At 62.3% G+C, this 56135-nt stretch carries 56 protein-coding genes and 1 other RNA gene (2 of these 57 cut by a window edge); 14 read left to right on the plus strand and 43 right to left on the minus strand.

What is annotated here, in order from left to right; all coding sequences use genetic code 11:
- Window positions 1-320, plus strand: partial view of an AmpG family muropeptide MFS transporter gene (locus tag G7016_RS14210; protein ID WP_181115327.1) — the final stretch only. Its footprint begins 1216 nt before the window's first position; the window shows 320 of its 1536 coding nt (coding positions 1217-1536); its start codon lies off the left edge, out of view; its stop codon occupies window positions 318-320.
- Window positions 321-330: 10 nt separating this feature from the next.
- Here the strand turns inward: G7016_RS14210 and G7016_RS14215 are convergent, their stop codons facing one another.
- Window positions 331-1227 carry a mechanosensitive ion channel family protein gene (locus G7016_RS14215; RefSeq protein WP_181115330.1) on the minus strand — a complete coding sequence of 299 codons (897 nt, stop codon included), beginning with the start codon at window positions 1225-1227 and terminating at the stop codon, window positions 331-333.
- Window positions 1228-1323: 96 nt separating this feature from the next.
- On the minus strand, window positions 1324-1809 hold the full coding sequence (locus G7016_RS14220) for a YajQ family cyclic di-GMP-binding protein (protein WP_181115332.1): 486 nt from the start codon (window positions 1807-1809) through the stop codon (window positions 1324-1326).
- Between the two features lie 213 nt (window positions 1810-2022).
- Here G7016_RS14220 and G7016_RS14225 point away from each other — a divergent pair, with 213 nt between their 5' ends.
- Genes G7016_RS14225 through G7016_RS14240 form a run of 4 tightly spaced genes read left to right on the plus strand, consistent with a single transcriptional unit; the run spans window position 2023 to window position 6557 of the window.
- Window positions 2023-2973: a GGDEF domain-containing protein gene (locus G7016_RS14225; protein WP_181115334.1), complete on the plus strand. Its 951-nt coding sequence runs from the start codon at window positions 2023-2025 to the stop codon at window positions 2971-2973.
- Window positions 2974-2977: 4 nt separating this feature from the next.
- Window positions 2978-3898, plus strand: coding sequence for a putative 2-dehydropantoate 2-reductase (locus tag G7016_RS14230; RefSeq protein WP_181115336.1), 921 nt, complete (start codon window positions 2978-2980; stop codon window positions 3896-3898).
- A 48-nt stretch (window positions 3899-3946) separates the two neighbouring features.
- Window positions 3947-5989 (plus strand): sensor histidine kinase, encoded by a 2043-nt coding sequence (locus G7016_RS14235; protein WP_181115338.1) that lies wholly within the window; start codon window positions 3947-3949, stop codon window positions 5987-5989.
- A gap of 1 nt (window position 5990) precedes the next feature.
- Window positions 5991-6557: a cob(I)yrinic acid a,c-diamide adenosyltransferase gene (locus G7016_RS14240; protein WP_181115340.1), complete on the plus strand. Its 567-nt coding sequence runs from the start codon at window positions 5991-5993 to the stop codon at window positions 6555-6557.
- A gap of 62 nt (window positions 6558-6619) precedes the next feature.
- Here G7016_RS14240 and G7016_RS14245 read toward each other — a convergent pair whose 3' ends face one another.
- The 3 genes from G7016_RS14245 to secA form a co-directional block, all read right to left on the minus strand.
- Window positions 6620-7591: a Nudix family hydrolase gene (locus G7016_RS14245; RefSeq protein WP_181115342.1), complete on the minus strand. Its 972-nt coding sequence runs from the start codon at window positions 7589-7591 to the stop codon at window positions 6620-6622.
- A gap of 30 nt (window positions 7592-7621) precedes the next feature.
- Entirely contained in the window at window positions 7622-8839 is a 1218-nt protein-coding gene (gene argJ, locus G7016_RS14250) for a bifunctional glutamate N-acetyltransferase/amino-acid acetyltransferase ArgJ (protein ID WP_181115344.1), read from the minus strand.
- A gap of 90 nt (window positions 8840-8929) precedes the next feature.
- Window positions 8930-11671, minus strand: a complete 2742-nt coding sequence (gene secA, locus G7016_RS14255) for a preprotein translocase subunit SecA (protein ID WP_181115346.1) — start codon at window positions 11669-11671, stop codon at window positions 8930-8932.
- Between the two features lie 275 nt (window positions 11672-11946).
- On the opposite strand from secA, the gene G7016_RS14260 reads away from it, so the two are divergent.
- Entirely contained in the window at window positions 11947-12396 is a 450-nt protein-coding gene (locus tag G7016_RS14260) for a DUF721 domain-containing protein (RefSeq protein WP_181115348.1), read from the plus strand.
- A 69-nt stretch (window positions 12397-12465) separates the two neighbouring features.
- Here G7016_RS14260 and lpxC read toward each other — a convergent pair whose 3' ends face one another.
- The 18 genes from lpxC to rsmI all read right to left on the minus strand — a co-directional run bounded on the left by lpxC (window position 12466) and on the right by rsmI (window position 31890).
- Complete coding sequence (gene lpxC, locus G7016_RS14265) at window positions 12466-13377, minus strand: UDP-3-O-acyl-N-acetylglucosamine deacetylase (protein WP_181115350.1); 912 nt, start codon at window positions 13375-13377, stop codon at window positions 12466-12468.
- A gap of 112 nt (window positions 13378-13489) precedes the next feature.
- Window positions 13490-14683, minus strand: coding sequence for a cell division protein FtsZ (gene ftsZ, locus G7016_RS14270; protein ID WP_181115352.1), 1194 nt, complete (start codon window positions 14681-14683; stop codon window positions 13490-13492).
- Window positions 14684-14729: 46 nt separating this feature from the next.
- Window positions 14730-15989: a cell division protein FtsA gene (gene ftsA, locus G7016_RS14275; protein WP_181115354.1), complete on the minus strand. Its 1260-nt coding sequence runs from the start codon at window positions 15987-15989 to the stop codon at window positions 14730-14732.
- A gap of 13 nt (window positions 15990-16002) precedes the next feature.
- Window positions 16003-16869, minus strand: a complete 867-nt coding sequence (locus tag G7016_RS14280; protein ID WP_181115356.1) for a cell division protein FtsQ/DivIB — start codon at window positions 16867-16869, stop codon at window positions 16003-16005.
- A 2-nt stretch (window positions 16870-16871) separates the two neighbouring features.
- Complete coding sequence (locus G7016_RS14285) at window positions 16872-17831, minus strand: D-alanine--D-alanine ligase (protein WP_181115358.1); 960 nt, start codon at window positions 17829-17831, stop codon at window positions 16872-16874.
- A complete protein-coding gene (gene murC, locus G7016_RS14290) occupies window positions 17828-19282 on the minus strand; it encodes a UDP-N-acetylmuramate--L-alanine ligase (protein ID WP_181115360.1) in 1455 nt (484 codons plus the stop codon). The genes G7016_RS14285 and murC overlap by 4 nt, the downstream gene beginning before the upstream one ends.
- Window positions 19275-20345: an undecaprenyldiphospho-muramoylpentapeptide beta-N-acetylglucosaminyltransferase gene (murG, locus tag G7016_RS14295; protein ID WP_181115363.1), complete on the minus strand. Its 1071-nt coding sequence runs from the start codon at window positions 20343-20345 to the stop codon at window positions 19275-19277. The genes murC and murG overlap by 8 nt, the downstream gene beginning before the upstream one ends.
- Window positions 20335-21549, minus strand: a complete 1215-nt coding sequence (ftsW, locus tag G7016_RS14300) for a putative lipid II flippase FtsW (protein WP_219854502.1) — start codon at window positions 21547-21549, stop codon at window positions 20335-20337. Before ftsW ends, murG begins: the two co-directional genes overlap by 11 nt.
- Window positions 21546-22892 carry a UDP-N-acetylmuramoyl-L-alanine--D-glutamate ligase gene (gene murD / locus G7016_RS14305; protein ID WP_181115365.1) on the minus strand — a complete coding sequence of 449 codons (1347 nt, stop codon included), beginning with the start codon at window positions 22890-22892 and terminating at the stop codon, window positions 21546-21548. The genes ftsW and murD overlap by 4 nt, the downstream gene beginning before the upstream one ends.
- 4 nt (window positions 22893-22896) lie before the next feature.
- Window positions 22897-23979 carry a phospho-N-acetylmuramoyl-pentapeptide-transferase gene (gene mraY, locus G7016_RS14310; protein ID WP_181115367.1) on the minus strand — a complete coding sequence of 361 codons (1083 nt, stop codon included), beginning with the start codon at window positions 23977-23979 and terminating at the stop codon, window positions 22897-22899.
- A complete protein-coding gene (locus G7016_RS14315) occupies window positions 23979-25346 on the minus strand; it encodes a UDP-N-acetylmuramoyl-tripeptide--D-alanyl-D-alanine ligase (protein ID WP_181115369.1) in 1368 nt (455 codons plus the stop codon). Before G7016_RS14315 ends, mraY begins: the two co-directional genes overlap by 1 nt.
- A complete protein-coding gene (locus G7016_RS14320) occupies window positions 25339-26802 on the minus strand; it encodes a UDP-N-acetylmuramoyl-L-alanyl-D-glutamate--2,6-diaminopimelate ligase (protein WP_181115371.1) in 1464 nt (487 codons plus the stop codon). Before G7016_RS14320 ends, G7016_RS14315 begins: the two co-directional genes overlap by 8 nt.
- Entirely contained in the window at window positions 26802-28550 is a 1749-nt protein-coding gene (locus G7016_RS14325) for a peptidoglycan D,D-transpeptidase FtsI family protein (RefSeq protein WP_181115750.1), read from the minus strand. The genes G7016_RS14320 and G7016_RS14325 overlap by 1 nt, the downstream gene beginning before the upstream one ends.
- Window positions 28550-28843 carry a cell division protein FtsL gene (gene ftsL, locus G7016_RS14330; protein ID WP_181115373.1) on the minus strand — a complete coding sequence of 98 codons (294 nt, stop codon included), beginning with the start codon at window positions 28841-28843 and terminating at the stop codon, window positions 28550-28552. The genes G7016_RS14325 and ftsL overlap by 1 nt, the downstream gene beginning before the upstream one ends.
- Entirely contained in the window at window positions 28840-29787 is a 948-nt protein-coding gene (gene rsmH, locus G7016_RS14335) for a 16S rRNA (cytosine(1402)-N(4))-methyltransferase RsmH (RefSeq protein ID WP_181115375.1), read from the minus strand. The genes ftsL and rsmH overlap by 4 nt, the downstream gene beginning before the upstream one ends.
- Window positions 29784-30239: a division/cell wall cluster transcriptional repressor MraZ gene (gene mraZ / locus G7016_RS14340; RefSeq protein ID WP_181115377.1), complete on the minus strand. Its 456-nt coding sequence runs from the start codon at window positions 30237-30239 to the stop codon at window positions 29784-29786. The genes rsmH and mraZ overlap by 4 nt, the downstream gene beginning before the upstream one ends.
- A gap of 326 nt (window positions 30240-30565) precedes the next feature.
- Window positions 30566-30923: RNase P RNA component class A (gene rnpB, locus G7016_RS14345), an RNA gene on the minus strand.
- A 100-nt stretch (window positions 30924-31023) separates the two neighbouring features.
- A complete protein-coding gene (rsmI, locus tag G7016_RS14350) occupies window positions 31024-31890 on the minus strand; it encodes a 16S rRNA (cytidine(1402)-2'-O)-methyltransferase (protein ID WP_181115380.1) in 867 nt (288 codons plus the stop codon).
- 149 nt (window positions 31891-32039) lie between these two features.
- Here rsmI and G7016_RS14355 point away from each other — a divergent pair, with 149 nt between their 5' ends.
- The 4 genes from G7016_RS14355 to G7016_RS14370 all read left to right on the plus strand — a co-directional run bounded on the left by G7016_RS14355 (window position 32040) and on the right by G7016_RS14370 (window position 35450).
- Window positions 32040-33815 carry a penicillin-binding protein activator gene (locus tag G7016_RS14355; RefSeq protein WP_181115383.1) on the plus strand — a complete coding sequence of 592 codons (1776 nt, stop codon included), beginning with the start codon at window positions 32040-32042 and terminating at the stop codon, window positions 33813-33815.
- An 8-nt stretch (window positions 33816-33823) separates the two neighbouring features.
- A complete protein-coding gene (locus G7016_RS14360) occupies window positions 33824-34186 on the plus strand; it encodes a YraN family protein (protein WP_181115386.1) in 363 nt (120 codons plus the stop codon).
- 95 nt (window positions 34187-34281) lie between these two features.
- Window positions 34282-34875: a phosphoheptose isomerase gene (locus tag G7016_RS14365; protein ID WP_181115388.1), complete on the plus strand. Its 594-nt coding sequence runs from the start codon at window positions 34282-34284 to the stop codon at window positions 34873-34875.
- Window positions 34872-35450, plus strand: coding sequence for a BON domain-containing protein (locus tag G7016_RS14370; RefSeq protein ID WP_181115391.1), 579 nt, complete (start codon window positions 34872-34874; stop codon window positions 35448-35450). The genes G7016_RS14365 and G7016_RS14370 overlap by 4 nt, the downstream gene beginning before the upstream one ends.
- A 46-nt stretch (window positions 35451-35496) precedes the next feature.
- Here G7016_RS14370 and G7016_RS14375 read toward each other — a convergent pair whose 3' ends face one another.
- The 4 genes from G7016_RS14375 to rplM form a co-directional block, all read right to left on the minus strand.
- A complete protein-coding gene (locus G7016_RS14375) occupies window positions 35497-35925 on the minus strand; it encodes a ClpXP protease specificity-enhancing factor (protein ID WP_181115394.1) in 429 nt (142 codons plus the stop codon).
- A gap of 17 nt (window positions 35926-35942) precedes the next feature.
- Window positions 35943-36560, minus strand: a complete 618-nt coding sequence (locus G7016_RS14380) for a glutathione S-transferase N-terminal domain-containing protein (RefSeq protein ID WP_181115397.1) — start codon at window positions 36558-36560, stop codon at window positions 35943-35945.
- Between the two features lie 273 nt (window positions 36561-36833).
- Window positions 36834-37226 (minus strand): 30S ribosomal protein S9, encoded by a 393-nt coding sequence (gene rpsI / locus G7016_RS14385; RefSeq protein ID WP_181115398.1) that lies wholly within the window; start codon window positions 37224-37226, stop codon window positions 36834-36836.
- Window positions 37227-37240: 14 nt separating this feature from the next.
- Window positions 37241-37669 carry a 50S ribosomal protein L13 gene (gene rplM / locus G7016_RS14390; protein ID WP_181115400.1) on the minus strand — a complete coding sequence of 143 codons (429 nt, stop codon included), beginning with the start codon at window positions 37667-37669 and terminating at the stop codon, window positions 37241-37243.
- 323 nt (window positions 37670-37992) lie between these two features.
- Here rplM and G7016_RS14395 point away from each other — a divergent pair, with 323 nt between their 5' ends.
- Window positions 37993-38991, plus strand: a complete 999-nt coding sequence (locus G7016_RS14395) for a GlxA family transcriptional regulator (protein ID WP_181115402.1) — start codon at window positions 37993-37995, stop codon at window positions 38989-38991.
- Between the two features lie 10 nt (window positions 38992-39001).
- Here the strand turns inward: G7016_RS14395 and zapE are convergent, their stop codons facing one another.
- From zapE to G7016_RS14410, 3 genes are all read right to left on the minus strand, one after another.
- Complete coding sequence (zapE, locus tag G7016_RS14400; protein ID WP_181115404.1) at window positions 39002-40096, minus strand: cell division protein ZapE; 1095 nt, start codon at window positions 40094-40096, stop codon at window positions 39002-39004.
- Window positions 40097-40195: 99 nt separating this feature from the next.
- Complete coding sequence (locus G7016_RS14405) at window positions 40196-41539, minus strand: tryptophan--tRNA ligase (protein ID WP_181115407.1); 1344 nt, start codon at window positions 41537-41539, stop codon at window positions 40196-40198.
- Window positions 41540-41563: 24 nt separating this feature from the next.
- On the minus strand, window positions 41564-42199 hold the full coding sequence (locus G7016_RS14410; RefSeq protein ID WP_181115409.1) for an alpha/beta hydrolase: 636 nt from the start codon (window positions 42197-42199) through the stop codon (window positions 41564-41566).
- Window positions 42200-42373: 174 nt separating this feature from the next.
- On the opposite strand from G7016_RS14410, the gene G7016_RS14415 reads away from it, so the two are divergent.
- Complete coding sequence (locus tag G7016_RS14415) at window positions 42374-42811, plus strand: YhcB family protein (protein WP_181115411.1); 438 nt, start codon at window positions 42374-42376, stop codon at window positions 42809-42811.
- Between the two features lie 55 nt (window positions 42812-42866).
- Here G7016_RS14415 and cysN read toward each other — a convergent pair whose 3' ends face one another.
- From cysN to G7016_RS14430, 3 genes are all read right to left on the minus strand, one after another.
- A complete protein-coding gene (gene cysN / locus G7016_RS14420) occupies window positions 42867-44768 on the minus strand; it encodes a sulfate adenylyltransferase subunit CysN (protein ID WP_181115413.1) in 1902 nt (633 codons plus the stop codon).
- 14 nt (window positions 44769-44782) lie between these two features.
- Window positions 44783-45700 carry a sulfate adenylyltransferase subunit CysD gene (gene cysD / locus G7016_RS14425; RefSeq protein ID WP_181115415.1) on the minus strand — a complete coding sequence of 306 codons (918 nt, stop codon included), beginning with the start codon at window positions 45698-45700 and terminating at the stop codon, window positions 44783-44785.
- 137 nt (window positions 45701-45837) lie between these two features.
- Window positions 45838-46596, minus strand: a complete 759-nt coding sequence (locus tag G7016_RS14430) for a Nif3-like dinuclear metal center hexameric protein (RefSeq protein ID WP_181115417.1) — start codon at window positions 46594-46596, stop codon at window positions 45838-45840.
- A gap of 111 nt (window positions 46597-46707) precedes the next feature.
- On the opposite strand from G7016_RS14430, the gene algW reads away from it, so the two are divergent.
- Window positions 46708-47871 (plus strand): Do family serine endopeptidase AlgW, encoded by a 1164-nt coding sequence (gene algW / locus G7016_RS14435; protein WP_181115419.1) that lies wholly within the window; start codon window positions 46708-46710, stop codon window positions 47869-47871.
- A gap of 59 nt (window positions 47872-47930) precedes the next feature.
- Here the strand turns inward: algW and hisC are convergent, their stop codons facing one another.
- From hisC to G7016_RS14485, 10 genes are all read right to left on the minus strand, one after another.
- Window positions 47931-48980 (minus strand): histidinol-phosphate transaminase, encoded by a 1050-nt coding sequence (hisC, locus tag G7016_RS14440; protein ID WP_181115421.1) that lies wholly within the window; start codon window positions 48978-48980, stop codon window positions 47931-47933.
- 2 nt (window positions 48981-48982) lie between these two features.
- Window positions 48983-50296: a histidinol dehydrogenase gene (hisD, locus tag G7016_RS14445; protein ID WP_181115423.1), complete on the minus strand. Its 1314-nt coding sequence runs from the start codon at window positions 50294-50296 to the stop codon at window positions 48983-48985.
- 123 nt (window positions 50297-50419) lie between these two features.
- Window positions 50420-51055 carry an ATP phosphoribosyltransferase gene (gene hisG / locus G7016_RS14450; protein ID WP_181115425.1) on the minus strand — a complete coding sequence of 212 codons (636 nt, stop codon included), beginning with the start codon at window positions 51053-51055 and terminating at the stop codon, window positions 50420-50422.
- A gap of 57 nt (window positions 51056-51112) precedes the next feature.
- Window positions 51113-52378 carry a UDP-N-acetylglucosamine 1-carboxyvinyltransferase gene (murA, locus tag G7016_RS14455; RefSeq protein WP_181115427.1) on the minus strand — a complete coding sequence of 422 codons (1266 nt, stop codon included), beginning with the start codon at window positions 52376-52378 and terminating at the stop codon, window positions 51113-51115.
- 21 nt (window positions 52379-52399) lie between these two features.
- Window positions 52400-52639 (minus strand): BolA family protein, encoded by a 240-nt coding sequence (locus G7016_RS14460; RefSeq protein WP_181115430.1) that lies wholly within the window; start codon window positions 52637-52639, stop codon window positions 52400-52402.
- Between the two features lie 106 nt (window positions 52640-52745).
- Window positions 52746-53048 carry an STAS domain-containing protein gene (locus tag G7016_RS14465; RefSeq protein ID WP_181115432.1) on the minus strand — a complete coding sequence of 101 codons (303 nt, stop codon included), beginning with the start codon at window positions 53046-53048 and terminating at the stop codon, window positions 52746-52748.
- Window positions 53045-53701, minus strand: a complete 657-nt coding sequence (locus G7016_RS14470) for an MlaC/ttg2D family ABC transporter substrate-binding protein (RefSeq protein WP_181115434.1) — start codon at window positions 53699-53701, stop codon at window positions 53045-53047. Before G7016_RS14470 ends, G7016_RS14465 begins: the two co-directional genes overlap by 4 nt.
- 9 nt (window positions 53702-53710) lie before the next feature.
- Complete coding sequence (gene mlaD / locus G7016_RS14475) at window positions 53711-54178, minus strand: outer membrane lipid asymmetry maintenance protein MlaD (RefSeq protein ID WP_181115436.1); 468 nt, start codon at window positions 54176-54178, stop codon at window positions 53711-53713.
- Window positions 54178-54975: a lipid asymmetry maintenance ABC transporter permease subunit MlaE gene (mlaE, locus tag G7016_RS14480; RefSeq protein WP_181115438.1), complete on the minus strand. Its 798-nt coding sequence runs from the start codon at window positions 54973-54975 to the stop codon at window positions 54178-54180. Before mlaE ends, mlaD begins: the two co-directional genes overlap by 1 nt.
- Window positions 54975-55784 (minus strand): ABC transporter ATP-binding protein, encoded by an 810-nt coding sequence (locus G7016_RS14485; RefSeq protein WP_181115440.1) that lies wholly within the window; start codon window positions 55782-55784, stop codon window positions 54975-54977. Before G7016_RS14485 ends, mlaE begins: the two co-directional genes overlap by 1 nt.
- A 218-nt stretch (window positions 55785-56002) precedes the next feature.
- Here G7016_RS14485 and G7016_RS14490 point away from each other — a divergent pair, with 218 nt between their 5' ends.
- Window positions 56003-56135, plus strand: the 5' portion of a protein-coding gene (locus G7016_RS14490; protein WP_181115442.1) for a KpsF/GutQ family sugar-phosphate isomerase. It continues 842 nt past the right edge of the window; 133 of the gene's 975 nt are visible here — the first part of the coding sequence; its start codon is at window positions 56003-56005; its stop codon lies beyond the right edge, outside the window.

Below are 56135 nucleotides of genomic sequence, written 5' to 3' on the forward strand. Positions count from 1 at the left end.
CGAACCTGAAAATGCTGATGGTGACCATCTCCCTGGACAACCTCAGCTCCGGCCTGGCGACCTCGGCGTTCGTGGCTTACCTTTCCAGCCTCACCAACCTCAAGTTCTCGGCGACGCAATACGCCCTGCTGAGCTCGATCATGCTGCTACTGCCGCGCTTGATCGGCGGCTATTCAGGGGTAATGGTGGAGAAGTATGGCTACCACACGTTCTTCCTCATTACCGCGCTGATGGGCGTACCTACGCTGATCCTCATCCTGCTTCATTGGCGATATCACAACATCGCCGAAGCAGAAGAGGATAAGCCCTCGCCGCCCTAGGAGCTGCCAGTCAGGCCTGGCCCTGTTCCTTGGATTGCGTGAGGATCTGCGGGGCAGGCGCGGGCGCGGCGTTGCTTTGTTCCTGCACTACGCGCACCACGCGCTGCGGGAACGGGATATCGATACCTTCGGCACGCAAGCGGTCTCGAACCTCGGCATTGAGCATGTTCAGCACGCCGCCATAGTCCCCGGTGTTCACCCACAGGCGCAGCGACAAGGTAATCGCACTGTCTCCAAGCGCGGCCACCACGGCTTCGGGCGCGGGGGTTTCCAGCACGCGCGGGTCCTTGGCCAGGCCGAGCAATACTTCCCGCCCTTTTTGCAGGTCCGCGTCGTAGTCCACGCCAATGTCCAGGGTGATCTTGCGGGTAGGCTGGCGGTTGGTATTGGTGATGATGCCGTTGGACAAATTGCCGTTAGGCACGATAACGGTCTTGTTGTCGCCGGTACGTAGCACCGTATGGAAGATCTGGATGGCGTCCACGGTACCGGATACGCCCTGGGCCTCGATCCAGTCACCAATGCGGAATGGCCGGAACAGCAGAATCAACACCCCGCCCGCGAAGTTCGACAGGCTGCCCTGCAGCGCCAACCCTACCGCCAGGCCGGCAGCGCCGATGGCGGCAACGAAGGACGTGGTTTCGATACCGATCATCGAGGCAACGCTGACCAGTAACAGTATTTTCAGAATGATGTTGGCCAGGGTGCTGATGAACCCTTGCAGCGCGAGGTCGGCATGGCGCAGCGCGAGCAGCTTGCCGATCTCCCGGGTGACCTTGTTCACCAGCCACCAGCCGATGACCAACGTAAGGACAGCCAGCAGCACACGGCTGCCGTATTCCATGATCATGGGTATCCAGGCCTGCGAGGCGCGGACGAGGTGATCTACTTCAGCGTTCAGATCCATGGGGCGTCTCCTGTTTCAGCTATCCGAGAGGGGCGAACCGGTCGCCTCAGTCAACAGCCGTCCGACGCCCTGCCGCCCCCGATGGTTCCCCGGTACTCAGTCGCGGAAGTTGTTGAACTGCAGCGGCATGCCGAATTGCTCGCCACGCAGCAGCGCCATGGCTTCCTGCAGGTCGTCGCGCTTCTTGCCGGTCACACGCACCTGCTCGCCCTGGATGGCAGCCTGTACCTTGAGCTTGGCGTCCTTGATGCGGGCCACGACTTTCTTGGCCATTTCCTTGTCCAGGCCTTCACGCAAGACCACGTCCTGCTTCATTTCCTTCCCGGAAGCATAAGGGTCCTTTACTTCCAGGCACTGGACGTCGATCTTGCGCTTCACCAGCGCCATGCGCAGGATTTCCAGCGTGGCTTCAAGCTGGAACTCCGCTTCAGCGGTCAGGTTCACAGTCTTGTCTTTCTCGTTGAACGACATCTGCGCCTTTCCCTTGAGGTCATAGCGGCGTTCCAACTCTTTCACGGCATTGTCGACGGCGTTGGTGACTTCGTGTTTGTCCAACTCGGACACTACGTCGAACGAGGGCATTGAATATTCTCCAAAATGTTACGCATTAGCAGCTTACAGGGTGTTTTTGTCGGTTAAGCACGATAAACCTGCTCACCTGGCTTGACGACCAAAAGCGCGGATCATTATAACGAGTGCCAGCATTGCGACATGCTTTCCTCGCGAATCGGTCACAAGCCCATGGATAGCATTGTTTCCGTTACACAGCGGCCTTTCCTTTATTGCGAGCGTCAGATGTCGAACCCCAACCTGAGTATCCTCCTGGCCATCGATGATGCCGGCTTGCGCGATGGCGCAGCCGAGTTGCTGTTGCAGGGCGGTTACACCGACGTGCGCCTTTGTGCGGTTGCCGGCGCATTGGCCGAAATGGACCAGCGCTCGGCCGACTTGCTGGTAACTGCCGGCGACGAGGGCCTGCGCCTGGCTTCCAAGGTGCGGGTGCTGGACGAAGCCACCGAAAACCATACCTGGGTGGTGCTGGTAGACCCCCGTGAGAGCGAGCAGTTGCTCGACGAAACGGCCGACCTGGGCATCGATGACCTGTTACCACCCTCGTTGATCGACGCGCAGCTGCTGGCGCGAGTTCATGCCGGTGATCGCCTGTACAGCATGCTGCAGCGCTTCGGCCGGGAAAACCGCCTGCTACGCGACAATATCGCCAGCCTTGAACAGCGCAACCTGGTGGACCCGCTCACCGGCCTGGGCAACGGCCGCTACCTGCGGCAAAAGCTCGAAGACAGCCTGCGACAGATCCAGGCGCGCGGCGGCGCGCTGTGCTACCTGCTGATTGGCTTGCAGAACGCCGACGCACTTCAGCGCGAATACGGCGAGGAATTCTACGACGAATTGCTGCAAGGTGTAGGGCGTCGGCTACAACAAATGGTTCGCCCACTCGATGTGCTCGCTCGGGTAGACGAGCACCACTTTGTCCTGCTCACCCTCCCCCGCAGCTTGCAAGAGTGCGCGCCGAGCAGCTTCAAGCGGCTGCATGACGGCCTCAACCTCAAAGGCTTCATGACCAGCGCAGGCCTGGTAGACCTTCGTGCGGGGATCAGCCTGGTAGGATTGGATGAGAAAAGCCTGCCGGTGGAGCCGCTGAGCCTGTTCGGCGAAGCCAGCCGGCTGCTGCAGGAAGCGTATCAGTCTGGGCTGGTGAACGCCCGGCGCTTGCCTGCTAAAGCCTGACCTCATGACCGATGCCCCGTGGTACGTACTCGGCGTGGGCAGCGTAGGTACGTTGTGGGCCTGCCGGCTCGCCCGCGCCGGGTTGCCCGTGCGGCTACTGCTGCGAGATGCCGCGCGCCTTGGCCGCTATCAGCAGGGGCCGGGTTTGCGGCTGATAGAAGGCATCAGTGAAACGGGCTTCGCGTTACCAGCGCAAACCGCCGACGCGCCAGGCCCTATCCAACGCCTGCTGGTGGCCTGCAAGGCCTACGATGCAGAAGCGGCAGTGGCGAGCGTGCGGCATCGGTTATCGAATGGCGCTCAGGTAGTCCTGCTGCAGAACGGCCTTGGCAGCCAACAAGCGGTGGCCAGTCTGCTGCCAAAGGCTGAGGTGATCTTCGCCTCAACCACCGAAGGCGCCTGGGCCCGCCCCGATGGCGCGGTCGTTTTCGCCGGCCAGGGTTTCACATGGCTGGGAACGCCACAGAGCGGCCCAGCGCCCGTTTGGCTGGATGACCTGACTCGCGCGGCGATACCTCATCAATGGACCACCGATATCCTGATGCGCCTGTGGCGCAAGCTGGCAATCAACTGTGCCATCAACCCCCTTACGGTGCTTGAACAGTGCCCCAACGGCGGCTTGCGCGCGCACCCGCGAACGCTGGCCGTTGTGTGCCAGGAACTCGAAGTGCTGCTGCACGCCGTTGGCCAGCCAACCGCAGCCTGCGGCTTGGCCGAAGACGTGGAGAGGGTTATCGAGGCGACAGCCGAGAACTACTCCTCCATGTATCAGGACGTGGCGGCTGGCAGGCGTACCGAGGTTCACTACCTGATCGGTTATGCCTGTGCCCAGGCGCGGCAGGCAGGCACGCCCGTGCCCGCGCTGGATGCCATGCGCGAGGCGCTGCTGGCCAAGCTGCGTACCCAGGGGCTACCAACGGACTGAGTGCAGTGTTTGCTACACTCGGCCCGTTCCCTGTGAGCCGGATCTGCGATGCCTCTGCGACAGCGTCTTGAAAACCTTCCCGTCGGGCAAAAACTGCTCGCCGCCCTGCTGGTGCTGATGGTGACGGTGCTGGTAGTGGCCAATCTCACATTTATCACTGCCGCCTACTGGATTTCCCACGAAAGCATGGCGCCTCAGGCCATGCAAACCATTGGCAAGCTGGTCAGCCAGCCCCAACTGGCCCAGCGGGCAGCGATCGATGCCGACGCGGCAAACGCACTGCTTCGCGAGTTGGACAGCTACTCTCCCCTGCGCGCCGCAGCCGTGTATAGCGCCGACGGGCAGCGCCTGGCGCAGCTGCAGCATGGCACCAGGCTGTCGCTGCCCAAGCATTTCGACGCGCTGGATGACTGGCGCCTCACTGAGTTCCGCAGCATACAAGTGGCCGAGCTACCTGCCCCCGGGGCCTTGCCAGGCAGCGCGCCCGGGCACCTGTTGCTGGTCGCCAGCAGCGAGTTGCCCATGGCGTTCTATACCGGCACTTTCACCGCCAGCCTGGGCATCCTGGTGTTCAGCGTGCTGCTGTGGATGGTGATCGCGCGGCAGATTCGCCGCCTGATCACCCGGCCCATCTACCAGCTTGAAGAACTGACCCGCCAGGTAACCCGCGAAGAAAACTATTCACTGCGCGCCGCGCCCGGCAACCATGACGAGATCGGCAGCCTGGCCGAAGCGTTCAACACCATGCTTTCGCGCATGGAAGCCCGCGAACAGCAGCTCAAGCGCGCCCGGGACGACTCCCAGGCGGCCTATGACGCCGCCCAAGGCCTGGCCGAGGAAACCCGCCATACCAACCGCAAGCTCGAGCTGGAAGTGGAGGTGCGCAGCAAGATCGAGAAAAAGCTCACGGGCTTCCAGAACTACCTCAACAGCATCATCGACTCCATGCCTTCGGCGCTTATCGCATTGGATGAGCAGCTGTACGTAACCCAGTGGAACAAGGAAGCGAGCGCGCTTTCCGGCACACCACTGGACGAAGCCCTCAACCAGCCGATCTTTCTGGCCTTCGAGCCCCTCAAACCCTTCCTGTCCCAACTCAGGACCACCGTGGAACAGCATCGGGTGGTCAAGGTGGAGCGCGTAACCTGGCTCAAGGACGACGTACCTCATCATTACGCCCTCACCTGCTATCCCTTGGCGGGTGGCGCGGGGCGGGGCGTGGTCATCCGCATCGACGACATTACCCAGCGCCTGTCCCTTGAAGAAATGATGGTGCAGTCGGAAAAAATGCTGTCAGTGGGTGGCCTGGCGGCAGGGATGGCCCATGAGATCAACAACCCTCTGGGCGCGATTCTGCATAACGTGCAGAACATCCGTCGGCGCCTATCGGTAGAGTTACCGAAGAACCGGGAGCAGGCCGAAACCGTCGGCGTGCCGTTCGACAAGATCACCCAGTACCTGGAAGCGAGGGAAATCCCACAGTTGCTCGATGGCATCCAGGGAGCGGGCGCGCGGGCGGCAAAAATCGTAACGCACATGCTCAGCTTCAGCCGCCGTAGCGATCGCCAGATGGCACCGTGCGACCTCCCCGCGCTGATCGACCAGGCGATCGAGATCGCTGGCAGCGACTTCGACTTGAGCATCGGCTTCGATTTTCGCGGGCAGTCGATCACGCGGCAATTCGACCCGCGGCTGGGGCCGGTGCCCGGTACCGCCAACGAGCTTGAGCAGGTGTTGCTCAACTTGCTCAAAAATGCCGCGCAGGCCATTCATCAGCGCGAAAACCCCACCGAAGCAGGGCGCATTGTAGTGCGTACCAGGCTCAACGGCGGCTGGGCGGAGCTACAGGTTGAGGACAACGGCGTGGGCATGCCGGAAAACGTACGCAAACGAATGTTCGAACCCTTCTTTACCACCAAGGAGGTAGGCCAGGGCACCGGCTTGGGCTTGTCCGTGTCTTACTTCATCATTACCAACAACCACAAGGGCCAGATGGAAGTGCAGTCCAAAGAAGGTGTAGGCACCTGCTTTACCCTGCGCTTGCCTCTGGTGCAGCCAGCCGTGGCCAGCGCCGTCGCATTGGGAGCATGAAATGGGATTCAGGCTATCGAAGATCTACACCCGTACCGGCGATACGGGGGAAACCGGGCTGGGTGATGGCCGCCGCGTCGCCAAGGACCATCCTCGTGTGGAGGCCATGGGCGAGGTGGACACGCTCAACAGCCAGCTGGGGTTATTGCTGGCCTACCTGGCAGACAAGCCGGCCCTGGCGGAGGTAATGACTGTCCTTGCCCCCTGCCAGCACCGCTTGTTCGACCTGGGAGGCGAGCTGGCAATGCCTGGACATCGGGCCCTGTTCGACACCGAAATCCAGCGCGTGGAGGGTGCAATCGACAGCTGGAACGAGGTGCTCGGCCCGTTGAAAAATTTCATCCTGCCGGGGGGGTCAGTATGCATTGCTCAGGCTCATCTGTGCCGCAGCCAGGCCCGCACTGCCGAACGGCGCTGCCAGCACCTGCACCGTGAGGAACCGCAGGAAGGCGTAGGCCTGGCTTACCTGAACCGGCTGTCAGACCTGCTGTTCGTGGCGGCAAGAATGATCGCCAGGCTGGAAGGGGTGGATGAAGTGCTGTGGGCGCAGCAACAGGGGCCAAGGTAGGCCACTCACCCTGTAAGCCGGCCGCGCTTCCAAGGTGAGCTGTTCCCAGGCTTGGCCTGGTGCTACACAGCTGGGTTTTGAGTCGGAGACGGCGGCACCGGCCAGAAGGCACGGATGCCGGCCACGCCCTGCGCGCCGGCGCTCCAGGCGCGATTGCGATCCTCGGGGCCTACGCCACCCAGCAGGAACACCGGCTTGCTGAAGCCGGCAATCAGCGCTTCGGCCTGTTCCCAGCCCAAGGGTGACGCCTCCGGGTGGGTTTGAGTGGGCTGCACCGGTGACAGGGTCACGAAATCCACGCCCATGCGCTCGGCGAGTTCGAGCTCTTCAGGACCGTGGCACGAAGCGGCGAGCCACCGGTCCGGCGGGAAAGGCCTGCCGTTGGCTGCGTATTTGCGCAGCTGGGCCGCCGTGAGGTGCCAGCCTGCGGCAGGAAAGTCCCCCAGCCACTCCAGTGGGCCCTTGAGCATCAGCTGCGCCTTGCCGGCACACAGCCCCACGGCATCGACCGCAAGGTCCCGATACTGCGGGTCATAGAGGTTAGGTGCACGCAGTTGCACCAGCCGCGTGCCCTGGGCGATGGCCGTACGCAGGCCACCGAGCAATTCCGGCCCTGGCAACCCCTCAGGCGTGATCAGGTAGGTGGAGGGCAAACGCGCTGCGTTGACAATCGGCAGGTTGGCCGCCGGGAAGTCATAGTTCACCAGCGCCTTTGGTGCTACCCAGGCAAGCGGTTGACCTTCGGCCCCGTGAGGCTCGCCGTTGAAGCCGTCCACTTCCCATACGTCCAGCAGCACCTGCTTGTCGGGGTAATCGTGGGCCACCTTGATCAGCGGCCGAGCGGCCGTGACCTCGATGCCCAGTTCCTCGGCCAGTTCACGTGCAAGCCCGGCATGGGCCGACTCGCCCTCCTCCAGCTTGCCGCCCGGGAATTCCCACAGGTTGCCCTGATGCTGCGCCGCGCTACGGCGAGCGATCAGCACCTTGCCATCGGAGCGGCGAATCACCGCCGCCGCTACATGAACCCGTTTCATACATCCTCCATGCCGCGCCAGTGCGTGCGATCAGGTGCGGTATTCGGCGTTGATTTTCACGTACTCGTGGGACAGGTCGGTGGTCCAGATGGTCTCGCTGCAGTCACCGCGGCCCAGCTCGATACGAATGCCGATCTCAGCCTGCGCCATCACCGCGGCGCCCTGCTCTTCGGTGTAGCTGGCCGCACGGCCACCCTGGCTGGCGATGCACACATCACCCAGGTACACGTCGATCTTGCTCACATCCAGCTCTGGCACGCCGGCACGGCCGACAGCGGCAAGGATACGGCCCCAGTTGGGGTCGGAAGCAAACAGTGCGGTCTTGATCAGGGGGGAATGCGCAACGGCATAGCCGACGTCCAGGCACTCCTGATGGTTGCCGCCGCCATTCACTTGCACGGTCACGAATTTGGTCGCGCCTTCGCCGTCCCGTACGATGGCCTGCGCCACTTCCATGCACACGTCGAATACCGCTGCTTTCAGGGCAGCGAACAGCGGGCCGCTGGCTTCGGTAATTTCTGCCAACGTCGCCTTGCCGGTCGCGATCAGCATGCAGCAGTCGTTGGTGGACGTGTCGCCGTCGATGGTGATGCGGTTGAACGACTTGTTCGCGGCGTCGCGGATCAGGTCCTGCAATACCGCCTGGGACACCTTGGCGTCGGTGGCGATGTAGCCCAGCATGGTGGCCATGTTCGGGCGAATCATGCCCGCCCCCTTGCTGATGCCGGTAACGGTGACGGTCACACCATCGTGGGTGAATTGCCGGCTGGCGCCCTTGGGCAGGGTGTCCGTGGTCATGATGCCGGTGGCCGCTTCGGCCCAGTTGTTCTCGGACAGGTTATCGAGGGCAGCCTGAAGCGCGCCTTCGATCTTTTCCACAGGCAGCGGCTCGCCGATCACACCAGTGGAAAACGGCAGTACGGCAGCCGCTTCAACGCCCGCCAGGCGCCCCAGGGTTTCACAAGTGCGGGCGGCGGCTTCCAGCCCGGGCTGGCCGGTGCCAGCGTTGGCATTGCCGGTGTTGGTCAGCAGGTACCGTACTGGCCCGCCCACGCGTTGCCTGGCCAGGATAACCGGCGCCGCGCAAAAGGCGTTAAGGGTGAACACGCCAGCCACGGTAGCGCCCTCGGCACAGCGCATGACCACCACATCTTTGCGGCCCGGTCGCTTGATGCCCGCCGAGGCGATGCCCAACTCAAAACCGGGAACGGGGTGCAGGGTGGGCAAGGGACCGAGACCGACAGCCATTGATGACTCCTTGAAAAAGGGACGAGCCCTGAAAGATAAACGCCGCGACGACAAAGCCGGCGCGGCGTGATTCAACAGCAAACCAACAGGCTATTCAATACGCCCGTGGCAATGCTTGAACTTCTTGCCCGAGCCACACCAGCACACTTCGTTGCGCCCCAGCTTCTGCTCGTTGCGCAGCGGCGCCAGTGCCGCTTCCACCGTGCCTTCCGCGCCCTCTACAAGCACTTCGGGCTCGTCCAGGCCCGGGGCCTCGGCGTGGCGGAACTGCATGCGCTGCGCCAGCTCCTCGGCTTCGCGGCGCAGGCGGGCTTCTTCCTCGGCCGGGTCTTCGCGACGAACCTGAACATGCGACAGCACACGGATGGTGTCGCGCTTGATCGAATCGAGCAGCTCCTGGAACAGCGTGAAGGATTCGCGCTTGTATTCCTGCTTGGGGTTCTTCTGGGCATAGCCGCGCAGGTGGATCCCGTGACGCAGGTGGTCCATGGTGGAAAGGTGGTCTTTCCACAGGTCGTCAATCACACGCAGCAGGATCTGCTTCTCGAAGGTACGCAGAGCCTCGGCGCTTGCCTGGGTTTCCTTCTCGTTGTAAGCCGCGAGAATCTCGGCCAACAAGCGCTCACGCAGGGTTTCCTCGTAGAGCTTCTCGTCTTCGTCGAGCCACTGCTGGATCGGCAGGCTGACCGCAAAGTCGGCCTGCAGGGCAGCTTCCAGCCCGGCGATGTCCCACTGCTCCGGCAGCGACTGCGGCGGGATGTGCTGCGAAACGATGGTGTTGAGCGCGTCTTCGCGGAACTCGGCAATGGTGTCGCCGATGTTTTCGGCGGCCAGCAGGCTGTTGCGCATGTGATAGATCACTTTGCGCTGTTCGCTGGACACGTCGTCGAACTCCAGCAACTGCTTGCGGATGTCGAAGTTGCGACCCTCGACCTTGCGCTGGGCCTTCTCGATGGCATTGGTGACCATGCGGTGCTCGATGGCCTCGCCGGACTGCATGCCCAGCGCCTTCATGAAGTTCTTCACGCGGTCCGAGGCGAAGATACGCATCAGCGGGTCTTCGAGCGACAGGTAGAAGCGGCTGGAACCGGCGTCCCCCTGGCGACCGGCGCGGCCACGCAACTGGTTGTCGATACGACGGGATTCGTGACGCTCCGAAGCGATCACGTGCAGGCCGCCCGCCTCCAGCACTTGCTGGTGGCGCTTCTGCCAGTCGGCCTTGATCTGGGCGATCTGCTCTTCGGTGGGGTTTTCCAGCGCCGCCACTTCCACTTCCCAGTTGCCGCCCAGCAGGATGTCCGTACCACGGCCAGCCATGTTGGTAGCGATGGTCAGCGCACCGGGCCGGCCGGCCTGGGCAATGATCTCGGCTTCCTTCTCGTGGTACTTGGCGTTCAGTACCTTGTGATCGATACCTTCCTTCTGCAGCAGGTTGGACATGTGCTCGGAAGTTTCGATGGTGGCGGTACCCACCAGCACCGGGCGGCCTACGGCCATGCATTCCTTGATATCGGTGATGATCGCCGCGTACTTCTCTTCCGCGGTGAGGTACACCAGGTCGTTGAAGTCCTTGCGCGCGAGCGGGCGGTTCGGCGGGATCACCACCACCGGCAGGTTGTAGATCTGCTGGAATTCGAACGCTTCGGTGTCTGCGGTACCGGTCATGCCCGATAGCTTGGTGTACAGGCGGAAGTAGTTCTGGAAGGTGGTGGAGGCCAGGGTCTGGCTCTCTGCCTGGATCTTCAGGCCTTCCTTCGCTTCGATGGCCTGGTGCAGGCCTTCGGACAGGCGACGGCCTGGCATGGTGCGGCCGGTGTGCTCGTCGATCAGCAGGATGCCGCCGTCCTGGACGATGTATTCCACGTTGCGGTGGAACAGCTTGTGGGCGCGCAGGCCAGCATAGACGTGGGTCAACAGGCCCAGGTTATGGGCGGAGTAAAGGCTTTCGCCTTCAGCCAGCAAGCCGGCCTGGGTGAGCAGTTCTTCGATGAACTGGTGGCCCGCTTCGTTGAGCTCTACCTGGCGGCTCTTCTCGTCGATGCTGAAATGGCCCTGCTGGGTCACCTCGCCTTCCACTTCCTCGATGTGCTGCGTGAGGCGCGGGATCAGCCGGTTGATCTCCATGTACAGGCGCGAGCTGTCCTCGGCCTGGCCCGAAATGATCAGTGGCGTACGGGCTTCGTCGATAAGGATCGAGTCCACTTCGTCGATGACCGCAAAGTTCAGCTCGCGCTGGTACTTCTCTTCGAGGCTGAACGCCATGTTGTCGCGCAGGTAATCGAAGCCGAATTCGTTGTTGGTACCGTAAGTGATGTCGGCGGCGTAAGCGGCGCGCTTGTCTTCCGGCGGCTGGAACGGCGTGACCACGCCGACCGTGAGGCCTAGGAATTCATACAGCGGGCGCATCCAGTTGGCATCGCGGCGGGCCAGGTAGTCGTTCACGGTGACTACGTGCACGCCCTTGCCAGACAGCGCGTTCAGGTACACCGCCAACGTGGCCACCAGGGTTTTACCCTCACCGGTGCGCATTTCCGCGATCTGGCCTTCGTGCAGGGTCATGCCGCCGATCAACTGAACGTCGAAGTGGCGCATGCCCATGATGCGCTTGCCGGCTTCGCGGCACACGGCAAAGGCTTCGGGGAGCAACTGGTCGAGGGTTTCACCTTTGGCGACGCGAGCCTGGAACTCTGCGGTCTTGGCGCGCAGTTGCTCATCCGAGAGCGCGACCATCTTCTCTTCGTGGGCATTGACGATACCGACCGTCTTGAGCATGCGTTTCACTTCACGCTCGTTCTTGCTTCCAAAGAGTTTTTTCAACAAAGGCGCAAACATATCGGCTGGATCTTCCACACTTAGGGATGGAGGGCGGCCCCAAGGAGTCGCCCGTGCAGCCCTCATGGCCGCATGCGAACGAGCATTCTACCCGGAAACGATGGAGAGGAAAGTGGCGACGCCACATGCTGGCACAGCGCTTTTACGGGGCGGGTTTACAATAAGGCCTTTTTTTTCAACTTCAAGCGCCTGAAGCAAACGTCATGGCAAAACCGTGAGGTTTCGTGCTTGTGTCCATCTGTTACCATGCTGGCCCACCGGAGGAAACCCGTTCCATGGCATTCCGTCCTCACCCGGCGCGCCCGCCCGCCGTCCTGCTGCGCGAGGCCCGGCCGCTCAAGGCCTTGCTTAGCCAGGCCCAGCGCCTGGCCACGATCAAGCGCCTGCTCGATACCCAGCTTCAGCCCGCCGCTCGCGAGCACTGCCACGTGGCCGCCTGGCGCGAGGGTAGCTTGCTGCTGGTGGTTACCGACGGGCATTGGGCCACGCGTTTGCGTTACCAGCAGCGGCGCTTGCAGCAAGGTTTACAGGGTTTGCCTGAATTTGCCGGGCTCACCCGAATCCTGTTCAAGGTACAACCCAGCGTTGGGCCAAAACGCGCGACAGGGCCAGGGCTGGACCTCTCCGATAGCGCTGCGGACAACCTGCAGGCCACGGCTGAAGGCATTACCGACCCCAACCTGCGGGCGGCGCTGGAACGGCTGGCCAGCCACCGGCGCAAATAATCGAACCGGCCCCCAATAAAAAAGGCCACCCTAAGGTGGCCTCAAACAACAGAGAGAAAAGGTTCGAGCTTAAACCGCCGCAACCGGGCGCATGTAGGAGATCGGCGCGGTACTCGCGTCTTCGAAGGTCACCACTTCCCATGCGTCCTTCTGTTCGATGAGCTTGCGCAGCAGCCGGTTGTTCAGGGCGTGCCCTGACTTGAAGCCGCGGAACTCACCGATCAGGCTGTTGCCCAGCAGGTACAGATCGCCAATAGCGTCGAGGATCTTGTGCTTGACGAATTCGTCTTCATAGCGAAGACCGTCTTCGTTCAGTACGCCTTCCTTGTCGACGACGATGGCGTTCTCCACGCTGCCACCGAGCGCCAGGTTGTGCTTGCGCAGGTATTCGATGTCGCTCATGAAGCCAAACGTGCGGGCCCGGCTCACTTCCTTGACGAAAGAGGTGCTGGAGAAGTCCACAGTGGCACTCTGGGTGCGATCCTTGAATACCGGGTGATCGAAATCGATCTCGAAACTCACCTTGAACCCGTCGAAAGGCAGGAAGGTGGCGCGCTTGTCGCCGTCCTCCACCGATACCTCACGAAGGATGCGGATGAATTTCTTCGGCGCGTCCTGTTCTTCCAGGCCAGCCGATTGAATCAGGAATACGAAGGGACCGGCGCTGCCATCCATGATCGGCACTTCCGACGCGGAGAGTTCGACGTAGGCGTTATCGATCCCCAGGCCGGCCATGGCCGAAAGCAAATGCTCCACGGTGTCTACCTTGATGTCCCCCTGGATAAGGGTGGTGGACATGGTGGTTTCACCGACGTTTTCCGCACGCGCGGGAATCTGGACCACTGGGTCCAGATCGGTACGGCAGAACACGATACCGGCATCCACCGGCGCGGGCTTGAGGGTAAGGTAGACCTTTTCCCCGGAATGCAGACCGACACCGGTGGCACGGATGATGTTCTTCAGGGTGCGTTGTTTAATCATGGCAGTGGCCGCTTCAGCGCAAGTTGCGAACTGGTATCAACAAAGGCTGGCGATAATAGCAGACCCGGCCTTTGCTGAACACCAATCACCCTTATACCCCTGATAAATTCCATTAATCGGCCTGGCGACGCAGGAATGCCGGGATGTCCAGGTAGTCCAGGTCGTCGTTCGGGTTGAGCTTGGCAGCAGCGGCGGCACCGGCGTGAGCCTGGTTACGCATTACCGTCGGGCGCTCCAGGTCGCGATAGTTGACCGCAGCTTGCTCGTGGCGAACCGGGGCAGGCGCCGGGGTTTGCTGAGCGACTGCGTTTTGCAGGCCGTTGTCGATGACCTTCACAGGCTTCTCGATCTTGGCGCCAAGGCCAGTGGCGACCACGGTCACGTGCAACTCGTCGCGCATGTCCGGATCGATCACGGTGCCCACCTTGACCATGGCGTGGTCGGAGGCGAAGGCTTCGATGATGCTACCCACATCGGAGTATTCACCCAGCGACAGGTCCGGGCCAGCGGTGATGTTCACGAGAATGCCGCGAGCACCCTGCAGGTTGACGTCTTCGAGCAGCGGGTTGCGAATGGCTGCCTCGGTAGCTTCACGGGCGCGATTCGGGCCGCTGGCGCAACCAGTACCCATCATCGCCATGCCCATTTCGCTCATCACGGTGCGCACGTCGGCGAAGTCGACGTTGATCATGCCTGGGCGCTTGATGATGTCGGAGATACCGCGAACGGCACCTGCCAGTACGTCGTCCGCCTTGGCAAAGGCAGACAGCAGGCTGGCATCCTTGCCCAGGATGGTGAGCAGTTTTTCGTTCGGGATGGTGATCAGCGAGTCAACGCTGTCAGCCAGCGCGCGGATGCCTTCGTCGGCGATCTGCATGCGCTTGCGGCCTTCGAACGGGAACGGACGAGTCACGACCGCCACGGTCAGGATGCCCATTTCCTTGGCTACTTCGGCAATGATCGGCGCCGCGCCGGTACCGGTACCGCCACCCATGCCCGTGGTGATGAACACCATGTTGGTGCCTTGCAGCACTTCGGCGATGCGCTCGCGGTCTTCCATGGCGGCCTGACGGCCGACTTCCGGGTTGGCACCCGCACCCAGGCCCTTGGTCACGCCGGTGCCCAGTTGCAGGATGGTGCGCGCGCCAATGTTTTTCAGCGCCTGGGCGTCGGTGTTCGCACAGATGAACTCGACGCCTTCGATGTTGCTTTTAACCATGTGATTGACGGCGTTACCGCCACCGCCACCGACTCCGATCACCTTGATGACCGGGCTTTGCGGGATGTTGTCTACCAGCTCGAACATGTTCCCTCTCCTTCAATTCTCTAGTTTTTTTCGCCTACTGCCGTTATCAGAAATTGCCCTGAACCCACCGCTTGAAGCGTTCAAGTACCGGCGCCTTGGGCTCGTCGCCGTAGCTGCTGTCGCGGCCAGTAAGGCCGGTCAAGGTCACGCCTTCGGATTGCTTCTGCAGGCCGTAGGTCAGCAGACCCACGCCTGTCGAATAGATCGGGTTGCGGATGACGTCTTCCAGCCCCCGAACCGTATGCGGTACGCCGAGGCGCACCGGCATGTGGAAAATTTCTTCAGCCAGCTCTACCGCGCCTTCCATCTTGGCGGTGCCGCCGGTCAACACGATCCCGGCCGGGATCAGGTCTTCGTAGCCGCTGCGTCGCAATTCCGCCTGAATCAATGTGAAAAGTTCGTCGTAGCGCGGCTCGACCACCTCGGCCAGCGCCTGACGCGACAGCTCACGTGGTGGGCGATCACCCACACTCGGCACCTTGATCGTTTCGCCAGCACCGGCCAGCTTGGCCAGGCAGCAGGCGTAACGGATCTTGATTTCCTCGGCGTACTGGGTGGGCGTGCGCAGGGCCATGGCGATGTCGTTGGTGACCTGGTCACCTGCGATGGGGATGACCGCGGTATGGCGAATGGCGCCTTCGGTAAAGATGGCGATGTCGGTAGTCCCGCCGCCGATGTCCACCAGGCAAACGCCCAGCTCCTTTTCGTCATCCGTGAGCACTGAATAGGCCGACGCCAGTTGCTCGAGGATGATGTCGTCGATTTCCAGGCCACAGCGGCGCACGCACTTCTCGATGTTCTGCGCGGCGTTCACGGCACAGGTCACCACGTGCACCTTGGCTTCCAGGCGGACGCCCGACATACCCAGCGGCTCGCGCACGCCTTCCTGGTTGTCGATCACGTAGTCTTGCGGCAGGGTGTGCAGCACGCGCTGGTCTGCCGGGATCGCGACCGCCTGGGCGGCATCGAGCACGCGCTCCAAGTCGGCGGTGCTGACTTCACGGTCGCGGATAGCCACGATACCGTGGGAGTTGAGGCTACGAATGTGATTGCCCGCCACGCCCACGAAGGCGGAGTGAATACGGCAGCCCGCCATGAGCTGGGCTTCCTCCACCGCGCGCTGGATCGACTGCACGGTGGACTCGATGTTCACCACCACGCCTTTCTTCAGCCCGCGGGACGGGTGCGTGCCGATCCCGACGATCTCCAGGGTGCCATCGGCCGCGACTTCGCCTACCAGCGCCACCACCTTGGAGGTGCCGATATCCAGCCCGACGATCATTTTGCCGCTTTGCGCGTTTGCCATGTCCTGCCTCTTGTCAATTCTTCGCCACGGTCGGTACCGCTGGCGCCGCCGCGTTCGGGTCACGCCAACCCACGGCCAGGCCGTTGGCATAGCGCAGATCGACGCGGGCGATATTCGTGATCTGGTCTTTTAGGGTCTTGTCGTAGATGGCGATGAACCGGCGCAGCTTTTCCACCAGATGATCACGCCCCAGCAGCAAATCGAGCCCTGGCCCGGCGCTTCCTGCGCCGGTGGTCAGGAACCAGCTGCCGCGCTCACGCAATTCAAGCCGTGCTATGGAGAAACCAAGAGGCCGAAGCATCTGGCTGAGCACTTGATACTGCTGCATGACCTGTTGCTGAGCACGCTGCGGGCCAAAGAGCTGCGGCAGGTGCTCATAATTGGCCAGCTCGCGCGGTGCGAACGCCTGGCCCTGATTATTCAGCAGTTGCCCCTCGCCCCAGCGAGCAACCGGCAGTTGTTCTTCAAGGCGGATCACCACCTGGTCGGGCCATACGCGGCGCACCTCGGCGTGCGCGATCCAGGGCATCTGCTCCAGTTCGGTGCGCATGCTCGTGAGGTCAATGCTGAAAAAGCGCGCATTGGCGTAGGGGGCGATCCGCTGCTGCACGGCCTGCTGGCTCACGTAGCTGAGGTCGCCCTGCACATTGATCTTCGAGACCGGCCGGTCCAGATAAGGCATGGCGCGCTGCGCGCCTTCGTAAGTACCCGCCGCCAGGGCGAGCAACAGCAACGGCCACAGGAGCCGCTTGAAAAACCCGCCGCTGGCACGCGGCAAGCGCACCGATACCGGCTCTTTGGCCACCATGCGGCTGGCACCGCGGGGCGGCGCCTTGCGAGCGGGCATGGGCTGCTGATGACGAAGGGACGCGCCGCGCATGATCAGCCCCTCGCCTGCAGTGAGTCGGTGAGGATGGACAGCACCAGCTGCTGGAAGTCCAACCCGGCGGCGCGTGCCGCCATAGGTACCAGGCTGTGATCGGTCATGCCCGGGGCGGTGTTCACTTCCAGCAACCAGAACGTACCGTTGGCGTCCTGCATCACGTCCACGCGGCCCCAGCCGCTGATTCCGATGGCCGCGCAGGCGCGCTGGCTCAATTCCATCAGTTCCTCTTCCTTCTCGGGCGAAAGCCCACAAGGGATGCGGTACTGGGTGTCATTGGCCAGGTACTTGGCGTCGTAGTCGTAGAACGTGTGCGGGGTGCCGAGGGCGATTGCAGGCAATACCTGATCACGCAGTACGGCCACGGTAAACTCCGGGCCGTCGATCCACTGTTCAACCAATACTTGCGAGTCATAGGCGCTGGCGTCTTTCCAGGCACTGACCAGTTCGTTGCTGCTGGTCACCTTCGCCATGCCGATACTTGAACCTTCATGGGCGGGTTTGACGATCAAAGGCAGCCCCAGTTCCGTGACGGCGTTCACACAATCTTCTTCGCTGGCCAGTACGGCATGGCGAGGCGTGGAAATACCCTGGCTTTGCCAAACCTGTTTGGTGCGCAGCTTGTCCATCGCCAAGGCGGAGGCAAGGATGCCACTGCCGGTATACGGGATGTTCAGGCACTCCAGCAGCCCTTGCATGCTGCCGTCTTCGCCGCCGCGGCCATGGAGGATGATGAACGCGCGGTCGATCTTCTCCCGGAGCAGGATCTGCAGGAGGTCCGGGCCTACGTCGATACCGAACGCATTCACGCCCGCGGCCTGCAATGCACCCAGCACCTGCGCGCCGGACTTGAGCGATACCTCCCGCTCGGCACTGGTGCCACCGTACAACACAGCGACGCGCCCGAAGTCACTCGGCGCAACGTTGGACTTCAGGCTTTCATACGCGCGGGCGTTCATTGGCTTTTCCCCGGGGTGGCTACTGCACCGGCAAACAGCGGACTTTTCAATAATTGAGGGGCGATGGCGCCGACGTCACCGGCACCCTGGCACAGCAGGATGTCGCCCGGGCGCAGCAGTGGCTTGACCACCGGCGCGATGTCGGTGCCGCGTTCCACGTAGATCGGGTCCAGCTGGCCGCGCTGGCGGATGCTGCGGCACAGCTGGCGGCTGTCCGCGCCCGGGATCGGCTCTTCGCCCGCCGGGTACACTTCCATCAGCATCAACACGTTGGCATCGGCCAGTACCTGCACGAAATCATCGTAGAGGTCACGGGTGCGGCTATAACGGTGCGGCTGGTAAAGCATGACCAGGCGGCGCTCCGGCCAGCCACCGCGCACGGCCTGGATCACTGCAGACACTTCACGCGGGTGATGGCCGTAGTCGTCCACCAGCATCACCGAACCACCGTCTACCGGCAGCTCGCCGTATACCTGGAAGCGACGACCCACGCCCTGGAAGCACGAGAGCCCACGCACGATGGCGTCGTCGCTGATGCCTTCGTCGGTTGCAATGGCGATGGTGGCCAAGGCATTCAATACGTTGTGATTGCCCGGCATATTCACCGACACGTCCAGCGGCTCGCGGTCGCGGCGCAATACGGTGAAGTAGGTTTGCATGCCAGCCTGGCGGATGTTGATCGCACGCACGTCGGCGGCATCGTGTACGCCATACGTGACGACGGGGCGAGCTACCTGCGCAAGAATCTCGCGCACCACGGCGTCGTCCAGGCACACCACCGCCAAACCGTAGAACGGCAGGTTGTGAAGGAACTCGACGAAGGTTTTCTTCAGCTTGTTGAAGTCGCCTTCGTAGGTTTCCATGTGATCGGCATCGATGTTGGTGACCACGGCCACCAACGGCTGCAAGTGCAGGAAGCTTGCATCGCTTTCGTCCGCTTCGGCGATGAGGTAGCGGCTGCTGCCCAGCTGGGCATTGGTGCCCGCGGCATTCAGGCGCCCACCGATCACGAAGGTCGGGTCCAGGCCAGCGGCGGCGAATACCGAGGCAAGCAGGCTGGTGGTGGTGGTTTTGCCATGGGTGCCGGCCACGGCGATGCCATGGCGGTAGCGCATCAACTCGGCGAGCATTTCGGCGCGGCGTACCACGGGAATGCGACGCTCCAGAGCAGTGGCAACTTCCGGGTTGCTGACGTTGACGGCGCTGGACACCACCAGCACGTCGGCACGGGCGGCGTTTTCGGCGCGGTGGCCGATGAACACTTCGGCGCCGAAGGCACGCAAGCGCTCGGTCACACCGGAGGCTTTGAGATCCGAGCCGGACACCTGATACCCCAGGTTCAGCAGCACTTCAGCAATACCGCACATGCCCACGCCACCGATACCCACAAAGTGGATACGACGGATGCGGCGCATTTCCGGTTGCGGCATGGCGCGTTGGCTTTCAACCATGAGCCACCTCCAGGCAAGCATCGACGACGCTGCGGGTGGCATCGGGTTTGGCCAAGCGGCGGGCGGTCTCGGCCATGGTCACGAGTTTGTGGGGTTGCATCAAAACCTCTTCAAGGCGCGCGGCCAGTTCAGCGGCGCCGGTTGTTGCTTGCGGCATGACGAAAGCAGCGCCTTCGCGGGCCAGAAATTCGGCATTGCGGCTCTGGTGGTCGTCAATGGCGTGAGGCAGCGGCACCAGCAACGAGGGCAGGCCTGCGGCGGCAAGTTCGCTCACGGTCAGTGCGCCGGCTCGGCAGATCACGAGGTCTGCCCAGGCATAGGCCTGCGCCATGTCGGCAATGAACGGCGCGACCTGAGCCTCTACCCCAGCGGCCTTGTAGCGTTCGGCGGTAGGGCCATCGTGTTGCTTGCCAGCCTGGTGGAACACTTCCGGGCGATGGGCCTCGGGCAGGCTGGCCAAGGCCAGGGGTACCAGCTTGTTGAGCGGTTCGGCGCCCAGGCTGCCACCCATCACCAGCAGGCGGGCGCGGCGGCCCGGCAGGGGTTGGCGAGGCGTGGCCAGGAACAACTCGCTGCGCACCGGGTTGCCGGTGGTAAGGCATTTGGCGGACGCGGCGAAGGTCTGTGGGAAAGCTTCGCAGACTCGGGTAGCCAACGGCAGCAGCAGCCGATTGGCGGTACCGGCCACGGCGTTCTGTTCGTGCACCACGATCGGCACGCCGCTCAGCCGCGCAGCCAAGCCGCCGGGGCCTGTTACGTAGCCGCCGAAGCCCACCACACACACCGGCCGCAAGCGCTTGATGATCGACCGCGCCTGCAGCACGGATTTCACCAGCATCAGCGGCGCTTTCAGCAGGGCCAGCCGGCCTTTGCCGCGCAGGCCGCTTGCCTGGATGGTATGCAAGGTGATGCCCGCCGCTGGCACGAGGTCGTTCTCGATGCCGCGTGGCGTGCCCAGCCAGTGCACGGTGTAGCCCCGGGCCTGGAACTCCTTCGCGCAGGCCAACGCGGGGAACACATGCCCCCCGGTGCCGCCTGCCATGATCAGCACGTTACCGGCCATGGTAGGGCTCCTCGGCGAAGTCCTTCTCGGTGAATTCCACCTCTTCGCTGCCCAGGTGCGTGCGGCTCTCCCATTCGATGCGCAGCAGCAGCCCGAGACAGGCGCAGCAGATCACCAGCGAGCTGCCACCGTAGCTGAGGAACGGCAAGGTAAGGCCCTTGGTAGGCAGCAGGCCCACGTTCACGCCGATGTTGATCAGGAACTGGCCTATCCACAGGAACGACAGGCCGTAGGCCATGTAGGCGGCGAAGAACTGCTTGGATTTTTCTGCCCACAGGCCGATGTACATGCCCCGGATACACACGAACACGAACAGCGCCACCGTGCACAGCGAGCCCACCACACCCAGCTCTTCAGCCAGCACCGAGAACACGAAGTCGGTATGCGCTTCGGGCAGGTAGAATTGCTTCTGCACGCTGTTGCCCAGGCCAACCCCGAACCACTCGCCGCGGCCGAAGGCGATCAAGGCCTGGGTAAGCTGGTAGCCGGAGCCGAACTGGTCTGCCCAGGGGTCGGTGAAGGTGATAAGCCGCGCCATACGGTAAGGCTGCGCCTGCACCAGAACGAACACGGCCGCCACTGCCAGCACCACCATCAGTGCAAAGCGGAACAGCCCTACCCCGCCCAGGAACAGCATCGCGGCCGCTGCACCCATCATCACGACGGTAGCGCCGAAGTCGGGCTCCATCAGCAACAGGCCAGCCATGGGTAGCAGCACGATGAACGGCTTGAAAAAGCCCATCCAGCTTTCGCGCACTTCCTGCTGACGACGTACCAGGTAGCCGGACAGGAAGATCACCACGAACACCTTGGCCAGCTCCGACGGCTGCACGTTGAACGCACCGAAGCCGATCCAGCGCATGGAGCCGTTCACCTCGCGGCCCACCCCGGGCACAATCACCAGGAACAGCAAGCCGAACGCCGCCACAAGCAGCATCCAGCCCATACGCTGCCAGGTGGCGATAGGAATCAGCAGGGTCACGCCGCAGGCACCCAGGCCCAGTACCAGATAGATCAAGTGGCGAATCATGTTGTACAGCGCATTGCCGCTCTGGGCCGCTGCCACTTCGGAGGAAGCCGAAGTGATCATCACCAGCCCAAGGCCAAGCAGGGCCAGGCAGCCAGCGAGCATGGGAAAGTCGATGTCGATCCCACGGTTGCTGATGAGCGGCGATGGATAAGGCTTGATCACGTTGAAAATCATGCCAGCGCCTCCACAGCCTGAGCGAACAGGCGCCCGCGCTCTTCATAATTACGGAACATGTCCAGGCTGGCGCACGCCGGCGACAGCAACACCGCATCGCCTGGCTGGGCCAGTTCGGCGCAATGGGCTACAGCCGCATCGAGGTCGCTCACTCGCACTTTCATTACCTGTTCATCAAGGGCTGTGGCCACGCGCTCGGCGTCCCGCCCAATCAATACCACCGCGCGGCAATGGCGGCTTACCGGAGCACGCAGGGCTGAAAAATCCGCGCCCTTGCCGTCGCCACCGGCTACCAGCACCAGCTTGCCGTCGATATCGCTGCCCAGCCCCTCGATCGCAGCCAGGGCGGCGCCCACGTTGGTGGCTTTGGAGTCGTCGTACCAGGCCACGCCGTTGCGCTCGCGCAGCCATTGGCAGCGGTGGGCAAGGCCTGTGAATGCGCGCAAGGCGTCGAGCATCGGTGCCAGGGGCAAGCCAGCTGCATGCCCGAGTGCCAGCGCCGCCAGGGCGTTGGCCTGGTTATGGGCGCCGCGTACCTTCAGCTCGCTGACCGGCAGCAACAGTTCCTGACCGAACGCCAGGTAGCGGGCTTCACCCTGCTGGCGCAGGCCGAATGCGTTGAAATCAGGGGCATTCAGGCCGAATGAACCCACCTTGATGTCGTCACGCAGCAGCGGCCGGGTAAGCGCGTCCTGGCGATTGATCACCACCTGCCGAGCGCCGCGGAAGATCCGATGCTTGGCCAGATGGTAGGCCGGCATGCCGCTGTAGCGATCCATGTGGTCTTCGCTGAGGTTGAGCACCGTGGCCACTTCGGCATTGAGCTGATGGGTGGTTTCGAGCTGGAAGCTGGACAGTTCGAGCACGTACAACTCGACGTCGTCGGCCAGAAGGTCCAGCGCGGGCGTACCCAGGTTCCCGCCGACCGCCACCCGCTTGCCAGCTGCCTGTGCCATCTCGCCCACCAGTGTGGTGACGGTGCTTTTGGCGTTGGAGCCGGTGATCGCGATGATCGGTGCCTTGGCGTAGCGGGCGAAGAGATCGATGTCCCCGGACAGCTTCACCCCTTGGGCTGCCGCTTCAGCCAGCGCGGGTGTTGCCACGGCCAGGCCAGGGCTGACGTACAGCTCGCTGGCGCGGCAGAGGAACTGTGCGTCGAGCGCCCCGCAACGTACTTCCACTTCAGGGAAATCGCGCTGCAAGGTCGCCAGCTCCGGAGGATTCTCGCGCGTGTCGGCCACGGCGAAGGCAACGCCCTGCTTCGCCAGGAAGCGAACCAGGGACATGCCGCTCTTGCCGAGGCCGACAACGATGCGGAATTGGTCGGAAGCGATCAGCGACACAGGGCTACCTCAGCTTCAACGTGGCCAGGCCGATCAGCACCAGGATCACCGTGATGATCCAGAAGCGCACGATAACCCGGGGTTCGGGCCAGCCTTTGAGTTCGAAATGGTGGTGGATCGGTGCCATGCGGAATACGCGCCGGCCGGTCAGCTTGAACGAAGCGACCTGGATCACCACTGAAAGGGTTTCCATCACGAACACACCGCCCATGATGAACAGCACGATTTCCTGACGAACGATCACCGCAATGGTGCCCAGGGCCGCGCCCAACGCCAGCGCGCCTACGTCGCCCATGAACACTTGCGCGGGATAGGTGTTGAACCAGAGAAAGCCCAGCCCCGCGCCAATCAGCGCGCCGCAGAATACGATCAGCTCGCCGGCGCCCGGCACGTAAGGGATCAGCAAGTAGTCCGCGAACTTCACGTTCCCCGAGAGGTAGCAGAAGATTCCCAGCGCCCCGCCCACCATGACCGTTGGCATGATTGCCAGGCCATCCAGCCCGTCGGTAAGGTTGACCGCGTTGCTCGAGCCCACGATCACCAGGTACGCCAGTACCATGAAGCCGGCACCCAGCGGGATGCTGGCATCCTTGAGCATCGGGATGATCAGCGTGGTTTCCATCGGGCTGTTGGCGGTGGTGTACAGGAACACTGCGGCGCAGATGCCGAATACCGACTGCCAGAAATACTTCCAGCGGCTTGGAAGGCCGCGGGAGTTCTTTTCGATCACCTTGCGGTAGTCGTCCACCCAGCCAATCGCACCGAAGGCGAACGTGACCACCAGCACCACCCACACATAGCGGTTGGTGAGGTCGGCCCACAGCAAGGTGCTGATACCGATGGCCGAGAGAATCAGCGCGCCGCCCATGGTCGGGGTGCCGGATTTGGACAGGTGCGATTGCGGACCGTCATTACGTACAGCCTGGCCGATCTGGCGGATCTGCAGGGTACGAATGAACCAGGGCCCCAGCCACAGCGCAAGGACCAGCGCGGTCAGTACGCCCAGAATCCCACGCAGGGTGAGGTACTGGAAGACCGCGAAGCCCTTGTAGAACTGTTGAAGGAATTCGGCCAACAGCAGCAGCATTAATGTGTCTCCCCGCTGGCACCGCACAGGGCCGCTACGACGTGTTCCATCGCAGCGCTGCGCGAGCCTTTTATTAAAATGGTCGTGTCGGCCACCTGTTCCACGGCCAGGGCCTGGATCAGATCAGCCTGAGTTTCGAAATGGCGGGCGTGTTCACCAAAGGCATCGACGGCGTTAGCCATGAGCGGCCCCACGGCATACAGCGCACTGACCTTGCCCCGAGCGTAGGCACCCACCTGGCGGTGGCCCTCGATAGCCCAGTCACCCAGTTCGCCGATATCTCCAAGCACCAGGACGGTGCGGCCGGAAAAGCCGGCGAGTATATCAACGGCCGCGCTCACCGAGGAGGGGTTTGCGTTGTATGTATCATCAATAACACGAGTACCGGAGGCGGTAACCTGCGCGACAGTACGGCCCTTGACGGGCTGCACGCTGTTCAGCCCACGGGCGATTTCCGGCAGCGTGGCGCCCATGGCGCGAGCGACGGCCGCGGCCGCCAGCGCGTTGCGCACGTTGTGCTCGCCCAGCAGGTTCAGCTGAATGCTCTCTACACCGTCGTTGCAGCGCAGCTCGAACGCCGGGCAGCCGCGGGCATCGGCGGTGACCGGGCCGGCATGGAAGTCGGCGTCCGGGTTGGCCAGCGCGAAGGTGAGCACCGCGCGGGCACCTGCCCGGGCTGCCCAGATCGGGAAGGCCTTGTCGTCAAGGTTGAGCACTGCCACGCCAGTGGCGCCCAGGCCTTCGAGGATCTCCCCCTTGGCCTCGACGATTTTATCCGGCCCGCCGAACTCGCCAACGTGGGCGGTGCCCGCGTTGTTGATCAGCGTGACCATCGGGCGGGTAAGCCCTACGGTGTAACGGATTTCACCAATGCGCGACGCGCCCAGCTCGATCGCCGCGGCCCAATGCTCGGGTGCCAGCTCCAGCAGGGTAAGTGGCGCGCCAAGGTCGTTGTTCAGGTTGCCACGGGTAGCCAAGGCCGGCCCGCGCACACGCAGAATGGCCGCCAGCATCTCTTTTACGGTGGTTTTACCGCTGGAACCGGTAATGGCGGCTACCGGGCCTTCGAAGGCAGCGCGATTAAGCGCGCCCAGCTCCCCGAGGGCCACGCGGCAATCGCGAACCACCAGTTGCGGCAAGCCGACGCCGGGCACTTCGCGCTCGACCAGTGCGGCCACCGCACCTTTGGCGGCAACGTCCGCAAGGTAGTCATGGCCGTCGAAGCGAGGCCCCGTGAGGGCGATGAACAACTGCCCGGGCTGGATAGCCCGGCTATCGATGCTCACGCCGTCGAAACTGCAGTCGCCGCCCACCAGCCGACCATCAAGGGGCTGGGCCACAGCGCTGAGGAGCAGAGGCTCAAGCATGGTCTGCCTCCCACGCGGCAAGCGCCGCTTCGGCCTGTTGGATATCGGAGAATGGCTGGCGCTCGCCGAGGATTTCCTGGTAATCCTCATGGCCCTTGCCTGCAAGCACCACTACATCACCGGCGCGGGCTTCGCTGATGGCCTGGGCGATGGCGGCGCCACGGCCAGACACGAACCGGGCCTGCTCGGGCCGGGCGAAACCGGGGCGAATGTCCGCAAAGATAGTGTCGGGTGCTTCGCTACGGGGGTTGTCGTCGGTAACGATGACAGTGTCGGCGAAGTCTTCGGCCACTCGGGCCATCAACGGGCGCTTGCCACGGTCGCGGTCGCCGCCGCAGCCGAATACGCACACCAGGTTACCGCTGGCATGGGGGCGCAGGGCCTGCAGCACTTTCTCCAGCGCGTCTGGCGTGTGGGCGTAGTCGACCACTACAAGCGGGCGATCGCCGCCGCCCAGGCGCTGCACCCGGCCTTGAGGCCCTTGCAGCTGCGGCACGGCCTTGAGAATTTCATCCAGCGGGTAATCCAGCGCCACCAGCGCGCCAATCGCGGCCAGCAGGTTGCTCAGGTTGAAGCGGCCCAGCAATCGGCTGCGCAGGCTGAAGGTACCGTGCGCGGTGACCAGGGTGGCGCTCACGCCGTGGTCGTCGAACCGGGCATCGCGGCAATACAGCGCGGCAGTGGGGTCTTCCAGGCTATAGCCGATCACCCGGGATACGCCGGGGCGGGAAGCCAGGTCCTGGCCGAACGGGTCGTCCAGGTTGATCACCCGTGCACGGAGCGTGGACCAGGCGAACAACCGCGCCTTGGCCTCGGCGTAGGCCTGCATGCTCCCGTGGTAGTCGAGATGGTCGCGCGACAGGTTGGTGAATACGGCGATGGAGAAATCCAGCGCGGCAACCCGCCCCTGCTCCAGTGCGTGAGAGGAGACTTCCATCGCCACTGCACGGGCGCCGGCCTTGCGCAGGTCCGACAGCGTGGCTTGCACAACCACTGCATCGGGCGTGGTCAGGCGGCCGCTTTTCAGCTCACCATGAAAACCGCTGCCCAGCGTACCGATCAGCCCGCAAGGCAACCCCAGGTGGTCGAGGGCCTGCGCAATCAGCTGGGTAACGCTGGTTTTGCCGTTGGTGCCGGTCACGCCCACCAGCCGAAGGTGGCGGCCTGGGTCCGAGTAGAAGCGGCCGGCAATACTGGATAGCTGCCGCGCCAGGCCGCGCACCGGGATCAAGGGAGTGCTGGTGAGAGGCAGTACGCTTGCGCCGTCCGCTTCATAGGCAACGGCGGCGGCGCCTCGCGCCAGGGCGTCGGCGATATGCTCGCGGCCATCGACGCGGGTACCCGGCACGGCCAGGAACAGGTCGCCCGGGCGCACGTCCCGGCTGTCGAGGGCCAGTTCGCGGATCAACGGGTCATGCCCGGCGTCCGGGAACAGGTGGGTCAATGGCATGCTCATCAGCCTTGCCGTCCTTTGGCGGGCGCAGGCGGGGCTACGGGCGTAGCGTTGGCCTGCTGTTGCGGAGTAGCGGGAAGGTTGTCTGGCGGCACGTTCATCAAGCGCAGCGTGCCGGACATCACCTTGCTGAATACAGGCGCCGATACCAGGCCGCCGAAGTAACCGCCGGCACCCGGCTCGTCGATCACCACCACCACCGCATAGCGTGGGTTGGCCACCGGGCCGAAGCCTGCGAAGAGGGAGCGATAGGCGTTTTCGGTATAACCGCGCGAGCCGATGGTAGCCTTGCGCGCGGTACCGCTCTTGCCGGCTACGTGATAGCCAGGCACCTGCGCCCGGTAAACGCCGCGCGGCGCTTCGATCACCTGCTGCAACATGCCTTGAATGGTGGCGGCAACGTTCTGCGGGATCACTTGCGCGCCTTCGGGCTCGTTATCGACCTTCAGGATCGACAGCGGCACCAGCTTGCCGTGGTTGGCCAATGTGGCGTAGGCATGCACCAGCTGCAGAGCAGTCACGGAAAGGCCATAGCCGTAGGACAGGGTGGCGGTTTCGGCCTTGTGCCATTCCCGGTGGTTGGGCAGGTTGCCCACGCGTTCACCGGGGAAACCAAGCCCCGAGTACTGGCCCAGGCCAACCGACGACATTACCCGGTAGATGTTCTCACCCCCAACGTCGAACGCGACCTTGCTCATACCCACGTTACTGGAGTTGATCAGGATACCGGTCAGGTCCAGTACCGGGCCTTCGGTCTTGGACACGTCCTTGATGGTGTAGCGGCCGATCTGCAACGAGCCGGGATACACATCCACTTTGTCGGTGGGCTTCCAGCGGCCGGTTTCCAGCGCGGCGCTCATGGACAGCGGCTTCATGGTGGAACCCGGCTCGAACACGTCGATGATGGCCCGGTTACGCATGGCCGCCGGGACCATGGTGCGACGGTTGTTCGGGTTGTAGGTAGGCATGTTGACCATGGCCAGCACTTCGCCGGTTTTTACGTCCATGATCACCAGGCTGCCCGCCTTGGCCTGGTTGTCGGTGATGGCCTTGCGCAGCTCGCGGGTAGCCAGGTACTGCAGGCGCAGGTCGATGGACAAGGCCAGGGTTTTCCCGGCCTTGGCGTTCTTGGTCACTTGCACGTCACGGATCAGCCGCCCGCGGCGGTCCTTGATCACCTGACGCCGCCCTGCCACGCCCGCCAGCCATTCGTCATAAGCCAGCTCCACGCCCTCGCGACCGTGGTCGTCGAGGTCGGTGAAACCCACCATGTGTGCGGTAACGTCGCCGGCCGGATAGAACCGGCGGAACTCTTCCAGCCCGTAAACGCCCGGTACCTTGAGGTCCAGCACTGCCTGGCCTTGCTCGGGGGTAAGGCCGCGCACCAGGTAGAGGAATTCCTTGTTGGCGTTCGCTTCGAAGCGCTCGCTCAGCTGGGCGGGATCCTGGCCAAGGGCGCGTGCGAGGTCGGGCCAACGGTCCTTGGCCAACTGCAGCTCCTTGGGGTTGGCCCACAGGGTGCTGACCGGCGTACTCACCGCCAATGGCTCACCGTTGCGATCGGTGATCAAGCCACGGTGCGCGGGAATGGGGATATGCCGCATGCTGCGCGCGTCGCCCTGGCCCTTGAGGAAGTCCCGGTCCACCACCTGCAGGTCGATGATCCGCCAGCTGATCGCCGCCACCATGATGCCGAGCAAACCCAGCACCACGCGGAAACGCCACGGATAGAGTGCGCCGTCGAGCTTCATCATGGCGCCACCATGCGCACGTCGGCGGCATCGGGCACATGCATCTTCAACTGCTCGGTAGCCAGTGCCTCGATTCGGCTATGGGCCGTCCAGGTACTTTGTTCAAGGATCAACCGCCCCCATTCAGCCTGCGCCTTGTCCCGCTCGTTGAGTTCGGTGTACAGGGCATTGAGCAGCGTACGGTTCAGGTGCGCGCTGTAGGCCACGGCGATAGCCGACACCAGAACAGCGACGAACATCAGCAGCATCAGGAAGCTACCGGTTGGCAGAGGCTTGAAGAAGAGCTTGCTCACCGCAGCTTCTCCGCGACCCGCATTACCGCGCTGCGGGAGCGAGGGTTGGCTTTGAGCTCAGCCTCTGAAGCAAAGCGTGCCTTGCCCAGGGTGCGTACGATCGGGTCGAAGCGCTGCACTTGCACCGGCAGGTTGCGCGGCAGCGTGTCCACCTCGCCCTTTTCAAGGCGACGCAGGAAAAGTTTGACGATGCGGTCTTCGAGGGAATGGAAGCTGATCACTGCCAGCCGCCCGCCTATTTCGAGGAGGTCCATTGCAGCCCGCAGCCCGGCTTCGAGGTCTGCCAGCTCGTTGTTCACGTGAATCCGCAAGCCCTGGAATGCCCGGGTAGCAGGGTGTTTGTTCTTTTCCCAGGCTGGGTTGGCGTCCTTGAGTACCTGCGCCAGGTCACCGGTGCGCTCGAAGGGCTGAACCTGGCGGCGCTCTACCACCGCACGCGCCATGCGCCGGGCGAAGCGCTCCTCGCCGTACTCCTTGAATACGCGAGCGATCTCTTCTTCGGGGGCCTGGGCAATGAACTGCGCGGCGCTGACGCCACGGTCAGGGTCCATGCGCATGTCCAGGGGGCCATCGTTCAGGAAGCTGAAGCCGCGGGTAGGGTCGTCCAGCTGCGGTGACGACACACCGAGGTCGAGCAGGATACCGCTTACCTTGCCTTTCAACCCCAGGCGCTCGGCCTCGTCGGCCATTTCCGCAAAACTGCGCTGCACAATGACAAAGCGGCCGTCTTCGGCCGCCAGCGTTTGCCCCGTGGCAATCGCTTGAGGGTCCTTGTCAAAGCCAAGTAATCGGCCATCGCGCCCGAGCTGTTGCAGCAACAAGCGGCTATGCCCGCCACGGCCGAAGGTGCCATCTATATAGCAGCCGTCCGCGCGCACGGCCAAGGCCTCGATCGCCTCGTTTAGCAACACGGTAATGTGGTTGAAGCTGCTGTCAGTCGTCACAGGATCAGGTCACGCAATTCGTCAGGCATGGCGCCCGGTTGTTGGATAGCTTCGAGGTCCGCCGCGGAAACTGCATTCCACGTGTCTTCGTCCCACAATTGAAACTTGTTCAGCTGGCCTACCAGCATCGCCCGTTTGTCCAGGCGGGCGTATTCTCGCAAGCGCGGCGGCACCAGAAAGCGGCCACTCGAATCGAGTTCCAGGTCCACGGCATTGCCAATAAGCAGCCGTTGCAGGCGCTTGACCTCTTCACGTAGCGAGGGCAGCGCCTTGAGCTTGGTTTCGATGATTTCCCATTCGTCGAGTGGATAGACGTTAAGGCAACGGTCGACAGTATCGATGGTGATGATCAACTGGCCGGAGCTGCGCGTATTCAGCTCGTCACGGTACCGGCTCGGCATGGCGAGACGGCCCTTTGCGTCGAGACTGATAGCATTGGCTCCACGAAACACTGTTGAGCTTCCCCGAAAAAAGACCCTGCCGCGCTATTGTTCCTTATGCGCCTGTATTTCCCACTTCCTGCCACTTTCCGCCACTCGCGCACACTATAGGAACCCCCTCCCTGCACCGTCAAGGCGCGCCGTCAGTGATTTCCTTTACATATCGGTGATTTACGACACAGATGGTGTGGAATGCTTGAAAAAGCGCTCAAAATCGACTGCGAATACCCATCCGAGGCAGGGGATTACGTCAAATACTTAAAGTAGATTGTGAGGATTAAGATTTTTTCGGTATAGCCAGGAGGGGGTATCAAGCGAAACGGGGAAGGAGGAAAAAGGTGGAGAGTCGGTCTGTAAGCCGGGTTCTGTCGAGGACAGTCATTCCTCTACGGTGGTCATCGCTGAACACCTTTAGCAACCTACCCGGTTCCAGCGCGGGCCACGCCTATGGAACCCTATTTGGTCTTGCTCCGAGTGGGGTTTACCTTGACCACGAACTGTTGCCAGACGCGCGGTGCGCTCTTACCGCACCTTTTCACCCTTACCGGCGCCGAAGCGCTTAGGCGGTTATTTTCTGTGGCACTTTCCGTAGGCTCACGCCTCCCAGGCATTACCTGGCACTCTGCCCTATGGAGCCCGGACTTTCCTCCCCCGCGCATGCGAGCATGCAACGGCAGCGACTGTCCAACCGACTCTCCGCCGCCAAGGATACAGACCGGCAGGAGCCGGCGCCAGCCCGCAAGCTTCTTTATATCCCGGGCCGGGAGCGCAAGCACCGTGACTTTCGCCGTTTCGCTTAACCCTGCCGCTCCAGCGCCACCTGATAAAGCAGGTTCTTGCGCACGCCGGTAATCTGCGCAGCCAAGGCAGCGGCCTTCTTCAGCGGCATCTCGGCGAGCAGCAGGTCAAGCACCCGTAGCGCTTCGGCACTGATCGCGTCCTCACCCACCGGAGCAATCCAGCCACCCACCAGCACTACGCATTCACCGCGCTGCTGGTTCGAATCTGACTCGATGAACGCGCGAAGCTCTGCCAATGGCAGGCCCTTGAGGGTTTCGAAGGCTTTGGTCAGCTCCCGTGCCAGCACCGCCGGCCGATCACCGCCGAAGGCGGCTTCCATCGCCTGCACCGATTCGAGAATACGATGGGGCGCTTCATAGAAAATCAGCGTACGCGGCTCTTCGCGCAGCGCTTCCAGCCGGCTCGCACGGGCGGCGGCCCTGGCCGGGAGAAAGCCTTCGAAGATGAACCGGTCCGACGGCAACCCGGCGGCGGACAATGCCGCGATAACGGCGCAGGCGCCAGGAACCGGAACCACTTTTACACCCGCGGCACGGGCTTGCCGTACCAGGTGATAGCCCGGATCGGAAATCAGCGGCGTGCCCGCGTCGGAAATCAGCGCAACGCTTTCGCCTGCCTGCAGCTTCCCGAGAAACCGCCCGCCATCCTCGCGCTCATTGTGCTCATGACAGGCCGCCAAGGGCGTCTGGATACCGAAATGCTGTAACAGGCGCAGGGAGTGACGCGTATCTTCAGCGGCGATCAGTGCCACGTCCTTGAGCACATTCAATGCTCGCGGGGTCATGTCGTCGAGATTACCGATGGGGGTGGCGACCACATAAAGTGTGCCGAAAGTTGAATCTGTCGCGCCTGAGAGGGTCACAGCACACACCTTGGAAACGCCGGAAAGCGGCCATTGTAGCGGCCTCGGCAGGCTTTTGCCGAATCCGTGGGCAGCGCGCCGTGGCGTCGCACCGGCGACTGGGCTTGGGTACAATTGCCCGTTCAACGATTCGTATCAGGAAGATGTACATGACCGGTTGCCTGCGTTCGCTAATCGCCTTATTCATGGCCGTGCTACTCGCGGCCTGCGCCAGCCAGCCTGGCTCGAACCTTGGCGAACTGCCGCGAACGCCTGCCGCCAGCGTGGAGGAACTGCTGCAACAAGCCAGCGCGAGCCAGTCCCCCGAGGAGGCTGCGTTCCTGCGGCTCACAGCCGCCAGCAAGGCAATGGAGCAACATAACGACGCCCAGGCCACGCAGATCTTCGGCGACATCGACCTGAACCGCCTCAAGCCCGCCCAGCAGGTGTTCGCCAGCACGTTGCTGGCCGAACTGGCGCTGAACCGCAACGACCCCAGGGCGGCGGTTACCGCGCTTGGCCATCCCAGCCTGCAACACCTGGGCGAGCTTCCCCTCGATCAACAGATCCGTACCCAGACCGTACGCGCCCGGGCCCTTGAAGCAGACGGCCAGGTTCTCGCCGCCGCGCGCGAACGTATTTTCATGGCGCCGACCCTGCAAGGGGATGCGGCCGCCGCGAACCATGAGGAAATCTGGAAGCTGGTAGCCAGCCTGCCCGCCGATCAGGCGCAGCCAGCCGGCAATGATGACCTGGCGGGCTGGCTCAGCCTTTCCCAGGTGGTGAAAACGCCTGGCACTCTCGAACAACAGAAAGCCGCCATTGAAGCCTGGCGTGCCCAGCATGCCAGCCATCCGGCGGCCCGTACGCTGCCTCTGCCATTGCAACAACTGATGGCCGTAACCAATCAGCCGCTGGACCGTATCGCGCTGCTGCTGCCCCAGCAAGGCCCACTGGCGGGCGTGGCCCGGGCGCTGCGCGATGGCTTCATGGCGGCGCACTATCAGGCGCTGCAGGCCGGCCAGCCGGCGCCCGCCATCGAGTTCTATGACAGCTCGAGGGTAACGTCCATGGACGACTTCTATCGCCAGGCGCAGGCGGCCGGCGTTCAGATGGTGGTCGGCCCCCTGGAAAAGAACCTGGTCAAACAACTGAGCAGCCGCCCCCAGCTGCCAATCATCACGCTGGCCCTCAATTACAGCGACAGCAACCAACCCGGCCCTTCGCAACTGTTCCAATTTGGCCTGGCTGCCGAAGACGAAGCGCGTGAGGTGGCCCGGCGTGCGCATGCCGATGGCCTGCAACACGCCGCAGCCATCGTTCCCAAAGGCGAATTCGGTGACCGTGTGCTGGCCGCGTTCCGCCAGGACTGGCAAGCCAGTGGCGGCACACTGGTGGCTGCCATCCAGATCGATCAGCCTGTTGCGCTTGCCCAACAGATCGGCGAGCTGATGCAGGTACGGCAGACCGGAACAGGTGGCCAGGGCACCCGCCGCCAGGACATCGACTTCATCTACATGACGGCCACACCCCAACAGGCCCAGCAGGTAAAGCCTACGCTCAACTATCAGTACGCCGGTGACGTGCCGGTCTATGCCACCTCGCACGTCTATAGCGCAAGTGGGGACCAGGCGCAGTACAACGACCTCAACGGGGTGCGTTTCTGTGAAACCCCCTGGCTGCTGGATACGAGCAATGGCTTGCGCCAACAGGTCGCGCGCCAGTGGCCGCAGGCCAACAGCAGCCTGGGCCGGCTATACGCCATGGGTGCCGATGCCTACACACTTGCGCCACGCCTGGGCCAGCTCAAGGCGCTGCCTGACAACCGCATCGACGGCCTGTCAGGCAGCCTCAGCCTTAATAACGCCCAGCGCATCGAACGGCAGCTGCAGTGGGCACAATTCAACAATGGCAAGGTCGAGCGGTTGCCGGCCAGCGGCCAGTGAACAATCCGGTGCCACCCGGGGAACACGGCAAGCAAGCCGAGGCCTGGGCGGAGCGGCACCTGAGCGACCATGGCTTGCGGCTGTTGGCGCGCAACTGGCGTTGCCGCGAAGGTGAACTGGATCTGGTCATGCTAGATGGCGATACAGTAGTATTCGCCGAAGTTCGCTATCGCCGGCACCGCCAATGGGGCGGTGCCCTAGGAAGCATTGACGGCCGCAAACAGGCGCGCGTGATCAACGCCGCTGAACGGTACCTCTTCGAAGAGCCTGTATGGGCCGATCACCCGTGCCGCTTCGACATCATCGCCATTGAAGGCAACGACCCGAGCGCCCCTGGCCTGACCTGGCTCAAGGACGCATTTTCGAGTTGAATACCGTTTACGGCTGGCCGATCCACTCTGATAGTTCCGCGCCAGCTCGCTGGTAGCGCTCCCGCTTCGCGGGCCAAGGTTTTCTAAGGTAAACGATGGACATGCAATCCCGGATTCGCCGGCTTTTCCAGGCCAGCATCGACACCAAACAGCAAGCGATGGAAGTGCTTGCCCCGCATATCGAGCAGGCCAGCCAGGTAATGGTCAATGCCATGCTCAGCGAGGGCAAGGTGTTGGCCTGTGGCAATGGCGGTTCGGCTGGCGATGCCCAGCATTTCTCGTCGGAGATGCTCAACCGCTTCGAGCGCGAGCGCCCGGGCCTGCCGGCCATTGCGCTCACAACCGACAGCTCCACGCTCACCTCCATCGCCAATGACTACAGCTACAACGAAATCTTCTCCAAGCAGATTCGCGCACTGGGGCAGGCGGGTGATGTGCTGCTGGCCATTTCCACCAGCGGGAATTCTGCCAACGTCATCCAGGCGATCCAGGCGGCGCATGACCGTGACATGACGGTAGTGGCCCTCACTGGCCGCGACGGCGGCGGCATGGCCTCGCTGTTGCTGCCCGAAGATGTCGAAATCCGCGTGCCGTCACAGGTGACGGCGCGTATCCAGGAAGTCCACTTGCTGGCTATCCACTGCCTCTGCGATTTGATCGACAGCCAACTGTTCGGGAGTGAAGAATGAGCCCCACCCGCGTCGGCCTTGCGGCCCTCACCTTTTGCCTTGCCCTCTCCGGCTGCAGCTCCGTGCTGACGGCCACCCGCGACAAACCCATCGATGATGATCGAGGCACCCGCACCCTGGGCAGCAAGATCGACGACTCGCTGATCGAAACCAAGGTTGCGGTCAACGTTGCCAAAGCCAGCCCCGACCTGGACCAAGGCTCGCACATCGTGGTCACCAGCTATAACGGCGTGGTGCTGCTGGCCGGCCAGACGCCGCGGGCAGACCTCAAAGCCATGGCCGAGCAGGCCGCCGCTTCGGTACAGCGGGTAAAAAAGGTGGAGAACGAGCTTCAGGTCATTCAGCCGTCCTCCTTGCTGGCACGCAGCAACGACGCGGTACTGACCACCAAGATCAAGACACAGATGTTTGCGGATAACACCATTCCTGGCTCGCGCATCAAGGTCGTGACCGAGAACGGCATCGTGTACCTGCTTGGCCTGGTAACCCAACAGGAAGCGACCCGTGCTACCAACCTGGTGCAGAGCGTTTCCGGGGTGCAGAAGATCGTGAAGCTGTTCGAGTACATCGACTGATCAGCTTCACAGGTACAAAAAAGGCGACCACGATGGTCGCCTTTTTTTATTTCACCACTTTCAGGCTGGGCCGCCCGCTTGGGCGAGGCGGCTGACCGCCAGGCGGCGGCTGGTCGCCATCCAGGCCCTCCTCTTCCATGTCGAGCTCATCGTCCTCCAACGAAGGCACTTCAGGGTCAAACACCATGCCCTGCCCGTTCTCGCGCGCATAGATACCCATGATGGCCCCGACCGGCACATACAGGGTATGAGCAACGCCGGAGAAGCGACCTTCGAAACTCACGGCTTCGTTATCCATGTGCAGGTGACGCACCGCAGTGGGCGAAACGTTGAGCACGATCTGACCATCGGTTGCAAAGCCCTCAGGGACTTGCACTGCGCGATACTCGGCATTTACCAGGATATGGGGCGTGCAATCGTTATCTACGATCCACTCATACAAGGCGCGGACCAGATAGGGACGACTGGAATTCATCAAGGGCTCCTCTAAAACTAACGCATTTCACGTTCGGCAGCCGAGAGGCTGGCCTGGAACGCTTCTCGAGCAAATTGCCGATCCATGTAATCGAGCAAGGGCTTCGCCGCACGCGGCAACTCGACGCCCATCACCGGGAGCCGCCAGAGTATGGGCAATAGACAGCAGTCAACCAGGCTTTGCTCATCACTCATGAAGCAGGACATCTCGGCAAACAGCGGGGAAACCCCGGTAAGGCTTTCGCGCAGATGCTTGCGCGCCTCGACCCGTGCGGCCTCTTTGCTGCGCGGATCGAGCAGCAGATCCACATGCCCGCACCAGTCCCGCTGAATACGGTGCATCAGCAGGCGAGCATTGGCGCGAGCCACCGGGTAGGCGGGCAGCAACGGAGGATGGGGGTAGCGCTCGTCGAGGTACTCCATCACTACGGTGGATTCATACAGCGCCAGATCGCGGTCCACGAGCGTGGGAAGGCTGCCGTAAGGGTTCACTTCCATCAACGCCGCCGGCGGGCGCCCCGGGGCAATGTCGATGATTTGCACGGTAACGGCCTTCTCGGCCAACACGATACGCACGCGATGGGAATAATGGTCGGCAGGATCGGAGTAGCAGGCCAACCTGTTGGTTACGCCCATGGCGATCTCCTCGCTGGAAACAGATAAACGAACGCGCCCGAGGCACTTCCCCCGCACAGGGCCCGGCACTAGCCAGGCAACAGCGAACGGAAACACCCCAAGGCGCGCGATAACTGCGAATCTTACAACAATTTTGCTGTCAGCGGGGCTGACCGCGGTCACTGCGCAGGGCGTGGCATAGCGCGAGAACGACATCGGAAGGGCAAAAAGCGGTAAAAACAAAAAAGCCCGGCTCTTTCGAACCAGGCTTTTTGTTGAAGCTTGAGCAGCGAATTAACGCTTGGAGTACTGCGGACGCTTACGCGCTTTACGCAGACCAACTTTCTTACGCTCAACTTCACGGGCATCGCGGGTAACGAAGCCGGCACGGCGCAGATCGCCACGCAGGGTTTCGTCGTACACCATCAGGGCACGGGTGATACCGTGACGGATGGCGCCAGCCTGGCCGCTTACGCCACCGCCGGAAACGGTCACGAACACGTCGAATTTCTCGACGGTGCCGGTCAGTTCCAGAGGCTGACGAACAACCATGCGCGCGGTTTCACGACCGAAGAAGGAATCCAGCGTGCGGTTGTTGATGGAGATGTTACCGGTACCCGGACGCAGGAAAACGCGAGCGGTAGAGGTCTTGCGACGGCCAGTGCCGTAATTTTGAGTCGCCGACATAGTGAACTATTCCGTTAAATCTTCAGTTCTTGGGGCTGCTGAGCAGTATGAGGGTGTACAGCGCCCGCATAGACTTTCAGCTTACGGTACATGTCGCGACCCAGCGGGTTCTTCGGCAGCATGCCTTTGACCGCGGTCTCGATCACGCGCTCAGGTGCCTTGTCGATCAGCTTGTCGAAAGTGATCGATTTGATACCGCCCGGGAAACCGGAGTGGGAGTAGTACACCTTGTCCGTGGACTTGGCGCCGGTTACACGAACCTGCTCGGCGTTGATGACGACGATGTAGTCACCGGTGTCAACGTGCGGAGTGAATTCAGGCTTGTGCTTGCCACGCAGACGGCTCGCGATTTCAGTAGCCAGACGACCCAGGGTCTGGCCAGCGGCGTCGACGACAAACCAGTCGCGCTTTACTGTTTCCGGTTTAGCAGTAAAAGTTTTCATTCTTTATAGCCTCAGGGGCCGTCCAACAAAAATAGACGGCGGAGCTTACTGAATAGTGCTTGCTTTGACAAGGTCAAAGGCAGCCGCATCCAGACGCTTTTGGGGGCTCGGGTCATCGCGTCAGGGTTCGGCAAAGGGCCTGTTCGTGGAGGGGCATCACTTCCTCCGCGTGCAGAGCAGGCGAATTATCCGGATTACAGCGAAAACATCAAGCGACTTTTTCAGTGCCGGCGTTAACGCAATGGCCGGCTGGACAGCTGGGCGCAAAACCAAGACGATAGTGCCAACAAATGACCGTTTCCCCTTAACAAGAACAACAATCCATGCCCGTACTGCCCGCTCTTCCGCTGCGCCGTGTCGCTATCCTCGCCACCGACCAGGTATTTGCTTCCACGCTCACCCAGGCCAAGGACTTTTTTCATCTTGCCAGCCTTCGATACGGTCGCGAGTCGGGTCTTGGCCTCACCCCGGCCTACGAGACGTGCCTGGTCAGCCCAGGCGGCGAGCAGGTAATGACCTTCAGCGGCACCTCCATCAGCGTTGATGCCGGGCTGGAAGACGCCGATGTAATCGTACTGCCTGCATTTTCGGACGGGATCGACCCGATGTTTGCCCGCGCGCCGCAGGTAGTGCCTTGGCTACGCGAACAGCACGCCCGCGGCGCGGTAATCTGCGGCGAGGCGAACGGGGTATTCTGGATGGCCGAGGCAGGGCTGTTGAATGGCAAGGAAGCGACCACCTACTGGCGCTTCTTCGACCGGTTCGCCGAACGGTACCCGCAGGTGAAGCTGACCCGCGACAAGCACCTGACCGACGCTGACAATCTCTACTGCGCCGCAGGCCTGACCTCAGCCTCCGATCTGTACATCTACCTGATCGAACGGTTTTGTGGCGCATCGGTTGCCCAGGGCGTGGCCAGGGACATACTCCATGAAGTGCGCCGCACTTACGCGCCAGGCCGCATCGGTTTCGGCGGCCAGAAGCTGCACCAGGATCCGCAGGTGTTGCAGATACAGCACTGGCTGGAGGCGCATTTTGCGAAGAAGTTTCGCTTCGAGGACCTGGCCCGGGACCACGGCATGAGCATTCGCAACTTCATGCGCAGGTTCCAGGCCGCCACGGGCGATAAACCCCTTCACTACCTGCAACGCTTGCGCATCGAGACAGCCAAGGGGCTGCTCTCCAGCAGCGCGAAGAGCGTCAAGACCATCAGCTACGAAGTAGGCTATGACGACGCCAGCTTCTTCGCGCGGCTATTTCGGCAACACACCGGCGCGTCGCCGAACCAGTACCGCCAGCGCTATGTGGCGCAAACCGCCTGACAGCGCTGTATCAGGGCTTGTGCGCCCGGGAAAGGAACTCATGCGATTGCATTTCCAGCAAGCGGCTGAGCGTGCGCTGGAATTCGAAGTTCAGTCGGCCACCTGAATACAGGTCCTTGAGTTCCACTTCCGCCGAAATGATCAGCTTCACGTTCCGATCGTAGAACTCGTCGACCATATTGATAAAGCGCCGGGCGATGTCGTCGGTGGCAACGCCCATCTGCTCCACGCCGCTCAGGATCACCGCATGGAAGATCTTGCCCAGCTCGATGTAGTCGTTCTGGCTGCGGGGGCCATCGCACAGCGCGCGGAAGTCGAACCAGGCCACATCGTCACAAGTACGCACGGCGCGGATTTCACGGTTCTCGATCATCAGCACATCGTTCTCGACCGCTTGCGTGCATTCGGGGGTGAGGGCACGGAAGCTGTCGCGAAGGCTCTTCTCGGCGGCTTCGTCGAGTGGGAAATGGAACAATTCAGCCTGCTCAAGGTGTCGCAAGCGGTAATCGACGCCGCTGTCGACATTGACCACTTCGGTGTTCTGCTTGATCAGGGCGATCGCGGGCAGGAAACGGGCGCGCTGCAAACCGTCCTTGTACAGACCATCCGGCACGATGTTCGAGGTAGCGACCAGCGTGACGCCATGCTTGAACAGCTCTTCCATCAGGGTGCCGAGGATCATGGCGTCCGTGATATCGGACACGAAGAATTCATCGAAACAGATGACGCGCGACTCGTCAGCGAAACGCTTGGCGATAAGAGTGAGTGGGTTTTTCTCGCCCTTGAGGTTTTTCATTTCCTCGTGCACGCGCTTCATGAAGCGGTGGAAGTGGGTGCGGGTCTTTTCCTTGAACGGCAGCGCTTCGAAGAAGGTATCGACCAGGTAGGTTTTCCCCCGGCCTACGCCGCCCCAGAAATACAGGCCCTTGACCGGCGCTGCTTCTTTCTTGCCGAACAGCTTGCCCAGCAGCCCCGGCTTGGCCTGGCTGGCGGCGATCAGGTCGTCATACAGGCGCTGCAGATGGCGAACCGCTGTTTCCTGCGCCGCATCGTGGAAGAAATCAGGACGTTTCAGGTCAGCTTGGTATCGTTCAAGAGGCGTCATAAGTCGTCTGCGAGGCTTTAAAACCGGGCCGCCACTTTAACGGCGGCCCTTCGGGATGGCAATCAAGGCCGCGACCAATCGCCGCGGCCCCCAGGGCACTCAGGCCTGCGGGCGAAGCGCCTGACGTACGGCATCAATGGCGAGATCGCGGGTGGCTTGATCGGCAAACTCAGGGCTGTCCGCCACGCAAGCGTCGTCCAGCCATAGGCCGAAGCCGCTGCCTTCAGCACGCAGGTCGGGATTTCCTTCCTGCAATCGCTTGCTCGCCGCACCCGCCTGCTTGCCGTCGGCGAATGGCCGGGACAGCAGCAATTGCTCGCCGTCGGCGCTGAGCAGGCGGAAGCGGAAGGTGCCGTCCTGTTCGCGGAAGCTCACGAAACGGGCGGCCTTTTCGGTTTTCTTGCGTGCTTCGCCCGCCCCGACAACCTGCGCGCGGAAAGAGCGCAGGCCAACGGCTTCGCGCAGCTGTTCGAGGAACGGGGTGGCGGTTTTGCGGGCCTTGATCGCGCCAGCCTGGAGGATGTCTTCGAGGTCTGCGGGGCGCTCGATCAACTGATGATAGCGCTCGCGGGCTTCGCCCAGCTCACTGTCAAGCAAGGTGAACAGTCGCTGCTTGGCATCACCCCACCCCAGCCCGCCCAGCAGGTGGCCGCGAAATTCCTCGGTTTGCGCCGGGGTCGCGAACGCGCTGTACAGCGTGAACAGGTGGCTGCTGTCCGGGTCTTTCGGCTCACCGGGGGCGCGGGAGTCGGTCACGATCCGGGCAATGGCGTCCTTGAGCTGCTTGGGGCTGCTGAACAACGGAATGGTGTTGTCGTAGCTTTTGGACATCTTGCGGCCGTCCAGGCCAGGCAGCGTAGCCACGCTTTCCTCGATGACTGCCTCGGGCAGTACGAACAATTCTTTGCCTTTGCCGAACAGGTGGTTGAAGCGCTGGCCGATGTCACGCGCCATTTCAACGTGTTGAATCTGATCGCGGCCGACCGGTACCTTGTGGGCATTGAACATGAGGATGTCCGCGGCCATCAGCACCGGATAGCTGTACAGACCCATGGTCACCCCGGCGTCCGGGTCTTCCCCTGCCTCCAGGTTCTTGTCCACTGAAGCCTTGTAGGCATGGGCGCGGTTGAGCAAACCCTTGGCGGCCACACACGTGAGCAGCCAGGTCAGCTCAGGGATCTCTGGTATATCGGACTGCCGGTAGAAGGTAGCGCGCTCCACATCCAGCCCACCGGCCAGCCAGGTGGCTGCGATTTCCAAGCGCGAGCGCTGGATGCGCAGCGGGTCATCGCATTTGATCAGGGCGTGGTAGTCGGCCAGGAAGTAGTACGAATCCATACCGCTCTGACGGCTGGCCTCGATAGCCGGGCGAATGGCGCCGGCGTAGTTGCCCAGGTGGGGCGTGCCGGTGGTGGTGATACCAGTGAGAATACGGGTGGTCATGGGTGATCGCTTATCAGGCTGCATTCAAGGGGCAAGGCGCGGCGAAACCAGGTCTTTGAGGTCTGTGAGTTTGCCATGAAAGAAGTGGCCGCATTCTGCCACTTTCAACAGTTCGTGGGGCCGCTCCAGCGCATCGGACCACTGATAGACCAGCGACGGGTCGACCACTTCGTCGTTTTCCGGCTGAACCACCGTGATAGGACAGCGCTCCGGGAGGGGTTCTTCTGCTCGCAAGCGCATCACCGCGGGGGCGCACATGAACAAATGCCGCAACTGCGCACCCTGGCGCTCAAGGCGGCCAGCGAGTGTGGCTGCCACGAAGCCGCCAAAGGAAAAGCCCAGCAGCGTGAGCGGCAGGCCCGGATGACGAATGCGTAGCCAATTGGCGGCCGCGTTGGCATCGTCCACCTCGCCCAGGCCCATGTCATGGGCGCCGGCGCTGCTGCCCGTGCCTCGGTAGTTGAATCGCAACGTGATGTAACCGGCGTCGCGCGCGGTACGTTGCAAGGTAGACATGACCTTGTTGAGCATGGTGCCACCCTGCTCCGGGTTCGGATGGCAGAGCAGCGCCAGCCCGCGTGGCTCGGGAACTTCGAGGTAGAGTGCTTCGAGCTGGCCAACCGGGCCGTCGAGCATCAGGGGGTTTTCGCGGATCAGCAAGGGTATGAACTCCGTGACCCTCACGAGGGTCGACTCGTCTAGCTATCGGTTTGTGCCTGTACAGGCCTTGAGGCAAGGCCCGGCGCAGCGCTGCGCTTTTCAAGGCCCGTTGCGGTATACAGCGCGGGTGCGAGCCGTTAACGTAATGCAAAGCCGTTTATAGAGGAAGGACTCGTGGAACACTCGCTCTTGGTTTGGTTGCTCCCCACCCTGGCTCTGGTTGTGGGTGTCATCGTGGGCTTCCTCATTGCTCGCCATGCCCCCAACGCCGTACCAGGCGGCACTCAGCGCCAGCTGGATGACCTGCAGAAGAAATTCGACAACTACCAGCACGAGGTGGTGACGCATTTCAACAGCACCGCCATTCTGGTCAAAAAGCTCACTCAGAGCTATCAGGAAGTTCAGGATCATCTGGCCGAGGGTGCGAACCACCTTGCCCTGGATGAGCTTACTCGCCAGCGGCTGCTGGCCGCCCTGCATTCGGACGCCAACCAGCCGCCACGTGACCGGCTCACCCCGCCCCGTGACCAGGAAGTTCCGAAGGACTACGCGCCCAAAGGGCCCGGCACGCCGGGCATGCTCGACGAGCAGTACGGGTTGAAACGCAAGTAATGAAAAAGGGCCTCGGATGAGGCCCTTTTTCGTTGCGGCAATAGCTTTCCCGAACTCAGATCGCTCCGCGCGCGCGCAGCAGCTCGATGACCTGCTTCACGCCCTCTTCCACCGACACCGCCTGGGTATCGACCACAAGGTCGGCATCCAGCGGAATGTCGTAGGGGAAGGACTCGCCGGGAATGTTGTCCTGCCCGGCTGCGTAGAGGCCCTGCGGGTCACGCTCGGCACATACCTGGGGCGACGCCTGAACGTACACGGTGATCAGCCGATCACTGCCGATCAGGTCCCGTGCCTGGGCACGGCCTTCACCATCGGGCGCTACGAATGCCGCCAGGGTAAGCAAGCCAGCCTCGTTGAACTGACGAGCAACATGAGCCGCCCTGCGCCAGTTCTCGGTGCGCCCGGCGCGATCCTGCGGCAGGCCCTTGTTCAGGTCATGACGCAGGTTTTGCCCATCGAGTACGAACACGGCGCGGCCGGAGTCGAACAGCTTGCGCTCCACGGCATAGGCCAGGGTGCTCTTGCCAGCCCCGGAAAGCCCGGTAAACAGCACGGTGGCCGGCTTCTGGCCGAAGCGCAGGGCGCGCTCTTCCACGCTCACATGGGCCAACGCACCATGGGCACCCGCCGTACCGTGAGGCACCACAGGCGGCGCGATGATCATGCCCGCGCCAACGGTACCGTTGGTGAGGCGATCCACTACGATAAAGGCACCGGTAGTGCGATTGCTGGCGTAACCGTCCAGGGCGATGGACGAATCCAGTGCCACTTTTACCTTTCCGATTTCGTTCAGCGCCAGGGCGCTCGCCGGGCCCTCTTCGAGCGTGTTTACGTCCACGCGGTGCGTGATGCTGGCAATGGAACCTGGCACATAGCTGGTAGCGCGCTTGATGTCGTATTTCTTGCCCGGGAGCATCGGCTCTTCGGACATCCACACCAGCATGGCGTCGAACTGGTCGGTAACCGGGGGCACGTTGTCGGCATGCACCAGCAAGTCGCCACGGGAGATATCGATTTCGTCTTCCATGGTCAGGGTAATGGCCTGGCCCGGCCCTGCCTGCTCCAGTTCGCCTTCGAAGGTGACGATGGATTTCACGCGGCTGCTCTTGCCGGACGGCAGCACCACCACTTCGTCGCCCTTGTGCACCACACCGCTTGCCAGCGTGCCAGCGAACCCACGGAAATTAAGGTTCGGGCGGTTGACGTACTGCACGGGGAAGCGCAGGTCGGTGAGGTTGCGGTCAGCAGCCACTTCGACCGTTTCGAGAATTTCCATCAACGCGGGGCCGGTGTACCACGGCGAACGCTCGCTGCGGTTGACCACGTTGTCGCCCTTGAGGGCCGACATCGGCACAAAATGCAGGCTCGACGGCGCCAGCTTGATCGCCTCGGCAAACTGCAGGTAATCGGCCTTGATGCTTTCGAACACGCCTTCATCGAACCCTTTGAGGTCCATCTTGTTGATGGCGACCACGATGTGCTTGATGCCCAGCAGGGAGGCGATATAGCTGTGGCGGCGGGTTTGGGTTTGCACGCCGTAACGCGCGTCCACAAGGATGATCGCCAGGTCGCAAGTAGAGGCGCCTGTGGCCATGTTCCGCGTGTACTGCTCATGGCCGGGGGTGTCGGCAATGATGAACTTGCGCTTGGCGGTAGAAAAGTAGCGGTAGGCCACGTCGATGGTGATGCCTTGCTCGCGCTCGGCCTGCAAGCCGTCTACGAGCAGCGCCAGGTCCACTTCATCGCCAGTGGTACCGACCTTCTTGGAGTCACGCGTGATGGCTTCGAGGTGATCCTCGTAGATCATCTTGGAATCGTGCAGCAAGCGCCCGATCAGGGTGCTCTTGCCGTCGTCCACGTTCCCGCAGGTCAGAAAGCGCAGCAGTTCCTTGCGTTCGTGCTGGGCCAGATAAGCGAGGATGTCCTCGCTGATCAATTCGGATTGGTGCGACATGTTTAGACCCTGATTTAGAAGTAGCCCTGACGTTTCTTGTCTTCCATGGAGCCGGCGCCATCGTGGTCGATCACGCGGCCCTGGCGCTCGGATGTGCGCGTCAGGAGCATTTCCTGGATGATATCGGTCAGGCTTTGCGCATCGGACTCCACCGCGCCGGTAAGCGGATAGCAGCCCAAGGTACGGAAGCGGACCTTTTTCTTGACGATCCTGGCCTTCTCTTCATCGGAAAGGTGCTCGAGGATACGATCGTCGTCGATCATGATCAGCGTGCCGTTCTTTTCGATCACTTCACGTTCGGCCGCGAAGTACAGCGGCACGATCGGGATCTGTTCCAGGTAGATGTACTGCCAGATGTCCAGCTCGGTCCAGTTCGACAGCGGGAACACGCGAATGGACTCGCCCTTGTTCACCTTGCCGTTGTAGAGGTTCCACAGCTCGGGGCGCTGGTTCTTGGGGTCCCAGCGGTGCTTGCTGTCGCGGAAGGAATACACACGTTCCTTGGCCCGGGACTTTTCTTCGTCGCGGCGGGCGCCACCAAAGGCCGCGTCGAATCCGTACTTGTCCAGCGCCTGCTTCAGGCCCTGGGTTTTCATGATATCGGTGTGTTTGGAGCTACCGTGGGTGAAGGGGTTGATACCCTGTGCCACCCCTTCCGGGTTCACGTGAACCAGCAGGTCCAGGCCCATTTCCTTGACCATGCGATCCCGGAACTTGTACATCTCCTGAAACTTCCACTGGGTATCCACGTGCATCACGGGGAACGGCAGCTTGCCCGGGAAAAAGGCCTTGCGCGCCAGGTGCAGCATGACGGCGGAGTCTTTACCGATGGAGTAAAGCATTACCGGGTTGTCGAACTCGGCTGCCACTTCACGGATGATGTGGATGCTTTCCGCCTCGAGCTGTTTCAAGTGCGTCAGTTTATCGACCATGGCTACTCACGGATTGCGTTGCAGATGGGACGGCCAGCGGGCCGTGTTCGAGCCGGCCACTCTATCACAGGGCCCTGGCATATAAGGGGCCCTGCTTAGACCCAAAAGGTATGAGCATATACCCCCTGGTTTTAGCCCTAAACCGGGTTCGGGCAGTCGATGAAAACGTGCTCGATGGCGAAACGCTGGGCCAGATACTCGCCCAGCGCCTGCACCCCGTACCGCTCAGTGGCATGATGCCCAGCCGCAATGAATGAAACATTGTTTTCGCAGGCGCTGTGAAAGGTTTGCTCGGAGGCCTCGCCGGTAAGGTACAGGTCTACCCCCGCTTCGATAGCGGTGTCGATATACCCTTGGCCTCCGCCAGTGCACCACCCTACCCGCCGCACGGTCTGGCCGCTGCATACCACCAACGGCTCACGGCCGAGCACCTGCGCCACGCGGCGGGAGAACTCCAGCCCCGTTTGCGGCACGTCCAGCGAGCCAACCAGGCCGACCACCTTTGGATTGGAGGGGTCAAGCGGGCCTTCGACCGTCAGGCCCAGGCGCTGGGCAAGCTGCACGTTGTTGCCGACCTCGGGATGAACATCGAGGGGCAAGTGATAAGCCAACAGGCTCATGTCGTGCCTGAGCAATGTTTTGAGGCGCCGATGCTTCATGCCGGTGATGCAGGGGTTTTCACCCTTCCAGAAGTACCCGTGATGCACCAGCACCAGGTCAGCCCCTGCACCCGCGGCGGCATCGAGCAATGCCTGGCTGGCCGTCACGCCGCTGACGATCTTGCGCACCTGTGGGCGCCCTTCTACCTGCAAGCCGTTGGGGCAATAGTCGGGGATTTTCGCGCTACCCAGGTAGCGGTCGGCCTCCTCCACAAGGGTGCTTAACGATACGGCCATAAAAGTCTCCATAAAGGCAGTTTGCGGGCGGCGTGGCGCTCGTATAATGGCCGCCATTATGAGCCGCCCCTCGGCCGGGTGGAAACGCTGTTACCTTTTTAGGAACCCCTGATGTCGATTGCCTTGCGTTATTTCAGCTGGCCGTTACTGACCGGCATTCTTGTCGCACTGCTGATTATCCTGCGCTTTCCCGAATGGGTGGGGTTACCTAGCCAGGACGTCAACCTGCAGCAGGCGCCGCAGTCCGCGACCGTGATGCAGGGCCCCGTTTCCTACGCAGACGCCGTGACCCTGGCCGCCCCGGCGGTGGTCAACCTCTACACCACCAAGGTAGTGAACAAATCGTCCCAGGCCATGTTCGAGGATCCGCAATTTCGCCGCTTCTTCGGCGACAACCTCCCTCGCCAACGCCGCTGGGAATCGAGCCTCGGTTCGGCGGTGATCATGAGCCCGGAGGGCTACCTGCTCACCAACAACCATGTCACGTCCGGCGCGGACCAGATCGTGGTAGCCCTCAAGGACGGCCGGGAAACCCTCGCGCGCGTGATTGGCAGCGACCCGGAAACAGACCTGGCGGTGCTGAAGATCGACCTCAAGAACCTTCCGGCCATCACCATCGGCAGCTCGGACAGCCTGCGCATCGGCGACGTGGCATTGGCCATCGGCAACCCCTTCGGCGTCGGGCAAACGGTAACCATGGGCATCATCAGCGCCACCGGCCGCAATCAGCTGGGGCTCAACACCTACGAGGACTTCATCCAGACCGATGCGGCGATTAACCCGGGTAACTCCGGCGGCGCGCTGGTGGATGCCAATGGCAACCTTACCGGCATCAACACCGCGATCTTCTCCAAATCCGGCGGCAGCCAGGGCATTGGCTTCGCCATTCCCACCAAGCTCGCGCTGGAGGTGATGAAATCCATCATCGAGCACGGGCAGGTGATTCGTGGTTGGCTGGGGATCGAAGTGCAGCCGCTGACCGAAGACCTGGCTGAATCCTTCGGCTTGAAAGATCGGCCCGGCATTGTCGTGGCAGGTATCTTCCGCGACGGCCCGGCCCAGAAGGCAGGCCTGCAGCTGGGTGACGTGATCCTGAGCATCGATAACGAGCCTGCGGCGGATGGGCGCAAATCCATGAACCAGGTCGCCCGCACCAAACCGGGCGACCGGATCGGCATCGACGTCATGCGCAATGGCAAAACCCTGAAGCTTACGGCCGAGGTAGGCTTGCGCCCACCGCCCGCCCCTGCGGCGGCTCCCAAGGAAGGCAATTAAGCCAGCCCGGCCCCTTGCGCAAGCCAGGGGCCGGCCACCCAGCGAAGCCTGCGAAAGGGTTAGTCGTGCAATGCGTCCAGCAGTGCCTGGTTCTGCTCAGGGGTGCCGATGGTAATGCGCAAGAACTGAGCGATACGTGGCTGCTTGAAATGCCGCACGATCACGCTGCGCTCGCGCAATTGGGCAGCAATCTCTGCGGCGTCTCGCTGCGGATGACGGGCAAAGATAAAGTTCGCGCCGGACGGTAGCACTTCGAAACCGCGCTGCTGCAGCTCGGCGGCAAGCGCCTCCCGGCTCGCGATCACTTGATTGCGAGTGTGCTCGAACCAGGCGCGGTCTTCAAATGCCGCGGCGGCGCCTGCCAACGCGATCCGGTCGATCGGGTAGGAGTTGAAGCTGTTCTTCACCCGCTCCAACGCTTCGATCAAATCCGGATGGCCCACCGCCAAACCAACCCGCAAGCCCGCGAGAGAGCGGGATTTGGACAGGGTTTGGGTCACCAGCAGGTTCGGGTAGCGGTCGACCAGGGAAATGGCTGTTTCGCCGCCAAAGTCGATGTACGCCTCGTCCACTACCACCACCGAATCCGGGCTGGCCTGGAGGATTGCCTCGATCGCATCCAGCGCCAGCAGGCAGCCAGTAGGCGCGTTGGGGTTGGGGAAAATGATGCCACCGTTGGGCCTGGCGTAATCGGCCGCAGTGATCTGGAACGCTTCGTTCAGAGGCACCTGCTCGAAGTCGATGCCATACAGGCCGCAGTACACCGGGTAGAAGCTGTAGCTGATGTCCGGGAACAGCAACGGCCGCTCCTGCTGGAAAAGCCCATGGAAGATGTGCGCCAGCACTTCGTCCGAGCCGTTGCCCACGAACACCTGCCCCGGCTGCACGCCATAGAACGCGGCTACGGCCTGCTTCAAGCGGTCTCCGTTCGGGTCCGGATACAGCCGCAAGGTATCGCCGATCTCCGCCCGCATGGCTTCCAGCGCGTGAGGCGAAGGGCCATAAGGGTTCTCGTTGGTGTTCAGCTTCACCAGGTTGGTCAGTTTCGGCTGCTCGCCCGGCACGTAAGGCACCAGTTGCTTGACGAAGGGGCTCCAGAATTTGCTCATGGTCAGGCTTCCTTGATCCGGTATTCCGCGCTACGGGCGTGCGCGCTCAACGATTCGCCGCGTGCCAGTACCGAGGCGGTACGGCCGAGCTCGGACGCGCCCTGTTCCGAACAGAAAATGATGGAAGAGCGCTTCTGGAAGTCGTACACGCCCAGCGGCGAGGAGAAGCGCGCTGTGCCGGAAGTGGGCAATACGTGGTTGGGGCCCGCGCAATAGTCGCCCAGCGCTTCGCTGGTGTGGCGGCCCATGAAGATGGCGCCCGCGTGTCGAATCTGCGGCAACCACTGGCGCGGTTCCTCAACCGAAAGCTCCAGATGCTCAGGTGCGATACGGTTGGCCACCTCGATGGCCTGGGCCATGTCTGCCACTTTGATCAGGGCACCACGGTTGGTCAGCGATGTGCGGATGATTTCGGCCCGCTCCATGGTAGGCAGCAGCTTGTCGATGCTCGCGGCAACCTGATCCAGGAAGCCCTGGTCGGGGCTCACCAGGATAGCCTGGGCGTCTTCGTCGTGTTCGGCCTGGGAGAACAGGTCCATGGCGATCCAGTCCGGATCGGTGCCGCCATCGCACACCACGAGAATTTCCGACGGGCCGGCGATCATGTCGATGCCCACCTGCCCGAACACATGGCGCTTGGCGGTCGCCACATAGATGTTGCCCGGGCCGACGATCTTGTCCACGCGAGGCACGCTTTCGGTGCCATACGCCAAGGCAGCAACCGCCTGGGCGCCGCCGATGGTGAACACCCGGTCCACGCCAGCGATGCAGGCCGCCGCCAATACCAGCTCGTTCACCTCGCCACGTGGCGTGGGCACGACCATTACCACTTCAGGCACGCCGGCCACTTTGGCTGGAATGGCGTTCATCAGTACTGAAGAGGGGTAGCTCGCCTTGCCGCCGGGCACGTACAAGCCAGCACGGTCGAGCGGAGTAACCTGTTGGCCCAGCACGGTGCCGTCGGCCTCGGTGTAGCTCCAGGAATCCTGCTTCTGCTTCTCGTGGTAGCTACGTACCCGGGCGGCGGCCGTTTCGAGCGCTTCGCGCTGCGCAGCGGTGATGCGCTCCAACGCTTGCTCCAGGCGTGCCCGAGGGAGGATCAGCTCCGACATGGCGGCCGCTTGCAGCCCATCGAAGCGCTGGGTGAATTCAACTACGGCAGCATCGCCGCGTTCACGCACGGCCTTGATGATGTCGAGCACGCGCCCGTTCACCGACTCGTCAGACACGCTTTCCCAGCTCAGCAAATGATCCAGATGCCGCGCAAAGTCCGGAGTTGTGGCGTCAAGTCGGCGGATGGCGGTCGGTGTGGTCATGAGTGGCCTCAAACAGTGGGCAATGAAACGGGACGATTAATCTAGCAGGGCCACCGCGCCGCCATTAAGCATTTTGGCTATGGTGCGGATAGCGAAGCGCGCCAGAGCGGCGCGCTGAAGGTGTCAGCTGCGGTGTCGTGCTTCCACAGCCTGGCGCAGGCTGTCGATCAACGCCTGGATACGCCCGTGCTGCATTTTCATCGATGCCTTGTTCACCACCAGGCGGGAACTGATGGTGGCAATCAGGTCCTGGGGTTCCAGGCCGTTGGCGCGCAGGGTGTTGCCGGTATCGACCACGTCGATGATCTTGTCGGCCAGCCCCACCAGCGGCGCCAGCTCCATGGAGCCGTACAGCTTGATGATGTCGACCTGACGGCCCTGTTCGGCGTAGTAACGCTTGGCCACGTTGACGAACTTGGTGGCCACCCGCAACCGGCCTTTGGGAGCAGGCGCACCGATGGCACCGGCGGTCATCAGCTTGCAGCAGGCGATTTTCAGGTCCAGCGGCTCGTACAGCCCCTGGCCACCGTATTCCATGAGCACATCCTTGCCGGCCACGCCGAGGTCGGCGGCGCCATGTTCCACATAGGTTGGCACGTCGGTGGCACGCACAATCAGCAGGCGAACGTCGTCCTGGGTTGTGGGGATGATGAGTTTGCGGCTTTTGTCCGGATCCTCGGTCGGGACGATACCGGCCGCGGCAAGCAACGGCAGGGTATCGTCGAGAATGCGGCCCTTGGACAGCGCGATGGTCAGCATGGGAGAAGCGAATCCCTATTCACAATGGGCCGGATGAACCCGGCCCGGAGTCTAGCCCTAGCCTGGTACGCGACGGATCTTCGCACCCAGCATTTGCAGTTTTTCCTCGATGCACTCGTAACCACGGTCGATGTGGTAGATGCGGTCGATGAGCGTGTCGCCCTGGGCTACCAGCGCAGCCAGCACCAGGCTTGCCGAAGCGCGCAGGTCGGTGGCCATCACGGGGGCGCCCTTGAGGCCATCGACCCCGGTAACCACCGCGGTATTGCCCTCGACGAGGATATGAGCGCCCATGCGCAGCAGCTCGTAGACGTGCATGAAGCGGTTTTCGAATACGGTTTCGATGACCGCGCCGGTGCCTTCTGCCACCACGTTGAGGGAAATGAACTGCGCCTGCATGTCGGTGGGGAATGCAGGGTACGGCGCCGTGCGCAGGTTGACCGCCCGGGCGCGCTTGCCATGCATGTTCAGCTCGATCCAGTCCTTGCCGGTGGTCACTTCCGCGCCAGCTTCACGCAGCTTGTCCAGCACCGCTTCGAGGATGGTAGGGTCGGTGTCCTTGAGCTTGACCCGGCCGCCAGTGATAGCAGCCGCTACGAGGTAGGTACCGGTCTCGATGCGGTCCGGCATGACCTTGTAGGTAGCAGAGTGCAAACGCTCGACGCCATCAATGGTGATGGTGTCGGTACCCGCGCCCTGGACGTTCGCGCCCATGGCATTGAGGAAGTGTGCGAGGTCGACCACTTCCGGCTCACGCGCGGCGTTCTGCAGCACGGTGCGGCCTTTGGCCAGGGCAGCGGCCATCATGATGTTCTCGGTACCGGTCACGCTCACGGTATCGAAGAAGAAGTTGGCACCACGCAGGCCGCCTTCCGGCGCCTTGGCCTTGATGTAGCCGCCTTCCACGTCGATGGTCGCGCCCATGGCTTCAAGGCCACGGATGTGAAGGTCGACAGGGCGCGAGCCAATGGCACAGCCTCCGGGCAAAGCCACTTCGGCCTCACCGAAGCGGGCCACCATGGGACCCAGCACCAGGATCGAGGCGCGCATGGTTTTCACCAGCTCGTAAGGCGCGACCAGGGTTTTGATGGTCCGGGGGTCGATTTCCACCGCGAGCTTTTCGTTGATCACAGGCTCAATACCCATGCGCCCGAACAGCTCGATCATGGTGGTGATGTCGTGCAGGTGCGGCAGGTTCGCTACCGTGACCGGGCCATCGGCCAGCAGGGTGGCGGCAAGGATCGGCAAGGCAGCGTTTTTCGCGCCGGAGATGCGGATTTCGCCATCGATGCGGGCGCCGCCGGTAATAATCAGTTTGTCCATAACACTCTCGAAGCCTGTGGCTCAGGTGCGCTCAGCCCAGGCTGCGCGGGTGAAAAATTTCATCGTCACGGCATGGATGCTGCCATCGGCGATCCACGGGTTCAGGTGCGTGTAGATCTGTTGCTGACGCTTGACCGGGCTCAGCGCGGCCAACTCGTCGCTGACGACGTTCAACTGGAAGTTGCAGCCTTCGCCTTCTACTTCCACCTGGACCTGGGGCAGCTTCGCTTCAAGGAAGCTTTTAACTTCTAGGGCCTGCATGCTTAACCTCGATCGGCGCCCTGTGCGCGCGGGTCGGCCATGATACAAAAAAAGCCCGCTGGCTGCGAGGGTGGCTGACCAAGCGGGCTTTGCTTCGTTTTACAGACTACGCGCGTTCGAGCAAGCCTGCGATGCCGCACACGTCGGCGATCTGGCATAACTCGTGGGGAAGGCCACGCACCTTGAAGCCTTTGCCCAGGGCGCGGGCATCGCGGCTCAAGGCCAGCAACAACGAAACGCCGACGCTGCTGGCCTTTTCGACCGCAGAACAATCCACCAGCACCTCATTGCCCGGCACTTGCCCGACCAGGGCTTGCCCCTGCTGGCGCAAGCGGGCACCGGTGCGGTAGTCCAGAACACCCGACAGGCGCAACTCGCCTTGCGCCAGCTCGACCGCGGCCAGAGTCATTGCTGGCCCTGCTGAAGCGGCTGATCGCCAGCGACATCCTTGGCCTTGGCCACTTCACCGGCCCAACCGTCGATGGTCTTGTCCAGGTCGTTGCCGTTACGTTGCATCGCGTCGGCGAACTGATCACGGAACAGCTTGCCGATGTTGATGCCGTTCACGATCACGTTACGCACCTTCCACTCGCCATTCACCTTTTCCAAGGTGTAGGAAACCGGGTAAACCGCGCCGTTGGTGCCTTTTACCTGCATGCCAACAGACGTCCGGTCACCGCTTTCATCCTTGGGCGGGTCTACGGTAATGCCCTGGTTGTTGTACTCCAGCAAGGCATTGCCATAGAACTGGAACAGGCTGCGGCGGAAGTTTTCCTGGAACCGCGCCATCTGTTCGGGGGTAGCCTTGCGCGAGTACTTCACGGTCATGATGCTGCGGGAAATGCCGTCGGCATCGACCACCGGCCCTACGATGCGGTTGAGTGCGTCATAGAAGGCCGAGGGATTGCTGCGGTAGTTTTCCCGGTTGGCGCTCAGGTCCGCCAGCAGCTCACGGGTGGTGTTCTGCACCAGATCATGGGCAGGTGTAGCGGGCGCGGCAGTGGCCAGCAAGGGCACGGCCAGCAACATGGCGGCCAGGGCTCGACGCAGAATGGATATCATTGGAACTCCTTATTTCGCCTCTTTGCTCACATTATTGAGCAGGAATTTGCCGATCAGGTCCTCGAGTACCAGCGAGGATTGTGTGTCGTGAATTGTCTGACCGTCTTTGAGTACAGCGCTCTCCCCGCCCACGCTTACGCCAATGTACTTCTCGCCCAGCAGCCCAGCGGTGAGGATGGACGCGGTGGAATCCACCGGCAAGTTGTCCACGCTCTTGTCCAGCTGCAGGGTTACCCGGCCGGTAAAGGTGTCGCGATCCAGGTCGATTGCAGCCACCTTGCCAATGGTCACGCCGGCCATGGTCACCTTGGCTCTGACCGTCAAACCGGCAATATTGTCAAAGTAGGCATACAGCTTGTAGGTGTCATGTGCCGCGCCCGGCGACAACCCGCTGACACGAAGGGCCAGCAGCAGCAGGGCGAGGATCCCGGCCAGCAAAAACAGGCCGACACCGACTTCCAGGGTGCGGTTTTGCATCAGAAATCTCCAAACATCAAAGCGGTCAGAATGAAATCGAGCCCCAGTACCGCAAGGGAGGCATAAACAACGGTGCGCGTGGTAGCTCGGCTGATCCCTTCGGAAGTGGGATCGCAGTCGTAACCCTGGTACACGGCAATCCAGGTGACGACGAACGCGAACACCACGCTTTTGATCACGCCATTGAGCACATCTTCGGTGAAGCTGACGCTGTTCTGCATGTTTGCCCAGAACGAGCCCTCATAAACGCCCAGCCAGTCCACCGCTACCCAGGAACCGCCCCAGATGCCCACCACGCTGAACATCGCGGCAAGCACAGGCAGCGAGATGAACCCGGCCCACAAGCGTGGCGCAACGATGTACTTGAGGGGATCGACGCCGATCATTTCCAGGCTGGAAAGCTGCTCGGTCGCCTTCATGTTGCCGATTTCGGCCGCCAGCGCGGAGCCGGCCCGCCCGGCGAACAGGAGCGCGGTAACCACTGGGCCGAGCTCACGAAGCAAGGTCAAGGCGATCATCTGGCCGACCGCCTGCTCCGAGCCGTACTTGGCAAGGATGCTGAACCCCTGAAGCGATAGCACACCGCCAATGAAAATGCCTGACACGATGATAATGGCCAGGGACAGCACACCCACCGAATACAGCTGACGGACCAGCAGCGCGAAGCCGCCCGAGATCCCGCCACGGCTGAACAGTGCATGCCCCAGGAACAGCGATGCGCGCCCTAGCCCGGCAACCACGTCGATCACGGTTCTGCCCAACAAGCGAACCCGCTCCAATAATGACCTGTGGCGCATCAGCGCTTCCCCAGAAAATCGTCGGCCAAGGCTGGCGCGGAAAAATGAAAAGGAACCGGCCCATCCGGCTGGCCCTTCATGAACTGGCGGATACGCGGGTTATCCGAGGCCATCAGCTCTGCCGGAGTGCCCTGCCCAAGTACCTGACCATCTCCGACCACGTACAGGTAATCGGCGATGCTGGCGGTTTCTGCCAGGTCGTGGGAAACCACGATGCTGGTGATCCCGAGCGCATCATTGAGCAGGCGAATAAGGCGAACCAGCATGCCCATGGCGATCGGGTCCTGCCCCACGAACGGCTCGTCGTACATGAGGATCTGCGGGTCCATCGCGATGGCCCGTGCCAGTGCAACCCTGCGTTTCATGCCTCCGGACAGCTCATCGGGCATCAGCTCGATGGCGCCTCGCAGGCCTACGGCCTGGAGTTTCATCAGCACGATATCGCGGATCATTTCTTCCGGCAGGTCGGTGTGCACGCGCAAAGGAAAGGCCACGTTCTCGAAAACGTCCAGGTCGGTAAACAGCGCGCCACTCTGGAACAGCACCCCCATGTGCTTGCGGGCATCGAACAGATCACTGCGCGATAGCTGCGGAAGGTTCTGGCCATTGACCCACACTTCGCCGGCCGTGGGGCGCAACTGTGCCCCCATCAGCCGCAGGAGGGTGGTTTTGCCGGAGCCGGACGGCCCCATGATACCGGTGACTTTTCCGCGCGGGATGCGAATGTCCACGTTCTGGAAAATGCTGCGCGCGCCTCGCTTGAAGGTTAACCCCTTCAGCTCCACGGCGTAGGCTTGTTCGGCACTCATTCGTTCTCCTTGCGATGCGGCACCCCAGTCAGACGTGCGGGCCAGAGGCCAGGGCACATGCCGGACGGGATCGACGAGCGGCGCACTATATCACCGACCCCAGCTTGTGACAGCGCGCGGCGGGGCGCCAACCGCCACGAGAGGGGTGGCGGGATTCGTGCGCGACGTGTGCAATCCGGATATAATCCCGGCCTTTTCTCCGGATCGACCTGCCTCGCATGAACCAGACCCGCGATCTCATTCAGTCGGCACAGCGCACCATCGGCCTTGAAATCAAGGCCGTGGAAGGACTGCTCGAGCATATAAATGCAGACTTCGTCCGCGCCTGCGAGATGATCCTGGGCAGCAGCG

The sequence above is a fragment of the Pseudomonas japonica genome, from assembly GCF_013522925.1.
Classification (GTDB): Bacteria; Pseudomonadota; Gammaproteobacteria; order Pseudomonadales; family Pseudomonadaceae; genus Aquipseudomonas; species Aquipseudomonas japonica_A.

Coding starts and splice junctions, on each gene's coding strand:
- G7016_RS14485 (WP_181115440.1), bottom strand. CDS start 55,784: ATGAGTGCCGAACAAGCCTACGCCGTGGAGCTGAAGGGGTTAACCTTC.
- hisG (WP_181115425.1), bottom strand. CDS start 51,055: ATGCTGACCATCGCGCTGTCCAAGGGCCGCATTCTCGACGATACCCTG.
- G7016_RS14365 (WP_181115388.1), top strand. CDS start 34,282: ATGGACATGCAATCCCGGATTCGCCGGCTTTTCCAGGCCAGCATCGAC.
- algW (WP_181115419.1), top strand. CDS start 46,708: ATGTCGATTGCCTTGCGTTATTTCAGCTGGCCGTTACTGACCGGCATT.
- G7016_RS14465 (WP_181115432.1), bottom strand. CDS start 53,048: ATGACTCTGGCCGCGGTCGAGCTGGCGCAAGGCGAGTTGCGCCTGTCG.
- G7016_RS14325 (WP_181115750.1), bottom strand. CDS start 28,550: ATGAAGCTCGACGGCGCACTCTATCCGTGGCGTTTCCGCGTGGTGCTG.
- murA (WP_181115427.1), bottom strand. CDS start 52,378: ATGGACAAACTGATTATTACCGGCGGCGCCCGCATCGATGGCGAAATC.
- G7016_RS14470 (WP_181115434.1), bottom strand. CDS start 53,701: ATGATATCCATTCTGCGTCGAGCCCTGGCCGCCATGTTGCTGGCCGTG.
- murC (WP_181115360.1), bottom strand. CDS start 19,282: ATGGTTGAAAGCCAACGCGCCATGCCGCAACCGGAAATGCGCCGCATC.
- G7016_RS14215 (WP_181115330.1), bottom strand. CDS start 1,227: ATGGATCTGAACGCTGAAGTAGATCACCTCGTCCGCGCCTCGCAGGCC.
- ftsA (WP_181115354.1), bottom strand. CDS start 15,989: ATGGCAAACGCGCAAAGCGGCAAAATGATCGTCGGGCTGGATATCGGC.
- G7016_RS14280 (WP_181115356.1), bottom strand. CDS start 16,869: ATGCGCGGCGCGTCCCTTCGTCATCAGCAGCCCATGCCCGCTCGCAAG.
- rplM (WP_181115400.1), bottom strand. CDS start 37,669: ATGAAAACTTTTACTGCTAAACCGGAAACAGTAAAGCGCGACTGGTTT.
- G7016_RS14240 (WP_181115340.1), top strand. CDS start 5,991: ATGGGATTCAGGCTATCGAAGATCTACACCCGTACCGGCGATACGGGG.
- G7016_RS14260 (WP_181115348.1), top strand. CDS start 11,947: ATGGCATTCCGTCCTCACCCGGCGCGCCCGCCCGCCGTCCTGCTGCGC.
- G7016_RS14245 (WP_181115342.1), bottom strand. CDS start 7,591: ATGAAACGGGTTCATGTAGCGGCGGCGGTGATTCGCCGCTCCGATGGC.
- G7016_RS14460 (WP_181115430.1), bottom strand. CDS start 52,639: ATGCAGGCCCTAGAAGTTAAAAGCTTCCTTGAAGCGAAGCTGCCCCAG.
- ftsZ (WP_181115352.1), bottom strand. CDS start 14,683: ATGTTCGAGCTGGTAGACAACATCCCGCAAAGCCCGGTCATCAAGGTG.
- G7016_RS14355 (WP_181115383.1), top strand. CDS start 32,040: ATGACCGGTTGCCTGCGTTCGCTAATCGCCTTATTCATGGCCGTGCTA.
- ftsW (WP_219854502.1), bottom strand. CDS start 21,549: ATGATTTTCAACGTGATCAAGCCTTATCCATCGCCGCTCATCAGCAAC.
- G7016_RS14285 (WP_181115358.1), bottom strand. CDS start 17,831: ATGAACGCCCGCGCGTATGAAAGCCTGAAGTCCAACGTTGCGCCGAGT.
- hisC (WP_181115421.1), bottom strand. CDS start 48,980: ATGAGCAAATTCTGGAGCCCCTTCGTCAAGCAACTGGTGCCTTACGTG.
- G7016_RS14395 (WP_181115402.1), top strand. CDS start 37,993: ATGCCCGTACTGCCCGCTCTTCCGCTGCGCCGTGTCGCTATCCTCGCC.
- G7016_RS14225 (WP_181115334.1), top strand. CDS start 2,023: ATGTCGAACCCCAACCTGAGTATCCTCCTGGCCATCGATGATGCCGGC.
- mlaD (WP_181115436.1), bottom strand. CDS start 54,178: ATGCAAAACCGCACCCTGGAAGTCGGTGTCGGCCTGTTTTTGCTGGCC.
- G7016_RS14380 (WP_181115397.1), bottom strand. CDS start 36,560: ATGGGCGTAACCAACAGGTTGGCCTGCTACTCCGATCCTGCCGACCAT.
- argJ (WP_181115344.1), bottom strand. CDS start 8,839: ATGGCTGTCGGTCTCGGTCCCTTGCCCACCCTGCACCCCGTTCCCGGT.
- G7016_RS14375 (WP_181115394.1), bottom strand. CDS start 35,925: ATGAATTCCAGTCGTCCCTATCTGGTCCGCGCCTTGTATGAGTGGATC.
- G7016_RS14320 (WP_181115371.1), bottom strand. CDS start 26,802: ATGAGCATGCCATTGACCCACCTGTTCCCGGACGCCGGGCATGACCCG.
- G7016_RS14430 (WP_181115417.1), bottom strand. CDS start 46,596: ATGGCCGTATCGTTAAGCACCCTTGTGGAGGAGGCCGACCGCTACCTG.
- hisD (WP_181115423.1), bottom strand. CDS start 50,296: ATGACCACACCGACCGCCATCCGCCGACTTGACGCCACAACTCCGGAC.
- rpsI (WP_181115398.1), bottom strand. CDS start 37,226: ATGTCGGCGACTCAAAATTACGGCACTGGCCGTCGCAAGACCTCTACC.
- lpxC (WP_181115350.1), bottom strand. CDS start 13,377: ATGATTAAACAACGCACCCTGAAGAACATCATCCGTGCCACCGGTGTC.
- murG (WP_181115363.1), bottom strand. CDS start 20,345: ATGGCCGGTAACGTGCTGATCATGGCAGGCGGCACCGGGGGGCATGTG.
- secA (WP_181115346.1), bottom strand. CDS start 11,671: ATGTTTGCGCCTTTGTTGAAAAAACTCTTTGGAAGCAAGAACGAGCGT.
- G7016_RS14315 (WP_181115369.1), bottom strand. CDS start 25,346: ATGCTTGAGCCTCTGCTCCTCAGCGCTGTGGCCCAGCCCCTTGATGGT.
- mraY (WP_181115367.1), bottom strand. CDS start 23,979: ATGCTGCTGCTGTTGGCCGAATTCCTTCAACAGTTCTACAAGGGCTTC.
- cysD (WP_181115415.1), bottom strand. CDS start 45,700: ATGGTCGATAAACTGACGCACTTGAAACAGCTCGAGGCGGAAAGCATC.
- G7016_RS14220 (WP_181115332.1), bottom strand. CDS start 1,809: ATGCCCTCGTTCGACGTAGTGTCCGAGTTGGACAAACACGAAGTCACC.
- G7016_RS14370 (WP_181115391.1), top strand. CDS start 34,872: ATGAGCCCCACCCGCGTCGGCCTTGCGGCCCTCACCTTTTGCCTTGCC.
- mlaE (WP_181115438.1), bottom strand. CDS start 54,975: ATGCGCCACAGGTCATTATTGGAGCGGGTTCGCTTGTTGGGCAGAACC.
- cysN (WP_181115413.1), bottom strand. CDS start 44,768: ATGTCGCACCAATCCGAATTGATCAGCGAGGACATCCTCGCTTATCTG.
- zapE (WP_181115404.1), bottom strand. CDS start 40,096: ATGACGCCTCTTGAACGATACCAAGCTGACCTGAAACGTCCTGATTTC.
- G7016_RS14235 (WP_181115338.1), top strand. CDS start 3,947: ATGCCTCTGCGACAGCGTCTTGAAAACCTTCCCGTCGGGCAAAAACTG.
- G7016_RS14405 (WP_181115407.1), bottom strand. CDS start 41,539: ATGACCACCCGTATTCTCACTGGTATCACCACCACCGGCACGCCCCAC.
- G7016_RS14230 (WP_181115336.1), top strand. CDS start 2,978: ATGACCGATGCCCCGTGGTACGTACTCGGCGTGGGCAGCGTAGGTACG.